Annotated in this window: 51 protein-coding genes and 1 pseudogene (1 of these 52 cut by a window edge); 22 read left to right on the top strand and 30 right to left on the bottom strand. The window is 67.5% G+C overall.

Annotated features, from left to right (window positions below):
• Positions 1–622, top strand: partial view of an L-lactate dehydrogenase gene (locus AB4Y72_RS17515; RefSeq protein WP_441427409.1) — the 3' portion only. The gene continues 335 nt to the left of window position 1, outside the view; 622 of the gene's 957 nt are visible here — the last part of the coding sequence; its start codon lies off the left edge, out of view; the stop codon is at positions 620–622.
• 57 nt (positions 623–679) lie between these two features.
• Here the strand turns inward: AB4Y72_RS17515 and AB4Y72_RS17510 are convergent, their stop codons facing one another.
• Both AB4Y72_RS17510 and AB4Y72_RS17505 read right to left on the bottom strand, forming a co-directional pair.
• Complete coding sequence (locus AB4Y72_RS17510) at positions 680–1,741, bottom strand: cation diffusion facilitator family transporter (RefSeq protein WP_441427408.1); 1,062 nt, start codon at positions 1,739–1,741, stop codon at positions 680–682.
• Positions 1,738–2,073 (bottom strand): ArsR/SmtB family transcription factor, encoded by a 336-nt coding sequence (locus AB4Y72_RS17505; protein WP_441427407.1) that lies wholly within the window; start codon positions 2,071–2,073, stop codon positions 1,738–1,740. Before AB4Y72_RS17505 ends, AB4Y72_RS17510 begins: the two co-directional genes overlap by 4 nt.
• A 77-nt stretch (positions 2,074–2,150) precedes the next feature.
• Between AB4Y72_RS17505 and AB4Y72_RS17500 the strand changes: the two genes are divergently transcribed.
• From AB4Y72_RS17500 to AB4Y72_RS17470, 7 genes are all read left to right on the top strand, one after another.
• Positions 2,151–2,846: a FadR/GntR family transcriptional regulator gene (locus tag AB4Y72_RS17500; RefSeq protein ID WP_441427406.1), complete on the top strand. Its 696-nt coding sequence runs from the start codon at positions 2,151–2,153 to the stop codon at positions 2,844–2,846.
• A gap of 96 nt (positions 2,847–2,942) precedes the next feature.
• Positions 2,943–3,980, top strand: coding sequence for an asparaginase (locus AB4Y72_RS17495; RefSeq protein WP_441427405.1), 1,038 nt, complete (start codon positions 2,943–2,945; stop codon positions 3,978–3,980).
• 8 nt (positions 3,981–3,988) lie between these two features.
• A complete protein-coding gene (locus tag AB4Y72_RS17490) occupies positions 3,989–5,404 on the top strand; it encodes an aspartate ammonia-lyase (RefSeq protein ID WP_441427404.1) in 1,416 nt (471 codons plus the stop codon).
• Positions 5,405–5,430: 26 nt separating this feature from the next.
• A complete protein-coding gene (locus tag AB4Y72_RS17485; protein WP_441427403.1) occupies positions 5,431–6,999 on the top strand; it encodes an amino acid permease in 1,569 nt (522 codons plus the stop codon).
• A gap of 155 nt (positions 7,000–7,154) precedes the next feature.
• Positions 7,155–8,471, top strand: coding sequence for an ATP-binding protein (locus tag AB4Y72_RS17480; protein WP_441427402.1), 1,317 nt, complete (start codon positions 7,155–7,157; stop codon positions 8,469–8,471).
• Positions 8,472–8,602: 131 nt separating this feature from the next.
• Positions 8,603–9,244: a transmembrane-type terpene cyclase gene (locus tag AB4Y72_RS17475; RefSeq protein WP_441427401.1), complete on the top strand. Its 642-nt coding sequence runs from the start codon at positions 8,603–8,605 to the stop codon at positions 9,242–9,244.
• Between the two features lie 46 nt (positions 9,245–9,290).
• On the top strand, positions 9,291–10,829 hold the full coding sequence (locus AB4Y72_RS17470; RefSeq protein WP_441427400.1) for a carboxylesterase/lipase family protein: 1,539 nt from the start codon (positions 9,291–9,293) through the stop codon (positions 10,827–10,829).
• Here the strand turns inward: AB4Y72_RS17470 and AB4Y72_RS17465 are convergent.
• Both AB4Y72_RS17465 and gluQRS read right to left on the bottom strand, forming a co-directional pair.
• Positions 10,826–11,491, bottom strand: a complete 666-nt coding sequence (locus tag AB4Y72_RS17465) for an HD domain-containing protein (RefSeq protein WP_441427399.1) — start codon at positions 11,489–11,491, stop codon at positions 10,826–10,828. The two genes, AB4Y72_RS17470 and AB4Y72_RS17465, sit on opposite strands and share 4 nt — an antisense overlap.
• A gap of 9 nt (positions 11,492–11,500) precedes the next feature.
• Positions 11,501–12,436, bottom strand: a complete 936-nt coding sequence (gene gluQRS / locus AB4Y72_RS17460) for a tRNA glutamyl-Q(34) synthetase GluQRS (RefSeq protein ID WP_441427398.1) — start codon at positions 12,434–12,436, stop codon at positions 11,501–11,503.
• A 333-nt stretch (positions 12,437–12,769) separates the two neighbouring features.
• Here gluQRS and AB4Y72_RS17455 point away from each other — a divergent pair, with 333 nt between their 5' ends.
• Complete coding sequence (locus AB4Y72_RS17455) at positions 12,770–13,228, top strand: Lrp/AsnC family transcriptional regulator (protein WP_441427420.1); 459 nt, start codon at positions 12,770–12,772, stop codon at positions 13,226–13,228.
• 58 nt (positions 13,229–13,286) lie between these two features.
• On the opposite strand, the gene AB4Y72_RS17450 is transcribed toward AB4Y72_RS17455, so the two are convergent.
• A complete protein-coding gene (locus AB4Y72_RS17450; protein ID WP_441427397.1) occupies positions 13,287–13,742 on the bottom strand; it encodes an Lrp/AsnC family transcriptional regulator in 456 nt (151 codons plus the stop codon).
• 117 nt (positions 13,743–13,859) lie between these two features.
• Here AB4Y72_RS17450 and AB4Y72_RS17445 point away from each other — a divergent pair, with 117 nt between their 5' ends.
• On the top strand, positions 13,860–14,513 hold the full coding sequence (locus tag AB4Y72_RS17445; RefSeq protein ID WP_441427396.1) for a LysE family translocator: 654 nt from the start codon (positions 13,860–13,862) through the stop codon (positions 14,511–14,513).
• A gap of 21 nt (positions 14,514–14,534) precedes the next feature.
• Here AB4Y72_RS17445 and AB4Y72_RS17440 read toward each other — a convergent pair whose 3' ends face one another.
• The 6 genes and pseudogenes from AB4Y72_RS17440 to AB4Y72_RS17415 form a co-directional block, all read right to left on the bottom strand.
• Positions 14,535–14,891 (bottom strand): nuclear transport factor 2 family protein, encoded by a 357-nt coding sequence (locus AB4Y72_RS17440; RefSeq protein ID WP_441427395.1) that lies wholly within the window; start codon positions 14,889–14,891, stop codon positions 14,535–14,537.
• Positions 14,892–14,983: 92 nt separating this feature from the next.
• A complete protein-coding gene (locus tag AB4Y72_RS17435; protein WP_441427394.1) occupies positions 14,984–16,003 on the bottom strand; it encodes a hypothetical protein in 1,020 nt (339 codons plus the stop codon).
• Between the two features lie 32 nt (positions 16,004–16,035).
• Positions 16,036–16,535, bottom strand: a pseudogene (locus AB4Y72_RS17430) (DUF456 domain-containing protein).
• A gap of 86 nt (positions 16,536–16,621) precedes the next feature.
• Positions 16,622–17,833: an NAD(P)-dependent malic enzyme gene (locus tag AB4Y72_RS17425; protein WP_441427393.1), complete on the bottom strand. Its 1,212-nt coding sequence runs from the start codon at positions 17,831–17,833 to the stop codon at positions 16,622–16,624.
• Positions 17,834–18,123: 290 nt separating this feature from the next.
• Positions 18,124–18,681 carry a helix-turn-helix domain-containing protein gene (locus tag AB4Y72_RS17420; protein ID WP_441427392.1) on the bottom strand — a complete coding sequence of 186 codons (558 nt, stop codon included), beginning with the start codon at positions 18,679–18,681 and terminating at the stop codon, positions 18,124–18,126.
• Positions 18,682–18,863: 182 nt separating this feature from the next.
• A complete protein-coding gene (locus tag AB4Y72_RS17415; protein WP_441427391.1) occupies positions 18,864–20,129 on the bottom strand; it encodes an MFS transporter in 1,266 nt (421 codons plus the stop codon).
• Between the two features lie 95 nt (positions 20,130–20,224).
• On the opposite strand from AB4Y72_RS17415, the gene rraA reads away from it, so the two are divergent.
• The 3 genes from rraA (at position 20,225) to AB4Y72_RS17400 (ending at position 24,258) form a co-directional block, all read left to right on the top strand.
• Complete coding sequence (gene rraA / locus AB4Y72_RS17410) at positions 20,225–20,749, top strand: ribonuclease E activity regulator RraA (protein WP_441427390.1); 525 nt, start codon at positions 20,225–20,227, stop codon at positions 20,747–20,749.
• A 103-nt stretch (positions 20,750–20,852) separates the two neighbouring features.
• Entirely contained in the window at positions 20,853–22,511 is a 1,659-nt protein-coding gene (locus AB4Y72_RS17405; protein ID WP_441427389.1) for an MDR family MFS transporter, read from the top strand.
• Positions 22,512–22,794: 283 nt separating this feature from the next.
• Positions 22,795–24,258 carry a sugar porter family MFS transporter gene (locus AB4Y72_RS17400; protein ID WP_441427388.1) on the top strand — a complete coding sequence of 488 codons (1,464 nt, stop codon included), beginning with the start codon at positions 22,795–22,797 and terminating at the stop codon, positions 24,256–24,258.
• A 72-nt stretch (positions 24,259–24,330) separates the two neighbouring features.
• On the opposite strand, the gene AB4Y72_RS17395 is transcribed toward AB4Y72_RS17400, so the two are convergent.
• The 5 genes from AB4Y72_RS17395 to AB4Y72_RS17375 all read right to left on the bottom strand — a co-directional run bounded on the left by AB4Y72_RS17395 (position 24,331) and on the right by AB4Y72_RS17375 (position 30,214).
• Positions 24,331–25,557 (bottom strand): MFS transporter, encoded by a 1,227-nt coding sequence (locus AB4Y72_RS17395; RefSeq protein ID WP_441427387.1) that lies wholly within the window; start codon positions 25,555–25,557, stop codon positions 24,331–24,333.
• A gap of 35 nt (positions 25,558–25,592) precedes the next feature.
• Positions 25,593–26,078: a MarR family winged helix-turn-helix transcriptional regulator gene (locus AB4Y72_RS17390; protein ID WP_441427386.1), complete on the bottom strand. Its 486-nt coding sequence runs from the start codon at positions 26,076–26,078 to the stop codon at positions 25,593–25,595.
• 215 nt (positions 26,079–26,293) lie between these two features.
• Positions 26,294–27,442 carry a mannitol-1-phosphate 5-dehydrogenase gene (locus AB4Y72_RS17385; protein WP_441427385.1) on the bottom strand — a complete coding sequence of 383 codons (1,149 nt, stop codon included), beginning with the start codon at positions 27,440–27,442 and terminating at the stop codon, positions 26,294–26,296.
• Complete coding sequence (locus tag AB4Y72_RS17380; RefSeq protein ID WP_441427384.1) at positions 27,442–29,427, bottom strand: PTS mannitol transporter subunit IICBA; 1,986 nt, start codon at positions 29,425–29,427, stop codon at positions 27,442–27,444. The genes AB4Y72_RS17385 and AB4Y72_RS17380 overlap by 1 nt, the downstream gene beginning before the upstream one ends.
• A gap of 58 nt (positions 29,428–29,485) precedes the next feature.
• A complete protein-coding gene (locus tag AB4Y72_RS17375; protein WP_441427383.1) occupies positions 29,486–30,214 on the bottom strand; it encodes a TetR/AcrR family transcriptional regulator in 729 nt (242 codons plus the stop codon).
• A 184-nt stretch (positions 30,215–30,398) separates the two neighbouring features.
• On the opposite strand from AB4Y72_RS17375, the gene ptsP reads away from it, so the two are divergent.
• From ptsP to AB4Y72_RS17360, 3 genes are all read left to right on the top strand, one after another.
• Positions 30,399–32,084, top strand: coding sequence for a phosphoenolpyruvate--protein phosphotransferase (gene ptsP, locus AB4Y72_RS17370; protein ID WP_441427382.1), 1,686 nt, complete (start codon positions 30,399–30,401; stop codon positions 32,082–32,084).
• A 52-nt stretch (positions 32,085–32,136) separates the two neighbouring features.
• The gene (locus AB4Y72_RS17365; RefSeq protein ID WP_441427381.1) at positions 32,137–32,556 is read left to right on the top strand and encodes a helix-turn-helix domain-containing protein; all 420 of its coding nucleotides are present in this window, start codon (positions 32,137–32,139) and stop codon (positions 32,554–32,556) included.
• 104 nt (positions 32,557–32,660) lie between these two features.
• Positions 32,661–32,915 (top strand): hypothetical protein, encoded by a 255-nt coding sequence (locus tag AB4Y72_RS17360; RefSeq protein WP_441427380.1) that lies wholly within the window; start codon positions 32,661–32,663, stop codon positions 32,913–32,915.
• 4 nt (positions 32,916–32,919) lie between these two features.
• Here AB4Y72_RS17360 and AB4Y72_RS17355 read toward each other — a convergent pair whose 3' ends face one another.
• Entirely contained in the window at positions 32,920–34,140 is a 1,221-nt protein-coding gene (locus AB4Y72_RS17355) for a PucR family transcriptional regulator (protein WP_441427379.1), read from the bottom strand.
• Positions 34,141–34,384: 244 nt separating this feature from the next.
• Between AB4Y72_RS17355 and ald the strand changes: the two genes are divergently transcribed.
• A complete protein-coding gene (gene ald, locus AB4Y72_RS17350; RefSeq protein WP_441427378.1) occupies positions 34,385–35,503 on the top strand; it encodes an alanine dehydrogenase in 1,119 nt (372 codons plus the stop codon).
• A 99-nt stretch (positions 35,504–35,602) separates the two neighbouring features.
• On the opposite strand, the gene AB4Y72_RS17345 is transcribed toward ald, so the two are convergent.
• From AB4Y72_RS17345 to AB4Y72_RS17320, 6 genes are all read right to left on the bottom strand, one after another.
• A complete protein-coding gene (locus AB4Y72_RS17345) occupies positions 35,603–36,667 on the bottom strand; it encodes a Gfo/Idh/MocA family protein (RefSeq protein ID WP_441427377.1) in 1,065 nt (354 codons plus the stop codon).
• Positions 36,668–36,798: 131 nt separating this feature from the next.
• Complete coding sequence (locus AB4Y72_RS17340) at positions 36,799–38,496, bottom strand: ABC transporter family substrate-binding protein (protein ID WP_441427419.1); 1,698 nt, start codon at positions 38,494–38,496, stop codon at positions 36,799–36,801.
• A gap of 61 nt (positions 38,497–38,557) precedes the next feature.
• Positions 38,558–40,732 carry a dipeptide ABC transporter ATP-binding protein gene (locus AB4Y72_RS17335; protein WP_441427376.1) on the bottom strand — a complete coding sequence of 725 codons (2,175 nt, stop codon included), beginning with the start codon at positions 40,730–40,732 and terminating at the stop codon, positions 38,558–38,560.
• Entirely contained in the window at positions 40,729–41,703 is a 975-nt protein-coding gene (locus AB4Y72_RS17330; protein WP_441427375.1) for an ABC transporter permease, read from the bottom strand. Before AB4Y72_RS17330 ends, AB4Y72_RS17335 begins: the two co-directional genes overlap by 4 nt.
• A gap of 2 nt (positions 41,704–41,705) precedes the next feature.
• Complete coding sequence (locus AB4Y72_RS17325) at positions 41,706–42,692, bottom strand: ABC transporter permease (RefSeq protein ID WP_441427374.1); 987 nt, start codon at positions 42,690–42,692, stop codon at positions 41,706–41,708.
• A gap of 365 nt (positions 42,693–43,057) precedes the next feature.
• On the bottom strand, positions 43,058–43,690 hold the full coding sequence (locus tag AB4Y72_RS17320; protein ID WP_441427373.1) for a TetR/AcrR family transcriptional regulator: 633 nt from the start codon (positions 43,688–43,690) through the stop codon (positions 43,058–43,060).
• 140 nt (positions 43,691–43,830) lie between these two features.
• Here AB4Y72_RS17320 and AB4Y72_RS17315 point away from each other — a divergent pair, with 140 nt between their 5' ends.
• From AB4Y72_RS17315 to AB4Y72_RS17305, 3 genes are all read left to right on the top strand, one after another.
• Complete coding sequence (locus AB4Y72_RS17315) at positions 43,831–44,394, top strand: NAD(P)H-dependent oxidoreductase (protein ID WP_441427372.1); 564 nt, start codon at positions 43,831–43,833, stop codon at positions 44,392–44,394.
• 178 nt (positions 44,395–44,572) lie between these two features.
• Positions 44,573–45,865, top strand: a complete 1,293-nt coding sequence (locus AB4Y72_RS17310) for an aminotransferase-like domain-containing protein (RefSeq protein ID WP_441427371.1) — start codon at positions 44,573–44,575, stop codon at positions 45,863–45,865.
• Positions 45,866–45,936: 71 nt separating this feature from the next.
• Complete coding sequence (locus tag AB4Y72_RS17305; RefSeq protein WP_441427370.1) at positions 45,937–46,365, top strand: universal stress protein; 429 nt, start codon at positions 45,937–45,939, stop codon at positions 46,363–46,365.
• Positions 46,366–46,368: 3 nt separating this feature from the next.
• Here the strand turns inward: AB4Y72_RS17305 and AB4Y72_RS17300 are convergent, their stop codons facing one another.
• Positions 46,369–48,012, bottom strand: coding sequence for an AMP-binding protein (locus AB4Y72_RS17300; protein ID WP_441427369.1), 1,644 nt, complete (start codon positions 48,010–48,012; stop codon positions 46,369–46,371).
• Between the two features lie 234 nt (positions 48,013–48,246).
• Here AB4Y72_RS17300 and AB4Y72_RS17295 point away from each other — a divergent pair, with 234 nt between their 5' ends.
• Positions 48,247–48,585 (top strand): hypothetical protein, encoded by a 339-nt coding sequence (locus AB4Y72_RS17295; RefSeq protein ID WP_441427368.1) that lies wholly within the window; start codon positions 48,247–48,249, stop codon positions 48,583–48,585.
• A 231-nt stretch (positions 48,586–48,816) separates the two neighbouring features.
• Here AB4Y72_RS17295 and AB4Y72_RS17290 read toward each other — a convergent pair whose 3' ends face one another.
• From AB4Y72_RS17290 to AB4Y72_RS17275, 4 genes are all read right to left on the bottom strand, one after another.
• Positions 48,817–50,370 (bottom strand): dihydrolipoamide acetyltransferase family protein, encoded by a 1,554-nt coding sequence (locus tag AB4Y72_RS17290; protein ID WP_441427367.1) that lies wholly within the window; start codon positions 50,368–50,370, stop codon positions 48,817–48,819.
• Positions 50,371–50,380: 10 nt separating this feature from the next.
• Positions 50,381–51,361 carry an alpha-ketoacid dehydrogenase subunit beta gene (locus AB4Y72_RS17285; protein WP_441427366.1) on the bottom strand — a complete coding sequence of 327 codons (981 nt, stop codon included), beginning with the start codon at positions 51,359–51,361 and terminating at the stop codon, positions 50,381–50,383.
• Positions 51,361–52,632: a pyruvate dehydrogenase (acetyl-transferring) E1 component subunit alpha gene (gene pdhA, locus AB4Y72_RS17280; RefSeq protein WP_441427365.1), complete on the bottom strand. Its 1,272-nt coding sequence runs from the start codon at positions 52,630–52,632 to the stop codon at positions 51,361–51,363. The genes AB4Y72_RS17285 and pdhA overlap by 1 nt, the downstream gene beginning before the upstream one ends.
• A 147-nt stretch (positions 52,633–52,779) precedes the next feature.
• On the bottom strand, positions 52,780–53,898 hold the full coding sequence (locus AB4Y72_RS17275) for a histidinol-phosphate transaminase (RefSeq protein WP_441427364.1): 1,119 nt from the start codon (positions 53,896–53,898) through the stop codon (positions 52,780–52,782).
• Positions 53,899–53,991: 93 nt separating this feature from the next.
• Between AB4Y72_RS17275 and AB4Y72_RS17270 the strand changes: the two genes are divergently transcribed.
• Positions 53,992–54,378, top strand: coding sequence for a phage holin family protein (locus AB4Y72_RS17270; protein ID WP_441427363.1), 387 nt, complete (start codon positions 53,992–53,994; stop codon positions 54,376–54,378).
• Positions 54,379–54,388: 10 nt separating this feature from the next.
• Here the strand turns inward: AB4Y72_RS17270 and AB4Y72_RS17265 are convergent, their stop codons facing one another.
• On the bottom strand, positions 54,389–55,858 hold the full coding sequence (locus AB4Y72_RS17265; protein WP_441427362.1) for a hypothetical protein: 1,470 nt from the start codon (positions 55,856–55,858) through the stop codon (positions 54,389–54,391).
• Positions 55,858–56,196: a hypothetical protein gene (locus AB4Y72_RS17260; RefSeq protein ID WP_441427361.1), complete on the bottom strand. Its 339-nt coding sequence runs from the start codon at positions 56,194–56,196 to the stop codon at positions 55,858–55,860. Before AB4Y72_RS17260 ends, AB4Y72_RS17265 begins: the two co-directional genes overlap by 1 nt.
• Between the last annotated feature and the right edge of the window lie 218 nt (positions 56,197–56,414).

The raw sequence follows: 56,414 nt of genomic DNA, 5'->3' as shown, positions 1-56,414 counted from the left end.
GGCGCAAGCCCCGGACGCCGTCTATGTGCTGGTCACGAACCCGTGCGATGTACTGACGGTCGCTGCGCAGAAGATCTCCGGCTTGCCGACATCGCGGATCTTCTCCTCCGGCACCGTCCTGGACACCTCGCGGCTCCGGTGGCTGCTGGCCGAACGCGCCGGAGTCTCGCTTGCCAGCGTCCACGCCAGCATGGTGGGCGAACACGGCGATACAGAGTTCCCGGTCTGGTCCGGCGCCACGATCGGCCCCGTCCCGATCCGCAACTGGACGGACGACGGCGAGCGAATTTTCACTTCCGAGCTCCTGGCCGAGACAGCGCGGGAAGTGACCCAGGCCGCCTACAAGGTGATCGCCGGCAAGGGTGCCACCAACTACGCCATCGGACTGTCCGGAGCCCGTATCGTGGAGGCCCTGCTGCGCGCCGAAAACGCGGTACTTCCCGTCTCCACCGTGCTGGACGGGCAGTACGGAATCTCCGGCGTCGCGCTCTCGCTGCCCAGCGTCGTCGGACACGGCGGGGTCCTGAAGGTGCTGGACACCCCTATGGACGAGGGCGAACTCGCCTCCTTGCACCACTCGGCGGAGACGCTGCAGCAGAGTCTGGCGACGCTGGGAATCTGACCCAACTGACTGGCAGGTGGGGCCGTTTTGAGCCCTGAAAACGGCCTTAACTGCGAGTTAGTTGGGTTGAGGGGGCACCGTCGCGGCGGGCACCACCGACACCGAGCCGAGGTGCGGCAGGGCTGCCCGGGCGCCCTCCTCGAGGTGCGCGGCGATCGAGGCAAGATCGGACATGCGGGCCCCGGAGCTGACTGGCACAGTGATCTCGGCGTGCAGGCGGTGGCCGGACCAGCGAAGGCGGGACGTCCCGCCGTCCGAATGCCTGCGCACGACGTCGGCGAGCCGGTCCGAGAGTGCGGGATCCACGCCGTCCATGAGGCGGCGTCCGACGTCGCGCACGGTGCCCCACAGCAGAACCATGATGGCCACCGAAATCAGCAGGCCCACGATGGGATCGGCGAGGGGAAAGCCCAGCCAGACGCCGGCGACCCCGGCGACGACGGCAAGCGACGTGAAGCCGTCAGTGCGGGCGTGGATGCCGTCGGCGATCAGGGCGGCGGAGCCGATCCGCCGTCCGACGCGGATGCGGTAAATCGCGACAAGCTCGTTGCCTGCGAAACCTACCAGCCCGGCCGCCAGGACCCAGCCCAGATTCTGGACGGGTTGAGGCTGGAAGAAACGGAGGACGGATTCGACGGCGGCCACGACGGCGGAGAGCGCGATCATGGCCACGATGAACAGCCCGGCGAGGTCCTCCGCGCGGCCGAAACCATAGGTGTACGTCCGTGTGGGCTTGCGCCGGCCAAGCAGGAACGCGATCCAGAGCGGCACCGCGGTCAAAGCGTCCGAGAAGTTGTGGATTGTGTCCGCGAGAAGCGCCACGGAGCCGCTGATGAGCACAATCACCAGCTGGAACAGCGAGGTAGCCCCGAGACCCGCCAGCGACACCTTGACGGCCCGAATGCCCTGCGCGCTGGATTCGAGAGCCTGATCAATGGAGTCCGCGGAATCATGCGAATGCGGGACGAAGACTTCGTGGAGCCAGCCCTTCAGACCCTTGGGGTGGCTGTGGTCATGGCCATGTTCGTGGCTGTGGCCGTCCTCGTGGGCGTGCGGGTGGCCGTGATCATGGCCGTCGTCATGGCTGTGGCCGTGCAGGGAGTCTGCGGGCCGGCTCATGACAGGTGCCCCGGCGCCGTGCCCAGCGCGTGCTCGGCCTGGTGGATGGCATCCATGACGAGCTGGCGCGCATGATCATTCTGGAGCCGGTAGTACACCTTGGTCCCCTCCTGGCGCGTGGCCACCATGCCGCCCAGCCGCATTTTGGCGAGGTGCTGCGACACGGCGGCCGCCGACTTCCCGACCCTCTCTGCCAGGGCATTCACCGGCATCTCACCGCCCCCCAGTGCAAGGATCAGCCGCACCCGGGTTGCGTCCGCCAGCATGGAAAACACCTCGACGGCCAGCTCCACATAGGGACTTTCCACATCAATCTGCATATCTGCATCCATACGCAGATTCTTTCACATAAGGACCACATTACCTATCCATAGTTGACACCCAGTGTGACCCCTGCCATATTTGAACCGTGAACCTGTCAGACAGCCGGACAGCAGTACAGCCTCTCGCCCGCCTCAGCGCGGCCGAAGCTGTTTTCAACGTCCTCCGCTCCGAAATCGAATCCGGGAAGCTCGGCGTCGGGACCAAACTGAGCTCTGAGGCCACGCTGGCCGAGCAGTACGGTGTGAGCCGCTCGGTGGTCCGCGAGGCCTTGCGCTCCTGCACCGCACTGGGCCTGACCCTCACGAAGACCGGGCGGGGCACGTTCGTCGTCGCCAACCACGTGGCCAAAGACCTGGTCCTCGGCCAATACTCCGCCCGTGACCTCACCGAGGCCCGGCCCCACATCGAGATTCCTGCCGCCGGGCTGGCCGCGGAACGCCGTTCGCCCGAGGAGCTGGACACCATGCGGGATATCGTCGACGCGATGGCCGCCGAGGACGACCCCGAAGTGTGGGTGGGCTTGGATTCGAGCTTCCACGCGCTGATCGCACGGGCCAGCCGGAACAAGGTGTTCGAAAACGTCGTCGCGGACATCCGCGAGGCCCTGTCGCATCAGTCCGAGACCCTGAACATGGTGGCGGATCGCCAGCAGGCTTCCGACGAGGAACACCGGCGCATCCTGTCCGCCATTGAGGCCGGCGACGCGGCCACGGCACGCATCACCATGAGCCAGCACCTCCACGCCGTCGGCGTGGCCCTCGACTCGATCCTCAATCCATGACGGCGAGCGGCCGGCCCTGGACCGAACCGGCCGATTCACCTGCGCCAGACACCACAGCAGCTTGACCTGCGACAACCACGACTGCCAAAGGACGCAATGATTTCACCTGCCCTCGCGCCTATCCCGACCCCGCCGGCTGCGGCCGGGCTCCCGCAGCACACCCCCCTCGCAGTCCAGACCCGCGACGGCGTGGTCGAGAGCGTCCACTACGGCTCGGCCATCGCCACCGCCGCGGACGGCCGCACCCTCCTGGCCGCCGGCGAGCCCCTCGCCGCGTTCTACCCGCGCTCCGCCCTGAAACCCCTGCAGGCCGTTGCCATGGTCCGCGCGGGCCTGGACCTTCCGGACGAGCTCCTCGCCCTCGCAGCCGCCAGCCACTCCGGCGCCGCCCCCCACCGCGACGGCGCCCGACGCATCCTGGACCTGCACGGCCTGGCCCCCGGAGACCTCGAGAACAGCACCGACCTGCCCTACGGCGCCCGCGAGCGCGAGGACTGGCTCGGCAGCGGAGGCCAGGCCACCCAACTGGCCCAAAACTGCTCCGGAAAGCATGCCGCGATGGCTGCCACCTGCGTCATCAACGGCTGGCCGGTCCGGGGATACCTGGACCCGGGCCACCCGTTGCAGCAGCTCGTGGCCCAGACCGTGGCCGAGCTCACCGGCGAGGAGCCGGAGCGCACCTCCACCGACGGCTGCGGCACGCCGCTCTTCGCCCTCACCCTGCGCGGCATGGCCCGCGCGTTCGGCAAACTGGCCGCAGCATCCGGGACCGGCGCGGAAGCCGCCGTCGCCGGCGCCATGCGCCGCCACCCCGAGATGGTGGCTGGCGAGGATCGGGACGTCACTGCGCTGATGCGCCTGGCCCCCGGTCTCCTGGCCAAGGACGGCTTCGAGGGAGTCCAGCTGGTGGGCCTGCCGGACGGCCGCGCCGTCGCCGTGAAGATCTCCGACGGCGGAGACCGCGCCCGGATGCCCGTTACCGTGCGGCTCCTGGCCGCGCTCGACGTCGACACCTCACCCCTGGCGCGCATCGCCGCCCTCCCCGTGCTGGGCGGCGGGCGGCCCGTCGGGCTGCTGCAGGCTACCGATTTCCTTGCTGCCGCCCACTCCCCCAACGACTCCGACGCCCTGTAAGGATATTCATGACTTCGATCGACGAAAGCGCACCGTTCCGCTCCGAACACGACCTCCTGGGCGACCGGGATGTTCCGGCGGACGCCTACTGGGGCGTCCACACCCTCCGGGCCGTGGAGAACTTCCCCATTACCGGTCAGCCGCTGTCCTCCAACATGTACCTGGTCCGCGGGCTGGCCGCCGTGAAACTGGCAGCCGCCCGGACCAACCACGAGCTCGGGCTGCTCGATGCCGTACGCGCCGGGGCCATCGAGGAGGCCTGCTCCGACGTCATGAACGGCAAGCTCAGCGAGCAGTTCGTGGTGGACGTCATCCAGGGCGGCGCCGGCACGTCGTCGAACATGAACGCCAACGAGGTGATCGCCAACCGGGCCCTGGAAGTCCTCGGCCACCCCAAGGGCGACTACGCGCGGCTGCACCCCAACGACCACGTCAACCTCAGCCAGTCCACCAACGACGTCTACCCCACCGCGGTCAAGCTCGGCACGATCTTCGCCGCCCGGGAGCTGCTGGAAGCGCTCACCGAGCTTGAGGACGCCTTCGCCGCCAAAGCCCTCGAATTCCGCACGGTGGTCAAGATGGGCCGCACGCAGCTGCAGGACGCGGTCCCCATGACCCTCGGCCAGGAATTCGGCACCTACGCCGTCACCATCGGCGAGGACCGGCTCCGCCTGGCCGAAGCCGACCTGTTGATCCACGAAATCAACCTCGGCGCCACTGCGATCGGCACCGGCCTGAACGCCCCGGCCGGGTACGCCGAGGCTGCCTGCCGGCACCTGGCCGAGATCACGGGCCTTCCGCTCGTCACGGCCGTGGACCTGATCGAGGCCACCCAGGACGTCGGCGCCTTTGTGCACCTCTCCGGCGTGCTGAAGCGGGTCGCCGTGAAACTGTCCAAGATCTGCAACGACCTCCGGCTGCTCTCCTCTGGCCCGCGTGCCGGACTCGGCGAAATAAACCTCCCCGCAGTGCAGTCCGGCTCCTCGATCATGCCCGGCAAGATCAACCCGGTGATCCCGGAGGTGGTCAGCCAGGTGGCCTACGAGGTCATCGGCAACGACGTCACCATCACCATGGCCGCCGAGGCAGGCCAGCTGCAGCTCAACGCCTTCGAACCGATCATTGTCCACAGCCTCCACAAGAGCATCTCCCACCTGGAAGCCGCCTGCCGCACCCTCACGGCCCGCTGCGTCCGGGGCATCACCGCCAACACCGAGCGGCTCCGCCTCACGGTGGAACAGTCAATCGGCCTCGTCACCGCCCTCAACCCGCACCTGGGCTATGCCACGGCCACTGCCATCGCGCAGGAGGCCCTCGCCACCGGCAAGGGCGTCGCGGAGCTCGTGCTCGAACACGGGCTCCTGACCGCCGAACAGCTTACCGAGCTCCTCAGCCCGCAGCGCCTGGCCAACCTGAGCAAGTAGCGCACCCTCGAACCCGAAGGACCCCCATGACTCATCCCGATACTGCCCGCGCCCAAAAACAGCCCGCCAACCAGCGGCCGGCCGTCACCGACCACACCATTCCGGCCCACGCCCATGCCACCGAGGCGGCGCTCCACGCCGAGGACCAGGGCTACCACAAGAGCCTGAAACCCCGGCAGGTCCAGATGATCGCGATCGGCGGCGCCATCGGCACCGGCCTGTTCATGGGCGCCGGAGGCCGTCTCGCCACTGCCGGACCGGCCCTGATCATCAGCTACGCCGTCTGCGGCTTCTTCGCCTTCATGATCCTGCGCGCCCTCGGCGAACTCGTGATGCACCGGCCGTCGTCGGGCTCGTTTGTGTCCTACGCTCGCGAATTCTTCGGCGAGAAGGCCGCATTCGTCACCGGCTGGCTGTACTGGCTGAACTGGGCCATGACCGCGATCGTGGACATCACCGCCGTCGCGCTTTACATGAACTTCTTCAAGAAGTACTGGGCGCCCATCGCCGACGTGCCGCAGTGGGCCTGGGCGCTGGCCGCCCTGATCCTGGTCCTGGCCCTGAACCTCATCAGTGTCAAGGTGTTCGGCGAGCTCGAATTCTGGTTCGCGCTCATCAAAGTGGTGGCGCTGGTGTCCTTCCTGCTCGTGGGCATCTACTTCGTCATCTTCGGCACACCGGTCGCCGGCCATGAGGTTGGCTTCAGCCTGATCGCGGACAACGGGGGCCTGTTTCCCAACGGCCTGCTGCCGGCAGTCGTGGTGATGCAGGGCGTGGTGTTCGCCTACGCCTCGATCGAGCTGATCGGCACCGCCGCCGGCGAGACGGAAAACCCGGAGAAGATCATGCCGCGGGCCATCAACACGGTGATCGTGCGCATCGCGGTATTCTACGTCGGCTCGCTTGTCCTGCTCTCGCTGCTGCTGCCCTACGGCTCCTACAAGGCCGGCGAAAGCCCGTTCGTGACGTTCTTCGGGTCCATCGGGGTGGACGGCGTGGACGCCATCATGAACCTCGTGGTCCTTACCGCGGCATTGTCCTCGCTCAACGCCGGCCTCTACTCCACCGGCCGGATCATGCGCTCCATGTCCATGTCGGGTTCTGCACCGAAATTCGCCGCCCGGATGAACAAGTCCGGTGTCCCCTACGGCGGTATCGCCCTGACCGCCGGCGTGGCGGTCCTGGGCGTCATCCTGAACGCCTTGGTTCCCGCCGAGGCCTTCGAAATCGTCCTGAACGTCGCGTCGCTGGGCATCATCAGCACCTGGGCCATGATCGTCCTGTGTCAGATGCAGCTGGCCCGGCTCGCAGCCCGCGGGGAACTGCGCCGGCCCTCCTTCCGGATGCCTGGCGCACCCGTCACCGGCTGGATCACGCTGGCCTTCCTCCTGGCGGTGCTGGTCCTCATGGCGTTCGACTCTCCGGTAGGAACGTGGACCATCGCGTCCCTCGTCGTCATCATCCCGCTCCTGATGCTCGGCTGGCGCCTCTGCCGGCACCGCATCCTGGAAATCGCGGCTGTCCGTGACGGCTTCACCGGCCCGTACCCGCTCGTGGCCAACAGGCCAGCTGCCGGATCGCAGGCCAGCAAATAGAACCTGGCCCGCCCGCCCGCCCGCCCGCCGGGCTCGCCAGGTGGGCGGGTGTCGGCGTAATGCAACGCCGTCGCAACCTCTCGGAGATGCGGTTCGCATAAGCTCAACGGACAAGCTCACACCGGCTCAGCGACGAACCACACGGGAGACACTTCATGACCAATTGGCGGATCAGGGACTTCCACTCGGCCGATCTTGACGGCATCCTGCACCTCTGGGAGTCCCTGAAGGAATCGAACGTGGAGCCCGTCTACGCGCTCTCCGAGGTCCTGGCCTCGTGCGAAAAAGACCACGCCGTCGTGGCGGTGCAGGGCGAACAGGTGGTGGGAGCCGCCGTCGGACGCGCCGCGCACGACCAGGGCTGGATCGTCTTCCTGGCCACGCTGCCCGAGTTCCGGGGCCGCGGGATCGGCACCTCGCTGCTGGCCGCCGTCGAAAACCGGATGGCCCCCCACGGGCTCAACAAGCTCTCCGCGCTCATGCCGGAATCCGAAACCCGGGTGGAGGCGTTCCTGGGCCGCGGGTTCGTGCTGAAGAAAAACCTGCGCTACTTTGAGCGAAGGATCCCGGTCCAGCGGCAGGAACTGGAACCGCTCAGCCAGCTTGGCGGCCGCATCCTGGCCCGCGACCTGTGGGAGAACGTGGCCGGCATGCGCCGGGAAAAGGAACTGCTGGAACGCCGGCTGGTCCTGCCGCTGGCGGAGGCCGACCTCGCCGACGAATACGGCGTGGTCCCGCCGCGCGCCGTCGTCCTCTTTGGTCCGCCCGGTACCGGCAAGACGACGTTTGCCAAGGCGATCGCGTCCCGGCTGGAGTGGCCGTTCGTGGAGGTCTTCCCCTCCCGGCTGGCCTCCGATCCCAAGGGACTGGCCGGGGCGCTGCGCGAAACGTTCCTGGAGATCGCCGAGCTGGAGCACGCCGTGGTCTTCATCGACGAGGTCGAGGAGATCGCCGCACAGCGGTCGGGCGAACCGCCGTCGCCCCTGCAGGGTGTCACCAACGAGCTCCTCAAGATCATCCCCGCCTTCCGCGAACAGCCCGGCCGGCTCCTGGTCTGCGCCACCAACTTCATCCGCGCCCTGGATTCGGCCTTCCTGCGGCACGGCCGGTTCGACTACGTCATCCCGATCGGCCTGCCGGACCGGCAGGCCCGTGAGGCCATGTGGCAGCGCTTCATTCCCGCCGCGGTGGTGGACGACGTCGACGTCGAGCTCCTGGTGGACCGCACCGAGGGCTTCTCCCCCGCGGACATTGAGTACGCGGCACGGAGCGCCTCCCAGCGGGCGTTGGAAAAAGCGGTGTACGACGACGACGGGTCCGCATCCGGGGGCGATCCCGGCACCCGAGCCGCTGTCCGCAAGGGCCCCTCCACCCAGGACTATCTCGATGCTATCCGGGACACCCGGACGACGGTCAGCGACGAGGTGCACCAGGACTTCCTCGAGGACATCGAAGCCCTGGGCCGGGTGTAGCGCGGCGCAACCAAAGCAACGCGGGGTCAGATACGGCCCATGTTCTGGTCCGGGATGGGCGCTAAGTGACCCCGCGTTGCAGTCAGCGCCGAGCAATCAGTGCCTAGCAGTCGGTGCCTAGTGGAGGCAGCATGATCCTGTTTCTGACGATCGTCAGCGGCGCGGCCTGGACGGCGGTGTACGTCGATGCCATCCGGATCGGCTTCCGCGACCGCAGCTACGCCATTCCAGCCGCCGCCCTGGCGTTGAACTTCGCCTGGGAGGTCCTTTACGCGTCCCGCGCCGTCGCCACCGGAATATCGACCCAAGGCGTCTTCAACATCGTGTGGGGGCTGGCCGACGTCGCGGTCGTCATCACCTTCGTGAAGTTCGGCAGGGCGGAGCTGCCGTCCTGGGTGAGCCGCAGGCTGTTCCTGGGCTGGGCGCTGCTGCTGGCCCTGACGGCTTTCACGGTGCAGTGGCTGTTCGTGGTGGAATTCGGCTGGACGGACGCCTCCCGATATTCGGCATTCCTGCAGAACCTGCTCATGTCCGGGCTGTTCATCGCGATGTTCGCGGCCCGCGCCGGAACCCGCGGACAGTCCCTGTTGATCGGCGTAGCCAAGTGGATCGGCACGCTGGCGCCCACGGTGGCCTTCGGCTGGTTGGGGGGATCGCCGCTGATCCTGGGCCTCGGCGGCCTCTGCAGCATCTTCGATCTGGCCTATATCGGGCTTCTCCTGCGGGCCCGCCGCCCCCTGGTCCCGGCGGGGACACAACTGTCCGGCCGGTGACCTTCGGCCCTTTCCGGCGCCCCCGGCACGTGCCAGAGTGGCGGGCATGGCCATCGACGCTGTCGTCAACACCCTGTGTGGCACGCTGCGCGGCGCGGAGGCCGACGGCGTCCGCACCTTCCTGGGCGTCCCCTACGCGGCACCGCCGACCGGACCGAACCGGCTCATGCCGCCGCAGCCGGTGGAGCCCTGGACTGGTGTCAGGGATGCCACGGAGTACGGGGCGGCGCCTCCCCAGGTTGCTCCGCCGGTCAGCGCGGGGTCCGATTGGGACACCGGCCTCACCGGCGACGACTGCCTGAATCTCAACATCTGGGCCCCCGTTCCCCGGGCAGCCACAGCCGGCACGTCCGGTGCAGGACGCCCGGTGATGATCTGGATCCAGGGCGGTGCCTTCGAAGTCGGCTCGACGGCGGCCTACGACGGCCGGAACTTCGCCCGGGACGGCGTCGTCTGCGTGGTGATCAACTGGCGGGTGGGCGCCGACGGATTCCTCTATCTCAACGACGGGCACGCCAATGTGGGCCTCCTCGACCAGGTCGCGGCCCTGGAGTGGGTCCGGGACAATATCGCGGACTTCGGCGGCGACCCGGGAAACGTCACCATCTTTGGCGAGTCGGCCGGGGCGATGAGCATCGGCGTCCTGCTCTCCATGCCCCGGGCCGCGGGCTTGTTCCGGCGGGCCATCCTGCAGAGCGGTGCGGCCCACCACGTCATCCCGGCCCCGGCCGCCGAACGGATCGGACGCTCCCTGGCCGAGAAACTCGGTGTTCCGCAGACCCGCGAGGCGATCGCGGCTGTCCCGATCAAACGGCTCCTGACAGCGCAGACAGAGCTTAAGGCTGAGCTGCTGGCGCACCCGGACCCCGAGCATTGGGGCCGCGACGTGGTGGCCAGCCTGATGCCCTGGCAGCCGGTGATCGACGGTGACGTCATTCCGCGCCGTCCGATTGACCGGATCGCCGCGGGCGCCGGCGCCCACGTTGACGTGATCGTCGGGACGAATACCGAGGACTGGAAACTCTTCCTGGCCATCACCGGCGTGCTTGCCGGCGTTACAGAGGAGAACCTGAGCGGCACGGACAGCATCGAGGGGTTTCCGCCGCCGGCCGCCTATGGCCTTCCGGTCCGCACTGCGGTCGATGCGTATCGCGACCACTACCCCGGTGCCACGCCCGGCGACCTTCTGGCGGCGATGCAGACGGACTGGTGGGTGCGAATCCCGGCGCTGCGCCTGGCGGAGGCCCATGCGAATGCAGCCCGGGACACCGGCGCGGGAACCTACATGTACGAATTCGCCTGGGCCGCGCCGGGCCTCGGCGCGGTCCACGCCCTGGAAGTGCCGTTCGTCTTTGACACCCTGGACACGACGGCCCGGCTGTTCGGGCCGCTCCTGGGCGAGAATCCCCCGCAGGAACTGGCGGATTCCCTGCACGCGGCCTGGGTGTCCTTTGCGACCAGCGGGGACCCGGGCTGGCCGGAATATGAACCCGCGCGCAGGGCCACCATGCGTTTCGGTGCCGCCCCGGGGGTAGTGAATGACCCCAGGGGCTGGGAACGCGCGCTCTGGGACGGCCTCCGTTAGTCGGTCAGTCCCTGGGACTCGGCGCCACTCTGCCGGCCGCCGTCGCCATGCCGGGCGTCGGCCGTTTCTCCGGCGTCGTCGTAGGAGAGGTTCTCGTAGTCGGTCTCGTCCGCCTCGTCGAGCATGTCGTCCAGTTCCTGGAGCAGCGACTGGTTGATCCGGGTCAGGATCTTGCGGGTCTCCTCGACAGGGACGGCGGCATAGAGCACAGGGCGGGCCTCGTCGTAGCGGGTGACCGGCGGCTTGTCCGGCCACTTCTCCGCAAGCGCCTTCACGCGTTCGGGCAACGAATTGTGCGCGTTGTCGGCAATCTTCACGAGCGTGGCGTCATGGTCTTCGGCGATATAGCGGATGCCCGCCTGATAGTCGTCCGGGTTCTCGTGGAAGCGTTTCGTGACCCGCTCGATAATGTCGGCGGCCCGCTCGGAGACTCCCATGTCCAGCAGCGCCTGACGCGTCATCGGGGTGTCCTCGGCAATGTCGTGGAGGTACCCGGCGATCCGGATGTCGTCGTCGAAGTCCGCCAGGGCATCCCCCACGGCGAGTACATGTTCCCGGTAAGGCCGCTTGAGTTTGTCCTTTTGGCGGTTGTGGGCCACTTCGGCCAGGACTTTGGCGGTCTCGACGGTGAAGCGTGGCTGGGGGTGCGCGGGCTCGGTCATGATTCCAGCCTACGCGCCGCGGCTGCCCGTTCGGGGCCGGGCGCTCGTTCCCGGGTGCACCCCCGGCATCCCGGGCCACACCCAGGGCTCCCTCGGCAGGTTGGCGGGATCGAAAACAGCAAGGGCATGCTCGAGATGACCGGCGGGAAGCCCGACCGACGCCAGGAGCGCGTCCCGGACCGCGTCCGCATTCACGCCGGCCAGCGCCAGGTCCGTGAGCGTGACCGCACCGTCCCGCTTGGCCAGCCGGGCGCCGTCGGCGTTCAGCACGAGCGGCACATGCGCATATTCCGGAACAGGCATATTCAGTAGGGCCGCCAAGTAAGCCTGCCGCGGCGTGGAAGGCAGCAGATCGTCGCCGCGGACCACCTGGTCGATGCCCTGCGCGGCATCGTCCACCACCACGGCCAGGTTGTAGGCGGTCACGCCGTCGTTGCGCCGGAGCACGAAGTCGTCCACCACGCCGGTGTAGCTGCCGTGGAGCACGTCCCGCACGGTCGCCTCAGCCACGTCGGCGCGGAGCCGGATGGCCGCCGGGCGGACGGCCCGCTTGGCCTCGCGCTCGGCGTTGCTGAGGTTGCGGCAGGTTCCCGGGTAGGCGCCCTGGGGGGCATGCGGCGCGGACGGGGCCTCCTGGATTTCGCGGCGGGTGCAGAAGCACTCGTAGGTCAGTCCGGCTGCCGTCAGCTGCGTGATGGCCGCGGTGTACAGTTGCCCGCGGTCCGTCTGGCGCACGACGCCGCCGTCCCAGTCCACGCCGATCGCCGTCAGACCTCGGAGCTGCTCGGCCTCGGCCCCGGCCCGGGCACGGTCCAGGTCCTCCACGCGCATCAGGAACCGCCGCCCGGTGGACCGGGCGAAGAGCCAGGCCAGGATGGCGGTCCGGAGGTTGCCCACGTGGAGTTCGCCGGAAGGGCTGGGGGCGAAGCGGCCGGCTGAGGTCATGGGACCAGCCTATGGCAGCACAAGAGCCCCTCAGCTACCGATGACTTCGGGAATCCGACGTCGGTGGCTCAGGGGCTCTTGCCGCGTGGTGGCGCGTTGTGCGGAATGACGATGCGTGAACAAGAGTCAGTCAGCGGCGGGTTCCTTGCGGGAGCCTTATCCGGGGTCCGGGTGGTGTGCCGGGGTGTCCGTAGCCTTCGGGATCGCGGCGGTGGCCTCGTCCCCTTTGTTGTCACCATTTGAGCAGAAGACCTACAGTTGGTGCAACGGACAGTGGATGGACTGGTCAATCTGATCAACTTCATTCGGGGCGACGAACAGGGAGTGATCATTTTGCAGGAGCTTGACGCGACGGACCGGCGGATCCTCGCCGCACTCGACGAGGATCCGCGCGTGCCGGTCATGGTGCTGGCACAGAAGCTGGGCCTGGCCCGCGGCACGGTCCAGTCCCGCCTCGAGCGGATGTCGGCGTCGGGGGCACTGCGCCCGAACAGCAGCCGGGTCCTGCCGGCAGCCCTGGGGCGCGGCGTGGCGGCCGCCGTGAGCGCGGAACTGGACCAGAGCCATCTCAACGAGGCGATCGCCGCCCTGCGCAATATCCCGGAAGTCCTTGAATGCCATGCCCCTGCCGGCGACACCGACCTCCTGATCCGGGTGGTGGCCACGAGCCCCGATGACCTCTACCGCGTGTCCGAGGAAATCCGGCTGTGTCCCGGGATCGTCCGGACCTCGACGAGCATGTTCCTGCGCGAGGTTATCCCCTACCGGACCACGGGACTGCTGGGCGCCTAGTGTCGCCGCGCCCCCGGCTCCCGGGGTTCTAGGGCCGGCAGGCGGCCCCGCCCCCGCCTCAGACCGGCGGCCCGGCGTTGGATTTCAGATTCTTCATGACCAAGGTGGACGTCAGGCGTTCGACGCCGGGCAGGGAGGTCAGTTCGCTGTCGTAGAAGCGCTGGTAGGAGGGAAGATCCTCCGCGATGACCTTGAGCAGATAGTCCGGCGAACCAAAGAGCCGCTGGGCCTCCACGATATTGGGGTTGTCCGCCACCCGGTTCTCGAAGATCTCCATCGTGGAACGGTCCACCTGGCGCAGCGTCACAAACACGATCGCCTCGAAGCCGAGGCCAACGGCGGCGGGGTCAATGTCCGCCCGGTAACCCCGGATGATTCCGGCCGCCTCGAGATCCCGCAGCCGGCGATGGCACGGAGCCACCGTCAACCCGACCTTCGCCGCCAAGGCCGTGGCGGTCATGCGCCCATCGGTTTGGAGGTGGCGCAAAATATTCCTGTCAATATGGTCAATCACGCAATGATCTTACCCGTAATAGGTGATTCTCCGGTAAATAGGCGAACACTTATGGGGCGATTTTGCCTAGAGTTTTCCCTGTACCCACCACGAGGTGCCGCACCCCTGGAGCCCGCCGTGAACCCCCAGCTTTTCCTCGCTTTCCTGATTGTCGCCGTCGCCTTGGCATGCACCCCGGGGGTCGACTGGGCCTATTCGATCGCCGCCGGGCTGCGCCAGCGCAGCTTCGCTCCCGCAGTCGCCGGGCTGTGCGGCGGCTACGCCCTCCACACGGCGCTCCTGGTGCTGGGCCTGGCCGCACTGCTGGCCGGGATGCCCGGCGTGCTCGGCTGGCTGACGGCCGCGGGCGCCCTCTACCTGCTGTGGCTGGGCTTCAGCACCCTAAGGTCCTGGCGGGGCGCCAGCTTCAGTGCGGATGCTCCCTCGGCGGCGCCGAAGAGCCAGCTCCGGGCCTTCCTTCAGGGCATGGGCATCAGCGGGATCAACCCCAAGGGCCTGCTGTTCTTCGTGGCCCTGGTGCCGCAGTTCGTCAGCCCGGACGCCGCACTGCCGGTCCCGGTCCAATCCGGGCTGCTCGGACTGACGTTCGTCCTGCTGGTGGCGGTCATCTACAGCTGTGTGGCACTCCTGGCCCGGAAATTGCTGCATGCCAGGCCGGGCGCCGCCCGCCACGTGACACTGGCCAGCGGCATCGTCATGCTGATCCTGGGCGCGGCGCTGCTCGCGGAGCAGATCGTGCCCGCCGTCAGCGCGGCCGTGTCCCGCTCCTAGACCGGCGAATCCGGGAGACGGCTACTTGCGCTGCATGTACCACTCGGTGAACGACGACGCGCGGCCGTCCGCGGTCAACTGGATGATCCACAGATTGTCATAGCTCCGGCTATTGCCGCGGTACGTGGTCAGGCCCTGCACAAATGTCCGGCCGCCGTCGACGCCCAGGAGCTTCCACTCAAACGTCCAGTCATCCGGCTCATCGCGCCCGGCAAGCCAGTGCTCCACGATGTCCTCCCGGCCCCGCCACGGTTCGGGTTCCTGGGGGCTGGTCGCATAGATGGCGTCCTCGGTGAACAGCGCCCTGATGTCCTCAGGATCGTTCGTCGTCCACGCCGTGATGTAGTGCTGCATCCAGCGCTCCACCGCATCTCTCATGCCTTGTTTGTACTCCCCGCCCCGGGGGCCCGCAAGGGTAGTGAATACGTGGCTTCGGCCGCCCTTTCCACTGGCTACGCCGCGGGATACTCTCAGTCCTCTTCAGCGCGCCCGTACTCGCGGTCCCAGAGTTCGTGCATCTCCGCATCCTTCCGGATGGCCTTCACCGCCTCCACCTCTGCCGGTTTCCGCCGCTGCCATTCCCGGGACCCAAGGGTCTTGCGGCCCGCGTCGAGGAGGAGCAGGGCCCGGTCGGTCAGGGCGTCGCCGCGTAACGTGAAATCCGTCTTCCGGCGCCGCAGGACCTCTTGCAGGGCCGTACGGGCGGCGCTGTAGGCTCCGAGTTTGCGCAGCGACCGGGCGCGGACCAGCAACAGGGCAGCAGCCAGGTCGTCCGCGTTCAGCAGCCCCTCGGTGTCCGCCACGACGTCGACATCGCGTCCCAGCTCGGCCGCAAGTGAACAGCGGGCCAGTGCCAGCGGCAGCGAAGGCGGCAGGCCGGCGAGGGCCGCAAGCGCCGCCTCCGCATGGCCGGTCTCGCGCAGGGAATGCGACAAGGCCAGAAACACGGCCTCCTCGCTGAAGAGAACGGGAACCTCAATCCGCTCGGCCACCTCCACCCGGGTGACGACCCCGGCCAGGTACACGGACGCATAGCGGTTGGCGGCGGCGTCGTTCCGAAGGCTCAGGCCGTGCTGCAGGAGCTCGGAGGCACGCAGGTGCCCGCCATGGGCGTAGGCCAGCAGCCCGGCCATGAGGTAGCAGAGGCCCGCCCAGCCGGGATACGTGCGGGCCAGGGTGATCAGCGGATCCGGATCGGTGCTCCCGAAGATGGCGGCGTGCACGGCTTTGGCAGTCTTGCCGGCCGCGCGGCCGCCACCGACTTTGCCCAGGCGGGGCACCCCGCCCTCGGCGACCAGCGTCCCGGGAGCCCGGCCTGCGATGAGTCCGGTCACCACCCCGCCGACGTTGCCGGCGAGGCCGCGGACGGGCGTCCGGACCACGGCTTTGCGGAACGGCGTCAGGTCGCGGGTGTCCGTGTACGGCCGGCGCTGGTCCCCGGACCGGCCGGCTGGGATATGGGGGGCGGATTCGCCAAGTTCGGCGCTCATTCCCTCATGGTAGTTGGCCCGGCGGGGCGCTGCTAGGCGGCCGAGGCCACCCAGAGGCCGATCACCCAGGTACTCGCGGCGAGGCACGCGAGGCCGAATTCCGCGATCATGCCTAGTCCGGTGGCCTTCACCGCGGCCCAGCTGGAGGTCACTGCGGTGCTGAACGCCCGCGTGCGCTGCAGCTCGCTGAGCAGGAGTCCGGCAGCGAAGCCGACCAAGAGCCCCACCACGGGGATGATGAACATCCCGGCCACGCCCAGCACCAGCCCCGCCGCGACGGACCGGCTTGGGATGCTGTGCTGCTTGAGTTTCCGGCCGGTCATTACGGCGCCGGCGGCCATGCCGGCCAGGAGGAACACCATGCCAATTCCGAAGACCACCCAGCCCGTGGCTCCTGCACCGCCCCACAGCGCCAAGCAAGCAGGCCCAGCCCGATCAGGATGCTGCCGGGAAGGACGGGGATGATGGTCCCGGCCACACCCACCAGAATGGCGACGCCGCAGAGCACGGTCACGACGGTCTCGGGGTTCATGGCCCCAGTCTAGGCCGGGAATGTACGGCGGCGGCGGCGCTCCCCCCAAAGAAGCGCCGCCGCCGTGTACCGCAGAGTGCGCGGGCCTACTCGGCTTCGGCCGCCGCGGCGACCGCCGCGGAGACCGCCGGGGCCACCCGGGGGTCCAGCGGGCTGGGCACGATGTAGTCAGCCGAAAGTTCGTCCTCGGCCAGTTCGGCGATGGCCCGGGCCGCGGCCAGCTTCATGGCCGGCGTGATCCGGCGGGCGCCGGCGTCGAGGGCGCCGCGGAAGATGCCGGGGAAGGCCAGGACGTTGTTGATCTGGTTCGGGAAGTCGCTGCGGCCGGTGGCGACCACTGCGGCGTACTTGCTGGCGACCTCCGGCAGGACTTCCGGGTCCGGGTTGGACAGGGCGAACACGATCGAACTGTGGTTCATCAGCTTCAAGTGCTCCTCGTCCAGCTTGGAGGAGGAGACACCGACGAACACGTCGGCGCCGAGCAGCGCTTCGCCCGGTCCGCCGGTCACCCCGCGCGGGTTGCTGCGCGCGGCGAGTTGGGCCTTCTTGCTGGCCGGATCGGCGGCAATGTCAGCGCGGTCCTTGCTGATGGTGCCGCGGGAGTCCAGGAGGACGACGTCGCTGATTCCGGCCGTCAGCAGGATTTCGGCGACGGCGATCCCGGCCGCCCCGGCACCGGAGACCACCACGCGCAGGCTTCCGAGCGTCCGGCCGGTCACCTTGGCGGCGTTGGTCAGGGCGGCGAGGACCACGACGGCGGTGCCGTGCTGGTCATCGTGCATGACCGGGCAGTCCAGGGCCTCAATGAGTTTTTCCTCGAGTTCGAAGCAGCGGGGCGCGGCGATGTCCTCGAGGTTGACGGCGCCGAAGCTGGGGCGCAGCCGGACGAGCGTCTCGACGATAGCGTCGACGTCGGTCGTGTTGAGGACCAACGGGATGGAGTCCAGCTCTCCGAAGGCCTTGAACAGCGCGGACTTGCCCTCCATCACGGGCAGCGAGGCGCTGGCGCCGATGTTGCCCAGGCCCAGCACGGCCGTGCCGTCGCTGACGACAACCACCAGGCGCTGGGCCCACGTGAGCGTCTTGGCGAGCTCGGGATTGGCGTGGATGGCCCGGCTGACCTGGGCGACACCGGGCGTGTAGGCGATGGAGAGGTCACGCTTGCTGGCGAGCGGGACGCTGCTGGAAATCGAAAGCTTGCCGCCCTGGTGGGATGCGAAAATTTCCTCGTCGCTGAGCGCGGCAACCGCCTCAGCCGGGGAAGTGGAATCGGCGGGAATGATCGTTTCAATGGACACGTCGTTGTCTCCTTGGACTCACCGTGGGCGCACGGCTCTTGGAAGCTCGAGCATGAGGATGCTCAAGTTGGTCTGGCGGGGGCGCCGGCGGCGACCAGAGGTGGCGGTCGCCGAAGGTGCCCCGGAGTTGCTGGCATCAGCCGCCTCCGGTCCAGCAATCGTAAACAGGGGGCCGTGCCGGTTTTTCCGGGCAGGAGAGGGAAAACCCCTGGGTGAAACGTTTCCCCACGTCACGAAGTGACCCAGATCACTCGCGTAGCCGGGTTTTCGGCCTCATTGGTCTAGACCGGTTACGCGGCCTGCCGGGCGCGCTGCAGGAGCGAACAGGCCTTCTTGAGGTCCTCCTCGGCTTCGAAGAGGGACAGCCTGCGGCACCGGACGGCCTGGACCAGGCCGGTCACCGTCAGCAGCAGGACCCGGGCGACGGCAGCATCCCCGCACGCCGCCGTCACGGCCTTCTCGGCCGTCGCGTCGATTTCGCGGAGCAGCCGGGTGGTGTCGGTGTCCTTGACGTAGACCGCCCGGTTCAGGCACTGCTCCACGGCCGGCTGCATGAGGCGCATATGGAAGATCTCCATCACCACGCCCGCGAGGGCCTGGGCGGCAACCTTTCCCTCGGCCGGCGAGCTCCCCGCGAGCAGCTCGCCCAGCTGCTTGCGGTACAGCGCCAGGACCAGCTGGGTGGCCGAGGGGAAGTAGCGGTACAGCGTCCCCAGCGGAACATCCGCCTTGGCCGCCACTTCGGAAAGGACCACGGAGTCCAGGCCCTTGCGGGCAAACCCGGCGGCTTCTTCCAGGATCCGCACATAGCGGAGCCGTTGGCGGGGCAGGGTGGGAGGAGGGGCCATCGGTGGAAGATCTGAGTGAAAGTCAGGCATCAGCAGCGTTCCGGGGTCGTTTTTCTCGGCAGCGGGGAGCGTTCCGCCCACAGCGCTGCCGCGGCAATTGCCGTCCACTATACGCCACGGAACCGGGCGTCCCGCCAGTCAAACGGGGGCGGACGGGGGCGCCGGAACGAGACGGGCCGGGCTCAGTCCACACCCTTGATTTTCACCACGAACACGGCACCGAGAAGCCCGATCACGGCCGCCGCAACGTACAGCGCAACGTAGCCGCCCCACAGAGTCACGAAGGGAAACGCGATGAGCGGCGCGAGCACTTGCGGCAGCGAGTTGGCGATGTTGATGACGCCGAGATCCTTGCCCCGGTTGAGGGCCGTGGGAAGCACCTCCGTGATGAGGGCAAAGTCGACCGCAAGGTAGCAGCCGAAGCCGATCCCCAGCACAGACGCCCCGATCAGGGCCCCGGTCCAGGTCGGCGCGAAGGCAAGAATGAGCGAGGCCGCGGCGATCACGGCGGAGGAAATGATGACGAGCGGCTTCCGGCGGCCCAGGCGATCGCTCAGCCGGCCGCCGACGACGCTGGTGATGATCACCATGACCGCGTACAGGCCCGTCAGGATCAGCACGCCGAACTCGGGTTCGATGCCTTGGGTTTCGCGGACCCGGACGGCGTCGTTGAGGAAGAACAGCAGGTACAGGGTGATCATGTGGTTGCCGATGTTCACCAGCAGGCGCGTCAGCCAGGCCCAGGCAAAATCCGGGTGGCGGACCGGGGATATCCAAAAGCCCCGCAGAAAGCTGGCCGCGCTCAGGGGCGGACGCGCCTGCGCGGGCAGCGGGACGTCGTCGTTCTTGACGTAATAGAGCACGACGCCGGCGAGCAGCGCGGCCGCGCCGACGAGGTACCCCGCGACGAAGTTTCCGGCGACGGTGGCGGCGATCACCGCACCGGCAAGGATTCCCGCTGTCTGGCCCATTGCGGCGAGTCCCCCGACCGTGCCGCGCTGGGGCACGGGCACCCTGTCCGGGATCGCCGCGGTGATGGCCGCGTAGGCGCCGTTGCAGCCGGCCTGGACCAGGCACCAGAGCAGCGTCATCACGGCGACACTCGGGGCGCCCGCCAGCGCGATCAGCGCCGCGGCGCCCAGTACGGCGCCGAACAGCACCCACGGCACCCGGCGGCCCCGGCGCGAGGTGGTCCGGTCACTGAACGCCCCGAAGAGGGGGTTGGCGACGAGGGAGACGGCCGCCCCCGCCCCCGTCACGAGCGCCAGGATGGCTTCCTTGTCCGGTTCGCTGAAGGCTGCCGCCTGCTGACCCAGGAGAACTTGGAGGGGACCGAAGAACGCCGCGTTGATACCGACGTTGACCATGACCACCCCGGCGGTCCAGACGGGCCGGACACGGCGCTCGGGCTCGGCGAGGGCCGGCGCGGTGGTATCGGACATGCTCATGGCTCCCCCTGGAACTGATGATCAAGCGTATGTATCAGTGCGGTGCCAGACTACCGGGACTCGGCGGATCCGTTCGGAATGTGCGAGTCTCGGGGATGACCCTTCCGCCACCTGACCCCTCAGCCACAAAAGAAGGAGCTCCCGTGACCGCCTCCGCCGTCAATACCGCAGACCTTTACGATGAGCGCGGCTCGGAGCTCGACTCCGTGTCCCTGCAGTTCCAGTCCCTGGGCGGCCGCACCCACTTCAGCGGCCCGGTGCGGACCATCCAGTGCTTCGAGGACAACGCGCTGGTCAAGTCCGTGCTGGCCACGGCCGGCCGCGGCTCCGTCCTGGTGGTCGACGGCGGCGGCTCCCTCCGCTCGGCGCTGATGGGGGACATGATTGCGGCGAGCGCCGTCGCGAACGGCTGGGCCGGCGTCGTCATCAATGGCGCCATCCGGGACCGGCTTGCCGTCGCGGCGCTGCCGTTGGGAGTCAAGGCGCTGGGCAGCAACCCGCGCAAGAGCCCCAAGGAAGGCGCCGGGGCAATCGACGTGCCGCTGGAGATCGACGGCGTCACCATCCGTCCCGGCGCGATGATCTGGTGCGATCCGGACGGGATCCTCGTGGAACGCTGAGGACTTTGTTCTCCGGACGGTAGAAGCGGGAACAAATGAACCAGTAACATAGTTACTGAAAGCAACTATTAGCTTAATCCCCCCACTTCCCCTTGGAGCAGTCATGTCCAAAACCACCTCCGTGCGCGCCGCGGGAGAGGTCCTGACCCATCGTCAGACCATCACCGTCATGGTCGGACTCATGCTCGGCATGTTCCTGTCATCGCTGGACCAGACGATCGTGTCCACCTCGATCTATACGATCGCCAACGACCTCGACGGCTTGTCGCTGCAGGCCTGGGCCACCACGGCCTACCTGATCACCTCCACGGTGAGCACGCCGCTCTACGGCAAGCTCAGCGACATCTTCGGACGCCGCCCGCTGTACCTCATCGCCATCCTGATCTTCCTCGCCGGCTCGCTGTACGCCGGCTCGGTCCACTCCATGACCGAACTCGCAATCGCCCGCGGCATCCAGGGCATGGGCGCCGGCGGCCTCCTGGCCCTCGCCCTGACCATCATCGGCGACATCGTGGCGCTCAAGGACCGCGCCAAGTACCAGGGCTACTTCATGTCGGTCTTCGGCGTCTCCTCGGTGCTGGGCCCGGTGATCGGCGGCGCCTTCGCAGGCACCGAGACCATCCTCGGAATCGACGGCTGGCGCTGGGTGTTCCTCATCAACATCCCGATCGGCCTCGCGGCCCTCGCCGTGGTGTTCATGTACCTGCACCTGCCCGCCAAGCACGTCAAGCAGAAGATCGACTACTGGGGAGCCGCGGCCATCACGCTGGCGATCGTTCCCCTCCTCCTCGTCGCCGAGCAGGGCCGCAGCTGGGGCTGGAGCTCCACCAACTCCTACATCTGCTACGGGCTGGGCGTCGTGGGCATCATCGCGTTCCTGCTGGCCGAACGGCATGCGGCCGACTACGCGCTGATCCCGCTGCGGCTGTTCCGGAACACCACTTTCGGCCTGTCCTCGCTGTTGAACTTCATCATCGGCATTGGCATGTTCGGCGCCATCGCCATGCTTCCCATGTACCTGCAGCTGGTCAAGGGCCTGACCCCCACCGAGGCCGGCCTCATGATGATCACCTTCACGGTGGGCATCCTCACCGGCTCCATCACGGCCGGCCGGACCATTTCCGCGTCGGGCACGTACCGGATCTTCCCGATCCTGGGCACCGCGGTCCTGACCGCGGCCGCCATCGTCATGGGCCTCTCGCTTGGCGTCGACACGCCGCTGTGGGTCCCGGGCGTCATCGCGGTCTTCTTCGGCCTCGGCCTGGGCTTCTGCATGCAGCCGCTGACGCTGGCCATGCAGGTCTCCGTTCCCTCGAAGGACATGGGCGTGGGCACCTCCTCCGCCGCGTTCTTCCGCTCCATGGGCGGCGCCGTTGGAACGGCCGTGTTCATCTCGATGCTCTTCAGCCTCGCCGCGGACAAAATCGCCACCGGCATGAAGGACGCCGTGCAGAACGCGGACTACCTCAAGGTGCTCAAGGATCCCGCCGTGGCCGCCGACCCGGCCAACGCCAAGCTGTACGACTTCTTTAAGAACGGCGCCAGCAACGACTCGCTGAACGACACCAGCTGGCTGCACACCGCCAACCCGACGCTGACCCGCCCCATCATCGAGGGCTTCGCGCAGTCGATCGACGCCGTCATGCTCACGGCCGCCGTACTCACCGGCATCGCCTTCCTGATCACCTTCGCCCTGCCGAACAAGAAGCTCACCGACCCGAAGACGATCGCCCGGGAAAGTGCCGCGGCCGCGGCCCACTAAGAACCCGCCCACTCCGCGTCACGGCAGGCAGTCTTTTGGACTGCCTGCCGTTGCTGTCTGCCGCAAAACCGGACTCCGGGGAGGGGCCCGACGTCGAAAGTCTGTTCCGCGTGACGCCGTCGGCTCCGCGACGGGGCGCCTGCTTTGCGGCCGTTGGCGGCCGCCCAACAGAGTGTAAGTTTTCTCTCACTTTCCGGCCCTGTGACAAACGCCGCACTGCGTCCGGTGTAAGACTGGGTAGTTGCGGCGCAGGCCGTGGACCACGAATTGCCGAGGGAGCCATATGACCATCACCCAGGACCAAACCACCGCCAAGATCCCCCAACGGGTGATCTGGCTTGCAGTGGCGGGCGCTATCGGCGGCTTCCTCTTCGGCTTCGACTCGTCGGTGGTTAACGGCGCCGTGGACGCCATCAAGGACGAGTTCGCCCTCAGCGAGGCCGTGACCGGCTTCGCCGTGGCCGTCGCGTTGCTCGGTTGCGCGGCGGGCGCCTACCTCGCCGGCAAGGTGGCCGACCGCTTCGGCCGGATCCCGGCCATGAAGCTGGGCGCCCTGCTGTTCCTGGTCAGCGCCATCGGCACCGGCTTCTCCTTCGGCGTCTGGGACCTGATCTTCTGGCGCCTGATCGGCGGCCTGGGCATTGGCCTCGCCTCCGTGATTGCACCGGCCTACATCTCCGAAATTTCGCCGCGGCACGTCCGCGGACGCCTGGCCTCACTCCAGCAGCTCGCCATCACCACCGGCATCTTTGCCGCACTGCTCTCCGACGCCATCTTCGCCACCACCGCAGGCGGCGCCGGCCAGGACCTGTGGTTCGGCCTGGAGGCCTGGCGCTGGATGTTCATGGCGGCCGCCGTCCCCGCCGTCGTGTACGGCGTGATTGCCTTCACCCTGCCGGAGTCCCCGCGTTTCCTGGTGTTCAAGGGCAAGGATGAGGAGGCCCTCAAGGTCTTCCAGTCCATTGCCCCGAACGAGGACAGCGACCGCCACCTGCGCGAGATCAAAAAGGCCATCGAGGAGGACAAGCTCGCCGGGCAGAAGGGGTCCCTGCGCGGCAAGGCGCTCGGCCTGAAGCCGGTTGTCTGGGTCGGCATCATCCTCTCCGTGCTCCAGCAGTTCGTCGGCATCAACGTGATCTTCTACTACTCCACCACCCTGTGGAAGGCCGTGGGATTCCAGGAAAAGGACTCCCTCACCATCTCCGTAGCCACCGCCATCACGAACATCCTGGTGACCCTGGTGGCGATCGCCCTCGTGGACCGGATCGGACGCCGTCCCATCCTGCTCTCGGGCTCCATCGGCATGGCGCTCTCGCTGGGCACCATGGCCCTGGCGTTCGGATCGGCCACTGGCTCCGGCGACGCCATTACCCTGCCGGGCGCCTGGGGCCCGGCCGCGCTCGTGGCCGCGAACGTCTTTGTCATCAGCTTCGGCGCCTCCTGGGGCCCGTTGGTGTGGGTGCTGCTGGGCGAGATCTTCCCGTCCCGGATCCGCGCCAGGGCCCTGGGGCTGGCCGCCGCCGCGCAGTGGATCGCCAACTTCGCCATCACCTTGAGCTTCCCCGTGATGGCCGCGGCCTCGCTGCCCCTGACGTACGCCATGTACGCGCTGTTCGCCGCGGCGTCGTTCTTCTTTGTCATGTTCAAGGTGCCCGAAACCAACGGCATGTCGCTGGAGCAGGCCGAGACACTGTTCGTGCCGAAGGGATCCGCGAAGGATCCGGCCAAGGATTCCGTCAGGGCCTGACCCGGCACCTGGAAGTAGTAACAGAAACGCCCATGTTCCGCGGAACATGGGCGTTTCTGTTGATTCGGCTCGTTAGACCACGTGTGGCTCGTGCGCCGCCAGGTAACGGCGACCGCCGAAGACGACGGCAATCGCGATCACCATGGCCAGCGCGCCGGCGAAGAAGGGCACCTGCGGGCCGAAGTGCTCGCCCAGCTGGGCGGCGGCAAACGGCGCCAGGGCACCGCCCATCCAGCGCACAAAGTTGTAACCCGCGGAGGCCACCGGCCGCGGCGAATCGGAAACCCCCATGGCCAGCTCGGTGTACACCGTGTTGTTGATGCCCAGGAGCGCCCCGGAAATGACGACGAGAACCACGACGGCGGGCACCGAGTGCCCGGCGGCGAGACCCAGTCCCACCAGGTCCAGCATCAGCAGGGCCAGCGTGCCGGTGAGGACCCGGACCGCCCCGAAGCGGTTCTGCAGCACGGGTGCGGCAAAGACCGAGAACACGGCCACGGCGACACCCCAGCCGAAGAACACCCCGCCGATCCCGTAGGCGTCCATGCCGAGGATGAAGGGCGTGAAGGCCAGGACCGTGAAGAAGCCGTAGTTGTAGAACAGGCCGCTGGCCGCCGTCGTCCTGAGTCCCTTGTGGCCCAGGGCCAGCAGCGGGTCCCGGAGCCGGACCTTGCGTTCCGGCAGCGGGGTCTTGGGCAGCAGCGCAATGAGCGCGATGAACGCGGCGGCCATGAGCACGGCGGTGCCGAAGAACGGCGCGCGCCACTGCCAGCCGCCCAGCAGGGCGCCCAGGAGCGGGCCGAGGGAAATGCCCAGGCCGAGGGCGGCCTCGTACAGGATGATCGCCGTCCCGGCGCCGCCGCTCGCGACACCGACAATCACGGCCAGCGCCGTGGCCACGAACAAGGCATTGCCCAGGCCCCAGCCGGCCCGGAAGCCGATAAGCTCAGCCACACTGCCCGACGTGCCGGAGAGCGAGGCGAACACAACGATCACGGCCAACCCGATCAGCAGTGTTCGCTTCCCGCCGATCCGGGACGAGACATAGCCGGTGATCAGCATGGCGACGGCGGTGACCAGGAAATAGCTCGTGAAGAGCAGCGACACCTGGCTCGGCGAGGCGTCGAGGTTTTTCGCGATCGCCGGCAGGATGGGGTCCACCAGGCCGATGCCCATGAAGGCGAAGACGGCAGCGAGGGCCGTCGCCCACACCGCCTTGGGCTGTTTGAGTAGTGAGGTCTTCTCGGCCTCGAGGGTAACTTCGGCTGCCGACAGGGTGTCGACGGACTGGCCGTGCATGGGGCACTCCTAAATGGGGGAATTTCGGTTGAGTATCAGGCCTGAAGCGTCGCGTTGATCCTGCTGATGACCGGAAGGGCGGCCGCGAGGGCCGCGCGGTCATCGTCCGGAAGGGACGAGAGGATGCCTGCCATCACGGCGTTGCGGCGTTCGTTGGCGGATTCGACGGCGGCGCGGCCGGCCTCGGTGAGCCTCACCCGGACGGCGCGCGAGTCGTCCGGATCCGGCTCCCGGCGGGCGAGGCCGGCGCGCTCAAGCTTGATGATCTGCTCGGTGGCGCTGGGCACTTTGACGCCGAGGTTCCGGGCGATTTCACCCACCCGCACTCCGGTCGCGGAGGCGCCATCGTCTAGGGAACCGGGCCCGGCGTCCATCAGCATCTTGAGGGTGCTGAGCTGGGCGGCACTGAGTTCGCCGTCGGCATCCAGGCGCCGGACCAGGTAGATGCTGTGGCGCAGGGCCTCACGGAAGTCCTGCGCGAGGGCGAGGAGGCCGGGATCAACTGGTTCACTGGCGTTCATAGTTAGGTAGCCTAACAGTTAGGCACCCTAATGGTCAATAGCCAGACCCTCCCTCACTTTTCGCGTCAAAAACACAGACCCTCCCTCACCAGAAGTGAGGGAGGGTCTGTGTCGGACCATCAGCTGAGGGAGCGTCACCGAAAAACCCGCGCGACCTGAGGGAGCGTCACCGAAAAACCCGCGCGACCTGAGGGAGCGTCGTAGGGCTGGGGCGGTTAGACGACGGCCTTGGCTTCCTCAATGAGGGAGGAGACGGCGGCGAAGAGCGGGTGGTCCGGCGCCAGTCCGGTGATCTTCTCCGTGGCCTCGCCCGGCGTGGACGCGGACAGGATTTTCGCGAGCTCCACGGCCTCGGCGTCGGCCGGATCGTTGAAGCGCAGGGCCGCGGCGATCGCCCCGAGCAGCGCTTCCGGGACAATCCCGCGTTCGGCCAGTTCAGCGGCCGGACCGATGAAGCGTTCGTGACGGCTGAGTTTTCGCAGCGGCGCACGTCCCACCCGGTTGACGGTATCCGGCAGGTGCGGGTTGGAGAACCGGCCCAGAATCTTCTCCACGTAGGCTTCCTGCTCCGCACGGTTGAAGCCGTGCTTGGCCACCAGGAGCTCCTTGGTTTCGTCCAGGACGGCCCGCACGTCGGCGGCGACATCCTGATCGGCCATGGCCTCGGAAATCTTGCGCAGGCCGGCCTCAAAACCAAAGTAGGCCGCTGCCGCGTGGCCGGTGTTCACGGTGAACAGCTTCCGCTCGATGTATGGCGCCAAATTGTCCACAAACGTCGCGCCCGGGATCACCGGCTGCTTCCCGGCGAACGGCGTACGGTCGATCACCCACTCATAGAACGTCTCCACCGTGACGTCCAGGCCCTGCCCGGCTTCCTGGTTGGGCACAATCCGGTCCACCGCCGTGTTGGCAAAAACGGCGGCGGCGTCCAAGGCTCCGGCGGCCGGATCCCACTGGGCGGCCACCTCGGACTTCAGGATGTCGGTTGCATTGATGGCGTTTTCACACGCCATCACCTGCAGCGGCGCCAGCCCCGTCGGCCGGGCCGCGATTCCCTTGGCGATCACGGGCGCCACGAACTTCAGGATGTGCGGGCCCACGGCGGTGGTGACGATGTCCGCCGTCGCGATTTCCGCGACGACGTCGGACTCCTGGGTTCCGGAGTTCAGCGCGCGGAAGTTATCGACGGTACGGACGGCGGGGACGTCTCCGACTTCGTGGACCTGATAGCTGTCCGCGGCGGCCAGCTGGGTGATGAGGGCGTCCGCGACGTCGGCGAACACCACCTCGTACCCCGCTTCGTGCAGCAGCAGGCCCACGAATCCGCGGCCGATGTTTCCGGCTCCGAAATGAACAGCCTTCACTAGGAGTTGACCTTTCCGAAGAGGGCCAGCACTTCATCAACCGTGGTGGCCGCCTCAAGCTGCGCCACCTGTGCCTTGTTGGTGAAGACCTTGGCGATGGAGGACAGGATGTGCAGGTGTTCGTTGTTGACGCCGGCCACGCCGACCACGAACTTCACTTCCTTGCCGTTCCAGTCGATGCCGTTCGGGTAGCGGATCACCGAGACCGCGGACTTCATGATGTGGTCTTTCGCGGCGTTGGTGCCGTGCGGGATGGCGAGGTAGCTGCCCATGTAGGTGGAGACGGATTCCTCGCGCTCGTGCATGGCGTCCAGGTAGCCGGTGTCGACGGCGCCGCGGTCCAGCAGGAGCTGCCCGGCCTCGTCGATCGCGGCGTCCCGGGTGGTTGCGGCGCCGTTGAGGACAACACTCTCGGCCACCAGGATGCCCGCGGGACCGGCTTCTTCCGCGGGAACCTCTGCCTGCGCTTCCGGCGTGGCACCGGCGGCGGGGGCCACGTCTGCGGCGCCCGCCTCAGGAGTCTCTCCCCCGTCCGTGTTGCTGACCCTGACCAGCTCAACGATTTCGTCATAGCGAGGGCTGTTCATGAAGTTGTCCACGGACACATGCACGGCGCTGGCGGTCGCGGGCTTAGCCCGCTCGGTCAGGTCCTGGTGCGTGATGACGACGTCGTAGGAGTCGCTGAGGTTGGCGATGGCGGAGTTGGTGACCTTGACCTCCGGGAACCCGGCGGCCTTGATCTTGTTGCGGAGCACCGAGGCGCCCATCGCGCTGGAACCCATACCGGCGTCGCACGCAAAAACGATGTTCTTGATCGGGGTCGCGAGGACAGCGACGCCGCTGGCGCCGACGCCCTCACCGATCAGCGCGGAGGAAACCGAGCTCTTCTTGCCCTTCAGGGCCTCCATCTTGTGGGTGGCCTGGTCGAGGTCGTCTTCCGCGGTTGCCTTGCTGGCTTTGAGGATCACCGAGCCGATCAGGAAGGACACCGTGGTGGCGAAGAGCACGGAGAGCGTCACGCCGACGTAGCTGTCGCGGGCGGTTGCGGCGTAGACCGCGAGGATGCTGCCCGGGGCGGCCGGGGACCGGAGGCCGGCGCCGGTGACCACCAGGGTGAAGATGCCGGTCATGCCGCCGCCGATTGCGGCGAAGATCATCATCGGCTTCATCAGGACGTACGGGAAGTAGATCTCATGGATGCCGCCGACAAACTGGATCACGGCCGCGCCCGGCGCAGATGCCTTGGCCAGGCCCTTGCCGAAAAAGCTGTAGGCGAGCAGGATGCCGAAGCCCGGACCGGGATTGGCTTCGAGCAGGAACAGGATGGACTTGCCCTGCTCAAGCGCCTGCTGGGTGCCCAATGGGGTGAGGATGCCATGGTTGACGGCGTTATTGAGGAACAGGACCTTGGCGGGCTCGATGAAGATGCTGGTGAAGGGCAGCAGGCCGTTCCCAACCAGCCATTCGACCACGGCGCTGGCGCCGTTGCTGAACGCCTTCACCACCGGACCGACTATCATCATGCCGACGACCGCCATGATGGCGGCCAGAATGCCGGCCGAGAAGTTGTCGATCAGCATCTCGAAGCCGGGCTTGACGCGGCCTTCCCAGATTTTGTCGACCTTCATCATGAGCCAGCCCGTGAGAGGGCCCAGAATCATGGCGCCGATGAACATGGGGATGTCGGTACCGACGATCACGCCCATCGTGGCCACAGCACCCACCACGCCGCCACGGACGCCGTAGACCATGCGGCCGCCGGTGTAGCCGATCAGAAGCGGGAGCAGGTACGTGATGATCGGCCCGACCAGTTTGGCGAGCTCTGAATTGGGGAAGAAGCCTGCCGGGATGAAGAGCGCCGTGATGAAGCCCCACGCGATGAAGGCGCCGATGTTGGGCATGATCATTCCGGACAAGAACGTCCCGAATTTCTGGACGTGCACCCGCATGCTGGTGCGGGGTTTCTCAACTGTCTCTGTTGCCATGTGAGTTCCTAACCGTCGTTCCCGCTGCTTTGCAGGATGGTCCGATAATTTCGCCGAGCTAGCTGGTGGAGCTGGTGGAGATCCGGTGAAGCCATTCGAGGAAGAGCTTGAGTTCGGAGCTGGAGAGCTGGTCCGAGTGGGAGGCCTGAAGTGCTGCGTTCAATGCGATGGCAGCCACAACCACCGAGGATTTCCCGGTGTCGCCGGAATCGTTGTTCCGGGCCTGTTCCGCGGAAACCGCAAAGATCATGGCGTCGCGGGTCATGGCGGACAGCTCGAGATTGCGCTCGGGCACCTTTTCCGCGATCAGCATGAGGGTCACACCCACGTTGGCGGCCAGGATGGACCGGGCCGCCTCCCTGGGCGGGACGTTGAGCTGTCCGGAGACAGCCGCCTTATTGAGCATCTCCTCCATGAGGGCCTCGGCGTCGGCGACGATCGCCGGCCGGCTCTCAGGGCGAATATTGCCGAACATGACGAGATACAGTTCCGGCTGCTTCAGCCCGAACTGCACGTGGTTGTCCCACATCCTCCGGATGTCCTCCAGCGGCTGGCCAGAGGGCGCGAAATCGCGTTCGCCAGCGACATATTCCTCAAAACCTGCTGCGACGACGGCGTCGAACAGCCCTTCCTTGTCGCCAAAGTGGTGGTACAGGGTCGGTGCCGTGACACCGGCCAGCTGAGTAATCTGGCGGGTTGACACCGCGGATCCGCCGGAGTTGGCCAGGAGCTCGGCGGCCGCACGCAGCAGCCGGGCCTTGGGTGGTAGCTGGCCATCGATACTCATAACCGCTACCCTAGCACCTATAGCAACGCTATATGAACTGCATCACATACAATTTTTGCAGATGCCGTGATCCGCCGCTGACGCAGCCGTCAGCCGCAGGCACAAGGGATCAGCAGGATCAGCTGTGGCATCTGGTTTACCGGCTTAGTGGCCACTGGCCTACGACAGAGAATGAGGACCTTCAGTGCAGAACTTCCCAGGAGTAGGCGTCAGCCCCGGCCGCATCATCGGTACCGTCCGGCAGATGCCCAAACCGATCAGCGAACCGCCCGCCGGAGAGCAGCTGCCCGCCGACGTCACGGCGGAAGACGCGACGGCGGCGCTGAAGGCTGCCGCGAAGGCGGTCCACGACGAACTCAAGGCGCGTGCCGAAACGGTCAGCGGGGACGGCAAGGCTGTCCTCGAGGCCACCGCCCTCATGGCCACCGACACCATGCTGCTCAAAGCCGCCGCCAAACTGATCGGCCGTGGGACTTCCGGGCAGCGGGCGATCTGGGAAGCCGGCGCCTCGGTCTCGGAAATGCTGCATAACCTGGGCGGCTACATGGCCGAGCGCGCCACCGATGTCCTCGATGTCCGGGCACGGATCGTGGCGGAACTGCGCGGAGTCCCCGCGCCGGGCATTCCCGTTTCCGCGACTCCGTTCATCCTCATCGCCGAGGACCTCGCCCCGGCGGACACCGCCACCCTGGATCCGGAGAAGATCCTGGCCCTTGTCACCGCCGGCGGCGGCCCGCAGTCCCACACCGCCATCATCGCCCGTTCGCTGGGCCTGCCGGCGGTGGTCGCCGCCGTCGGCGTCGACGAGCTCGCCGACGGCACCGAAGTGTACGTGGACGGTGCGGCCGGCCTCATCACGGCCGAACCGGAGGAGTCCCAGCGGGCGGCCGCTGCCCACTGGGCCGCCACCGCATCACTGCTTTCCGCCTTTGACGGAACGGGCACGACGGCGGACGGCCACCTCGTCCCGCTCCTCGCCAACGTCGGTGGCGCCAAGGACGCCGTGGCGGCGGCCGGCCTGAACGCCCAGGGCGTGGGGCTGTTCCGCACCGAGTTCTGCTTCCTGGAGCGGGACACCGAACCGACCGTCGAGGAACAGGCCGCCGCCTACAAGGGCGTCTTCGACGCTTTCCCGGGCAAGAAAGTGGTCCTCCGCACGCTCGATGCGGGCGCGGACAAGCCGCTGCCGTTCCTGACCGACGCCACCGAACCCAACCCTGCCCTGGGCGTCCGCGGCTATCGGACCGATTTCACGACGCCGGGCGTCCTGGAGCGTCAGCTGCAGGCGATCGCCCTGGCCGAGAACGCGTCCGAGGCCGACGTCTGGGTGATGGCCCCGATGATCTCCACGGCCGAGGAAGCCGCCCGCTTTGCCTCGCTGTGCGCCGCCGCCGGGATCAAGACCCCCGGCGTCATGGTGGAGGTCCCGTCGGCCGCCCTGACGGCAGAGGCCATCCTCCGCGAAGTCGGCTTCGCAAGCCTGGGCACCAACGACCTCACCCAGTACGCCATGGCCGCGGACCGGCAGCTCGGCCCGCTGGCCGCCCTGAACACCCCCTGGCAGCCGGCCGTGCTGAGGCTTGTGGGCTTGACCGTGGAAGGCTCGGCGGCCGAGGGCCACAATAAGCCCGTCGGCGTGTGCGGCGAAGCCGCGGCGGACCCTGCCCTCGCCGTCGTCCTCACAGGCCTCGGCGTCACCACGCTGTCCATGACGGCGCGTTCGATCGCGGCCGTGGCCACGGTGCTGAAGACCGTCACCCTGGCCGAGGCGCAGGAGCTGGCCAAGCTGGCTCTGTCCGCGCCCAGCGCCACGGAGGCCCGGGCTTGGGTCAGGGCCAAGCTGCCGGTCCTGGAGGACCTCGGACTGTAACGTTGGGTCCGTCGGCCGGTTCGCCGACGGACCCACCCGCTAGGATGCACCCATGGCACTCATTGCACCCCGGGTGACGGCCGGCCTCCCGTCCGAGGACTCGCAGAAACTCAAGTACGCCCTCGACGGCGGCCACGACATCACGGTGTTCGTGGACGGCACCGTCCACCGCCTGCCGCCCGAGGCGAGGGACGCCGTCGTCGATCTGCTGGGCCGGTTCAGCCGCGGCGAGGCCGTCACTGTCAGCAGCGTCGAGGAAATGTTGACGACCTCCCGTGCCGCGGAACTGGCGGGGATCTCGCACACGTATCTGCGCAACATGACCGACCGCGGCGAGATCCCGGTGGAATACCGCGGGACGCACCGAAGAATCCGGCTGGCCGACATCATGGCCTGGCTCGACACGCAGAAGAAGCCCGGCCCGGACGCGGTTACGCAGGCCGGCCAGGATGACGACCCAGCGGCTTCATAAACAGGCGCTTCATAAAGAGGCGCTTCGTGAAGCGGTGACGAGGATCAAGCGGCGATCGCGCTCCGGCGCCGGATCGCGGAGAGGGCGCGGGTTAAACTTCAATGGTGGGTAAATTCAGAGGATGGCACATCCTGGCCGGCCTGGCCGCCATGCTGCTCGCCGGCATCCTCGGAACCGCCATGGGCCTGAACAACACCGCCACCGTCATGGCCAGCGGCGTCGCATTCGTGGCGGTGTCGCTCTGGATGGAAAGCCGGATTTCCCGCCGCCGGAGCGCCTCGCGCCGGCTCGACGCCGACCGTGCCGGCCAGGGCGCCGGACCGGCCCTCGACGCCGACGCCTCCAAGCACGAGGGTTAAGAGGCTAGATCCGCGGCCGGGCCGCCCAGCGCCGGGCCTTGAGGGCAGCATGCAGCTCCAGCCGCGCCATTCCTTTTAACGGGTCCACGCCCAGCACCTGCCGGATCCGGCCGAGCCGGTTGTAGATGCTGCTCCGGTGGAGGTGCAGCTTGGTCGCGACCTCCTGGACCGAGCCGTCGTTGTCGTAAAACAGCTCCAGCACGGGCAGCAGCTCGTGGTTGCGGTCGTGGTCCTCAAGGATCCGGAAATACACCGAGCCCGCGTCCGCCCACGCGCCCGCCCCGCCACCGGCTGAGGCCAGAAGCTGGTAGACCCCGGTGGCCCGGCAGTCGACGAGTTCGCCCAGTTGCGGATCCACCGCCGCTGCCTGGGCCGCCTGCCGCGCCTGCCGGTAGGCCTCGGCGAGTTCGCGCGGCTTGGCGAACCCCTCGCTCGTGCCCAGGATGATCCGCCGGACCGTGCGCCCTGAGCGCTTGGCGAGTTCCAGCTGATAATGAACCAGCACCTGGGCATGGTCCGCCCGTCCGGTGGACTCCTTGAAGAGCACCACCGCGTGGGACTCCGTGCCGGCGCTGAACAGTGCGGCGTCCACGCCGATGGTGGCCTGCAGTGCCGCGGAGCGGTGGATGAGGGTATCGGCGATGGGATCCGATCCCCCCGCCCAGCCGTCCGCGTCCAGGATGGTCACCAGCTGCCATGGCCCCTTGCCCTGGACTTCCTTCCAGCCAGCAAGGGCCGCCACCGCGTTGGCCTCGCCGGCGCAGGCGGCCAGGAACTCCTGTTCGCGACGGCGGCGGAACTCGGACTCGGCCGTGTTGGAATCCAGCAGCAGGGAGGACAGTTCTTCGAGTTCCCGCGCCACGTCCGGCAGCTGGGCGAGCACGGACGCACCGCTTGGTTCTTCGGCGTCGAGCTGGACCCACAGGTACCCCACCCGGAAGCCCCGCACCAGCAGCGGCACGCATATGCGGCCCAGCATGCCGAGGTCTGCGTTCGCCGGCACGACAACCGGCCGGACCGCCGTGGCAATTCCGTGCGAGAGCTGCCAGGCGATGACATCCACCGGGACGCGCTTGCTGAGCAGGAAGTTCACCCGGACGCGGTCTGCCTGCGACTGGTTGGAGCTGTAGGCGAGGAGCAGACCGTCGAGGTCTTCGAGGGAGAGACCCCGGCCGAGCCGCTGCGCCACCTGCTCCACGAGCTGCTCCACGTCCTGCTGCTGCATCCTGCCAGACTACTGCCCCGGCCCGCCGCCCTGCGAATGCGCCGCGAACGGACACGAGCCGACACCTGACGCCCGCCCGTGCGACAAATGTCTATCCCCGGATTTGGAAAACCCCGGAATGACGCGGCCGACGCCGCACCCCCGGGCACCGCACCTGTCGCCTGCCTCACAACCGGATCTATTCTGGAAGTACGAATCCCCCGCTCATCCAGGCCCCTGAGGCCGCCATCACTGGAGCCAACAAATGATCATCGGTGTCCCCAAAGAGATCAAGAACAACGAGTTCCGCGTCGCCATCACGGCAGCGGGAGTCCACGAATTCCGCACCCACGGCCATGCAGTCCTCGTCGAGCGCGGCGCGGGCCTGGGCTCGGGCATCACGGACGAGGAATACGCGATCGCCGGCGCCGAGATTGTCAGCGAGGCCGACGACGTCTGGGCCCGCGCCGACATGGTCATGAAGGTCAAGGAGCCGGTCAAGGCCGAATACCACCGCTTCCGCAAGGGCCTGATCATCTTCACCTACCTGCACCTGGCCGCCGAGCCGGAACTGACCCAGGAACTGATCAACAGCGGCGTCACCGCGATCGCCTACGAGACCGTCCAGGAAGGCCGGACGCTTCCGCTGCTGGCCCCGATGTCCGAGGTCGCCGGCCGGCTCTCCGTCCAGGTGGGCGCCACCTCCCTGATGGCCCCGGCGGGCGGCAAGGGTGTGCTGCTCGGCGGCGTCCCCGGCGTCCGCCCGGCCAAGGTTGTTGTCCTCGGCGCCGGCGTTGCCGGCACCAACGCCGCGGCCATGGCCCTGGGCCTGGGTGCCGACGTCACCATTCTGGACATCAACATCAACCGCCTCCGGGAACTGGACGCCCAGTACCAGGGCCGCCTGAAGACGGTCGCGTCCAACTCCTACGAGATCGAAAAGTCGGTCGTCGACGCCGACCTCGTGATCGGCTCCGTCCTGATCCCCGGCGCCAAGGCCCCCAAGCTCGTCACCAACGAGCTCGTCTCGCGGATGAAGCCCGGCTCCGTGCTGGTGGACATCGCCGTGGACCAGGGCGGCTGCTTCGAGGACACCCACCCCACCACCCACCAGGAACCGACGTACAAGGTCCACAACACGATCTTCTACTGCGTGGCCAACATGCCGGGCGCCGTTCCGAACACGTCCACCTACGCGCTGACCAACGTCACCCTGCGCTACGCCGTCTCGCTGGCGAACCTCGGCGTCAAGGCCGCGTTCGAGCGCGATGCCGCCCTGGCCGCCGGCCTGAACATCGCCGGTGGCAAGGTCGCCCACCGCTCGGTCTCCGAGGCGCACAACCTGCCCCTCGTTGCCGACTGGCACGAGCTGGTCCCCGCGTAGCCAGCCCCGCGTAACCAACACATCTCCGTGTAGGCAGCACTTCGTCGGCTGCTCCGTCACCGCCCTTTTGGGGGCCGGTGGGGAGCAGCCGATGGCTGTTTAAGCCCGTTCGGCCAGCGACCGGGCCTGCCCGATGAGCCGCAGCACCTCGACCGGACCGGCGGGGTCGACCGGCACGGGCAGCGCCGAGGCGACGCCGCCGTCGGCGATCTTGGCCGCCAGGATCCGGTAAAACTCCGGGTAGGCGCCCCGCTGGGTGGGCAGCCGGTCCAGGTGCCCGTCACGTCCCAGCAGCCCGGCCCAGTCGGGGTCCTCGACGCCGTAGCCCGCGTCGAGCGGACTGCCGCCGGCCACAATGTAAGGCTCCTGCGGGTCCACGCCATGCTTGGTGAAGCCGCCCTCGCCGCCCAGGATGCGGTAGCGGGGACCCTGCTGGGCGCAGAGCATGTTCATCCAGAGATGGCTGATCACCCCGGAGCCGTGCCGCAGGACCACGAAGACGTCGTCGTCCACCCGCTGCCCCGGCCGCCTGGTCGCCAGTTCCGCGTGCGTGACCGCGGCAGGTCCGAAGAGCTGCACCGCCTGGTCCAGCAGGTGGGTGCCGAGGTCAAACAGCACCCCGCCGCCGTCGTCCGCCGTCGCGGCTGCCTTCCACGCCTTGGGAACCTCGGGCGCCCACCGCTCAAACCGCGACTCAAACCGGGTCACCGTGCCCAGGACGCCGCTCTCCAGCAGCCCGCGGACCGTGAGGAAGTCGCCGTCCCAACGCCGGTTCTGGAAGACCGTGAGCACCCGGCCCAGCCGCGCGGCGAGGTCGATGAGTTCCTGCCCCTCGGCGCTGCGCACGGCGAAGGGCTTGTCGACGACGACGTCGAGCCCGGCTTCCAGCGCGGCTTTCGCGAGCGGATAGTGGGTGGCGGGCGGTGTGCCGAGCACCAGCAGGTCCAGCTCGCCGGCCAGTTCCAGGATCCGGTCCGGGGTGTCGACGATCCTGGCCGCCGGGTAGCTGGACGCGGCGGCGGACTTCCTGCCGGGGTCGGACGTGGAGATGGCATCCAGCGAATAGGACGGGTTCGCGGCGATGAAGGGGGCGTGGAAGACGCTGCCCGAGAGGCCGAAGCCGGCGACGGCGGTGCGGACGGGCCGGGATGAATCGTTGGTCATGGTGCCTAGGCTACCGGCTGGTCCTGCCGATTGGACCCGGCCGTTAAGCCCGCGAGGCCGGCGCCGCCCGGATGCTTCCAGGGGCGCCGGCCTCGGCCGTGCTGCTTGTCAGTGCTTGGTGCTTGGCAGGACTAACTCTTCTGCCAGCCGACGACGCTCCAGTCCGGGGTCTGGAACAGGGCTGCACCGTAGTTGGCAAGGCCCGTGCGGGCGAAGTAGATCTGCGGGCCGTTCATGACGACGCCCATGGAGAAGTACTTCTCCATGTGCTTCTTCTCGACGTCCATGGCGGCCTTGTTGCGCTGGGCGTCGTCCTGGATGGAGGCGAGGTCCTTGATGGCCTTGTCCAGTTCGGCGTCGCCGAGTTTGTTCTCGTTGGTCGCGGAGTCGTAGTACTGCTTCACGGCGCCGGTCGCGTCGGCGCCGACCGAGTAGCCGCTGATGGTGAGCTGGAAGTCGCGGCTGCCAACCACCTTGCCGAAGTCGGCATCGCCGCGCTGGTCAATGCCGACCTCCATGCCGGCCGCCTGCAGCTGCTTCTGCAGCGTCTGGACGGTGGCGAGGGCGGTGGGGTCGTCACCGAAGTTGGTGATCTTGAACGACGCCGGGACACCGTTCTTTTCCATGATGCCCTTGGCGTTGGCCGTGTAGCCGGCGTCGGTGAGGACCTTCTTGGCGGCGTCAGCGCCGGTTTCCTTTACCGGGTAGTTGTCCTGGTAGTACTTCGAGAACGGCATCAGCATCATCGACCCCGAGCTGTTCTCCTCCCAGTTCAGGCCGCCGAAACGGACCGCGCGGATGGCGGGACGGTCGACGGCGGTGAAGATCGCCTTGCGGACTGCCACGTCGGTGAGCGGTGCCTTCAGGGCGTTCAGGTTCAGGCCGCCCGCGAAGAGGCGCTGACCGCGGCGGACCTCGGAGTTCTTGGTGCCTTCAAGCTGCTTGTACTTCGTCAGCGTGCGGCCGTCGGCCATATCGATCTCGCCGTTCTTGAAAGCGGCGATCTCGGCGCTTGCCTCCAGCTGGCGGAAGATCACCTTGTCCAGGACCGGCTTGTCGCCCCACCACTTGTCGTTCGGAACCATCGAAACGGTTTTCGCCGCGGAGTCGTACTTGTCGACCTTGAACGGGCCGGCCATCCACTCCGGATGCATGTCCCCGGTGAAGCCGGTGTTGAACAGCTCCGGGGTGTTGACGGCCTGCGGGATGAAACCGCCGAACATGTCACTAAGCGGGTATACCGGCTGGGTGGTGGTCACAACGACTTCCTTGTCGCTGCTTCCGGCCTTGACGGAGTCGATGAACTCGTAGGCCCCGGACGTGACGATGTCGATGTCCTTGTTCTTGCCGTTGAGCATCTTCCACGTGTTTTCGAACGTGGAGGCGTTGATCGGGGTGCCGTTGTTGTAGGCGGCCTTGGGGTTGATCTTGATGGTGATAGTCTGCTTGCCGTTTTTGATTTCGCTCTTGAAGTCTTCGCAGAAGTTCTTGTTGAGGCTGGCGGTTCCGGCGAAATCGAGCTTCCAGCAGCCGACGTAGCCGGCCTCGTCGATCGGGTAGTGCAGCTCGGTGTTGTCCGCGGAGTTGCCCGCGTTGGAGAAGCCGTTGAAGTCCGGTCCGATGTTTCCCAGGGGCAGCGTCACGGTGCCGCCCTGCTTCAAGTCGCCGGCCTGCTTCGCGTTGACGCTGACGAGCTTGCTGAGGTCGCCGGAGGCGTCCTGTGCCTTGGCGCTCTCGGCAGTGGTGGAGGCGCCACCGCCGCCGCACGCGGTCAGCGCGAGCGCGGCCACGACGGCGGTGATGCCGCCGATCTTGGTCCGATTCTTCATCATGATCCCCTTCATTTGCTTCATGCGAGTGTGCTGCTTGGGTGGTCTCGTGTGGTGCGGCTCAGATGGCCTCGTGGACAACCAGCATGTCCGCGTCCAGCTCGCCGTCCGGGTAGAAGCAGGCGAACTGCTGGTCGGCGGCCGCCGGCTCCAATTCCAGGGTCGGTTCCAGGGTCAGGCATTTCTCCTGCCTGGCCGGCGGCAACGCCGCGAACACGGGACAGCGGGTGGCGAAGTTGCAGCCGGTCGGGGCCTCCAACGGAGAGGGCAGGTCGCCCTGGAGGATGATCCGTTCGCGGGTGCGCTCCACTTCCGGGTCCGGAACCGGGATCGCGGAGAGCAGGGCCCGGGTGTAGGGGTGGCGCGGGTTGTCGAACACGGCGTCGACGTCTCCGATTTCCACGATCTTGCCCAGGTACATGACTGCCACGCGGTTGGAGATGTGCCGGACCACGGAGAGGTCGTGCGCCACCATGAGGTAACTCAGGCCGAGTTCGGCGCGGAGTGAGTCCAGGAGGTTGATGACGCCGGCCTGCACCGAGACGTCCAGGGCGGAGACGGGTTCGTCCAGGACCACCAGCCGGGGGTTCACGGCGAGGGCACGGGCAATGCCGATGCGCTGGCGCTGACCGCCGGAGAACTGGTTGGGGAAGCGGTTGACGTGGTCTGCCTGCAGGCCCACGAGCTCCATGAGCTCCATGATCCGCTTCCGGATGGCCGGCTTGGGCAGGCCCAGGTTCTCCATCGGCTCGGCCAGGACCTCGTAGACGGTGAAGCGCGGGTCCAGGGCGCCGGTGGGATCCTGGAACACCATCTGCAGTTCCTTGCGCATGGCACCCTTGGTCCGGGCGTCGGCGGCCTGCTTGTTGCTCAGCCCGCCAATGACCACCTCGCCGTCCTGGTCCTTGTGGAATTCCATGATTTCCAGCAGGGTGGTGGTCTTTCCGCAGCCGGACTCCCCCACGATGGAGAAGCACTCCCCCTCGCGGATGTCGAAGCTCAGCCCGTCCACGGCCTTCACGGTGCCGATCCTGCGCTTGAGCAGGGCGCCCTTCATAAGGGGGAAGTGCTTCTTGACGTCCCGCAGTTCCAGGACAGTCTTGCGCTCGTGCCGCGGCAGGCGGTCAAAGCGGGAGACCGGAACGGCCGGGGCGGCGAAGACGGCGTGGGCGTCGACGTCGGCGAGGGCTTCGCTCTTGATGCACGCGGCGCTGTGTCCCGTGCCCGGGGCCACCTCCAGGAGGTCCGGTTCGCCGTCGAGGCACGCCTCGACGGCCAGCGGGCAACGCGGCGCGAAGGAGCAGCCGGTGGGCATGGTGGTCAGGTTCGGGGGCATGCCGTCGATCGGCACCAGCGAGGTCTTTTCGGCGATGTCGACGCGCGGTACCGCGCCGAGCAGGCCCATCGTGTAGGGCATCCGCGGGTTGTAGTAGATGTCGTCGACGCTGCCGGTCTCCACCGGCCTGCCGGCGTACATCACCATGATGTCGTCCGCCATGCCGGCGACGACGCCGAGGTCGTGCGTGATCATCACGACGGCGGCGCCGGTCTCCTCCTGCGCGGCGTGCAGCACCTCGAGGACCTGCGCCTGGATCGTGACGTCCAGTGCCGTCGTCGGCTCATCGGCGATCAGCACCCGGGGGTCGTTGGCGATCGCGATGGCGATCATGACGCGCTGGCGCATGCCGCCGGAGAACTCGTGCGGGAAGGCCTTGAGCCGGTCCTTCGGGCTGGGGATGCCGACCAGGCCCAGGAGTTCGACGGCGCGGGCCTCCTTGGCCTGCTTGCTCATGGTCGGGTTGTGGACTGTCAGGGCCTCGATGATCTGGGTGCCGACCGTGTACACGGGGGTCAGGGAGGACAGCGGATCCTGGAACACCATGGCGAGGTCGTTGCCCCGGTACTGGCACATGGCCTTGTCGCTGAGCCCCAGCAGTTCCTTGCCGTTGAGCCGGACGGAACCGCTGATCTCCGCCGTCGGGGGCAACAGGCCCATGATCGCCATGGATGTGACCGATTTGCCGGAGCCGGACTCACCGACGATGCCGAGCGTCTTGCCGGGCATCACATCGAAGTCGACGCCGCGGACCGCGTGCACCACGCCGTTTTCTGTGTTGAAGCGCACGTTGAGGTCCCGGACGGACAGAACCGCGTCGGTAGGGGCGTGCAGCCCGGCGCCGCGGAGGCGCGCGGCGGTGCTTTGGGTGATGGTATTGGCAGTCGTATCGCTGGTCATTTGATCTTCTTCTGCGTTTTGCCGGTGCTGGCGCTGCCAATGGAGCTGGAGCTGGGGTCGAACGCGTCGCGGAGGCCATCGTTCATCATGGCCAGCGAGCCGGTCAGCAGGAACATCACGGTCAGGGGCGCCCAGAACATCCACGGGAAGGTGGAGACCTGGGAGGTGGACTGGCCGATCAGCACGCCCAGGCTCACGTCCGGGACCTTGATGCCGATGCCGATAAAGGAGAACGCCACCTCGGCGAGGATGGCGCCGGTGACCCCGCGGGTGACTTCCAGGACCAGCAGGGACCCGATGTTGGGGACCAGGTGGCGCCAGACGATCCGGCGCGGTGGGATGCCCATGTACTGCGCGGCCTTGACGAAGTCGCGCTGCATGAGGGACATCGAAAGCGAGCGGATGAGGCGTGCGGTGCCCATCCAGCTGAAGACCAGCAGGACGATGATGAGCAGCAGCCAGCTCGGGACGCTGTTTTTCAGTCCGTTGGCGCCGCCGCTCGTGGCCACCGCGACCACCAGCAGCGCCGGCATCATGATCAGGGCCTCGAGGATGAACAGCATGACCTTGTCCACCTTGCGGCCGAAGTACGCCATGGTGCAGCCGTAGACGGCGGCGATGAGCACCGAGACGAGGCCGACGACGACGCCGATCAGGATGGAGACCCGGGTGCCCTCGACGGTCAGGGCGTAGAGGTCGATCCCTGCCTGGGAGGTGCCCAGCAGGTGCTCCGCTGAGGGCGGCATGCCGATGCTGAAGGGATCGATCGTCTCCTTGTCCCAGCTGCTGAAGAAGCCGCCGATGAACGAGAACACGGTCAGGGTCAGGAAGATGGCCAGGCCGGCGACGGCGGTCCGGTTGCGCAGGAAGCGCCGCAGGATGATCCGCGACTTGCCGATCACGACGTCGTCGTTTTCGATCTTTCCTTCGTCGAGGACGGCGGCCGGGTCAATCGTGGTGAGGTTCGTCATGATTACTGCACCCGCACTCTCGGGTCGACGAGCGTGGTGGCGAAGTCGGCGAGGATCGCCCCGATCGCGAAGATGACCGAGCCGTATGCGAGGGTGGCGGTGGCCGCGTTGACGTCCTGCAGGGCGATCGAGTCGATGGACCAGGACCCCACGCCGTGCCACGCGAAGATCTTCTCCGCGAAGAATCCGCCGGCGAAGATGGCCGGGATGGTGAACGCGATACTCTGCGCCACGGGGATGAAGGACACCCGCAGGGCGTGACGGCTGATGGCCTGGTTGCGGGTGAGGCCCTTGGCCCGCGCGGTCCGGACGAAGTCGGCGTTGACGTTGTCCAGCAGGTACTGGCGCTGGGCGATCTGGTACGCGCCCCACCCGGCGATGGTGATGGCGAACGTGGGGACTGCGTAGTGGGCAAGCATGTCGACGAACTGGGCCCAGCCGTCGCCGTCGAGCCCCGGCGTGGAGATGCCGGTGACGAAGAAGACGCGATCCCCGATCGTCTCGTTGATGTTGATGGCGCCGAGCTGCACCAGGAAGTAGGCGATCGGCGCGGGGACGATGTACATGAGGTAGCTGTACGAGGTGATGACGCGATCCGAGGCCTTGTACTGGCGGGCGGCGGTGTAGACGCCGAGGGCGACGCCGATGACCAGGGTCAGGATGATCGAGGCCAGGAAGAGCCGGGTTGAGATCCAGACCCGGTCACCGAACTCGGCGTTGACGAAGGCGCCGTTGGGGCTGCGTCCCCAGTCCCAGCGGGTCACGACGCCGGTAAGCCAGTCGACGTAACGCTCCCACGGGCTCAGCGTGGGATCCAGGCCCTTGAGCCGGAAGGAGTTGGCCACCTGTTCAGGGGTGGGCCGCGGAATCCGCTCCTGTTCGAGCAACGCCGGCTGCAGCGTGCTCACCGCCAGGAGGTAGCCGGCGCTGGTGGTCAGGAAGATCATGAAGACATACGTGATGGCACGTTTGGCAAGGTAGCGAAGCATGGACCGGCTAGTTCCGGATCGTCATCGGCTGCGCGGAGCCGGGAATCGGGGCAGCGCCTGGACGGGCCAGCCTGCCGGCCGGGATGACAAGACTATTCACAACTTCGGTCCTTCCGTCGTCCCCCATCCGGCAGGGGATTCCGCCACCGGTTCGGGATCATGGGCCAGCTGGTTTCCGGCCGTCCGCGGGCCTTGCGGCTAAGTCCTTGTGGACTATGTGGCGGGTCACATTCCAGAGGAAGCTATCACATATGCGCGGGGCTGCCGGGCTCCCGGCGGCCGGAACCGGCGGGTCCAGTACCAGATCGTTATGAATAAGTCCTTGGAATGGATTTTGACTCGCGGGACGGGGATGCCGGGCTAGGCTACGCCCCGGCTACCACGCGCGTGACCAGTTCCCGCCACGATTCCGCGAGCCGTTCCGGGGCGATCCCGTGCACGCGGACGGCATGCAGCAACAGCTCCGGCTCGAGCGTCGCTGCCAGGGCCGAGGCCATGAGCGACGGGTCCGCCGTCACGCCGGCCTCGCGCAGCAGCACCTCAAGGTGCCGACGCCAGAGGACGGCCGCCGGAACATCGAACCTGTTGTAGGCCGAGGCATCGGCGGCGCGGGCCAGCTCCCCGAATTCCAGGATCCAGGCAACTCGTGCCGCCCCCACGGCGAGCAGGCGCTCCACGGCCGGCGCGCCCGGACCCACCGGAGGCGGACCGAACATGAACCGGTCCTGGAATTCAGCCTCGGCCCCGCTCAGGAGGGTCCTCATCAGCCCGGCACGGCTGCCGAAGCGGCGGAACACCGTTCCTTTCCCGACGCCGGCGCGCTGCGCCAGCCGGTCCATCGTGAGGGCATCAGCGCCGGATTCCTCAACAATTTCCCGGGCGGCACAGAGCAGGAGCTCCCGGTTCCGGGCGGCGTCCCGGCGCTCGGACTCTGCGGGGTGCCCGGCGGCGCGCTCTCCCCCGGGCTGGATACCGGGACGGATGGGAATGAGGCTCACACCGCTGATTCTAGCGCCCTGGAAAATAGCCCAGGAATATAACCGGACCACAGTCCGTTTAGCATGGGTGAAGGCCCCCAGCGCCTCCACGACCAGCCAGCCGTCGGGACCATCCCGCGGCGTGACGCCCAGGAGTACACATGTCCAAGAACACCGTCCTCACCCTCGTCGGCAGCCTGCGCGCCGGCTCCACCAACCAGCAGCTGGCCGAGGCCATCCAGCTCAACGCCCCCGAGCAGGTGGACGTGGTCATCCACGAAAGCCTTGGCAACATCCCGTTCTACAACGAGGACCTCGACGTCGAGGGCCAGGTTCCCGCAGCCGCCGCCGCCCTCCGTGCCGCAGCCAACGACGCCGACACCATCCTGATGGTCACACCGGAGCACAACGGCACCGTCCCGGCGTCGCTCAAGAACGCCATCGACTGGCTGTCCCGCCCGTTTGGCGCGGGCGCCCTCGCGGGCAAGCCCACCGCCGTCGTGGGGACTGCCTTTGGCCAGTTCGGCGGCGTCTGGGCCCAGGATGAGGCCCGCAAGGCAGCCGGGATCGCCGGCGCCCAGGTCCTCGAAAACGTCAAGATGGCCGTTCCGGGATCGATGGTCCGCTTCGCCGAGGTCCACCCGAAGGACGACGCCGAAGTCGTTGAGCAGATCAAGGGCGTGTTCGACGCGCTTGCCGCAGCCCGCACCGCGGAAGCCGCCTAACCAACCCGCAGCATCCGGCCGCACCACGGCCCGCGCCCCACAGAGGCCCCCGCCAGCTTGCGCCTGGCGGGGGCCTTTGGCTTTCCCGACCGCTCCGCAGGCGGCCGGCGGCCCTGCGCGTGCGCAATCTGAAAACAATCGTTTCCCCCCGGACAACCTGGGTAGTATCGTTGAGCCTGTGACCCACGAAACACTTGATGCCGCCGCAGCAGTACTTCCGGCCGAGGCCATTGACGCAATCGAACGTGCGGCTACGTCCGCCCACCGCCACGAGATCCTGTTCTCGGAGCGCGCAGCAAATATCAAACAGTCGGCCGTCCGGGACGTCTTCGACATCTCGATGCGCCCCGGCCTCGTCTCCCTCGCCGGCGGCAGCCCGTACCTGCAGTCCCTGCCGCTGGAACGCCTCGGCCAGACTGCCGCGAAGATCATCGCCGAGCAGGGCATGACCGCACTGCAGTACGGCGGCGGCCAGGGCACCGAGGAACTCCGCGTCCAGATTTGCGAGGTCATGGCGGCGGAAGGGATCCTCGACGCCGATCCGGCGAATATCGTGATCACCGCCGGCTCCCAGTCCGCGCAGGATGTAGCTACCAAGGTCTTCTGCAATCCGGGCGACGTGATCCTCGCGGAGGATCCCACCTACGTGGGTGCCCTCAACACGTTCGAGGCCTACCAGGTGCAGGTCGAAACCGTGACGATGGATGAAAACGGCATCGTCCCGGACCTGCTGGAAGCGAAGATCGCCGCCCTCCAGACGGCCGGCCGGAATATCAAATTCCTCTACACCATCCCCAGCTTCAACAATCCGTCCGGGATCACCCTGTCAGCGGAGCGCCGCCAGGCGGTTGTCGATATATGCCGTCGAGCGAATATTTTGGTTTTGGAAGACAACCCGTACGGCCTCCTGCGCTTCGACGGCAAGCCGCTGACCCCTTTGCGGGCAGCCAACCCGGACGACGTCATCTACATGGGGTCCTTCTCGAAGATCTTCGCGCCGGGCCTGCGGATCGGTTGGGCCCTCGTCCCGGCCCACCTGCAGCGCCGCTACTACCTGGCAGCGGAGGCCGTCACGCTGTGCCCGCCGACGCTCAACCAGATGCTGGTCTCGGCGTATCTGCGCGACTACGACTGGCGCGGCCAGATCGAAACCTACCGGGGGCTGTACCAGGAACGCTGCGAGGCCATGCTGGCCGCCCTGGCCGATTACATGCCGGAGGGGCTGAGCTGGACGCATCCTGACGGCGGCTTCTTCGTGTGGGTCACGCTGCCCGAGGGCGTGGACACGTACCCGCTGCTGAAGAAGGCCATCGACGCCGGCGTCGTCTTTATTCCGGGCGCGGCCTTTACGCCGTCGGACGATCCCTCGAACAAGATCCGGCTGGCGTTCAGTGCCGTGCCGCCGGAATCAATCCGGGAGGGCGTGCGTCGCCTCGCGCCGGTTCTGCGGGAAGCGGTCGAGGCGCTGTAGCCTGAGTCACCAGTACGGTTTGTTAGTTGGCAGCGCCTGCTGCAAAGGTTCGTTGAATAGAGGAGCGGTCCATGACCGGAATTATCGTCGTCGGTGTCGACGGCAGTGAGACTGCCCTGCGCGCGGCACACACCGCGCGAGACCTCGCGGCTTCGGTGGGGGCCACCCTGCATGTGGTCAGCGCCTTTGACAGCGACAGGACCCAGGTCTTCGCCAGCGGCGGTGACAAGTGGATCGTCTCCGACGCCGGGAACGCGGAGGAGGTTGCGCGGACGGTTGCGGAGGGCCTGCGCCGGCCCGAGACCAATGTCACCTACGCCGCGGCCCGGGGCAAGCCCGCCGAGGCCCTGATCCAGGAAGCCGAACGGACCGGCGCCCGAATGATCGTGGTCGGCAACCGCCGCATGCACGGAATTGGCCGCGTCCTGGGGAGCGTTGCGAACAGTGTGGCCCACAACGCCCCCTGCGACGTCTACATCGCCAAGACCGACGCCGACTAAGCCCTAAAGCTTCCCCGGCACCGCGGCCGCCTCAGGGTCCGGCACCGCGGCTTGCACAGCAGGCTGGAGCATCCGCCGCAGGATCTTTCCTGAGGCGGACTTCGGCACGGCCTCGATGAACTCCACACGGCGGATCTTCTTGAAGGGCGCCACCTTGGCGGCCACGAAGGCCATGACGGCTTCCTCGTCCACGGCGTCGCCGTCGGGTCCGGGCTGGCGCACCACGAACGCCATGGGCACTTCCTGCCCGTCGGCGTCGAGGCATCCGATCACCGCGGAATCGGCGATGCCGGGGTGGGTCAGGAGCAGCGCCTCAAGCTCTGCCGGGGCGATCTGGTACCCCTTGTACTTGATCAGCTCCTTGAGCCGGTCCACGATTGTCACCACCCCGTCCGCCCGCACCGTGGCGATGTCCCCGGTGTGCAGGAAGCCGTCCGCGTCCAACGTGTCCTCGGTTTCCTCCGGCCGGTTGAGGTACCCGAGCATGACGTTCGGCCCGCGGCACAGCAGGTGCCCCGGCGCGCTGGTCCCTTGCGGGGGCACGGGGATGTCCTCGCCCGTAGCCGGATCAATGAGCCGGCACTCCATGTTGGGCACCGTGTACCCCACGGAACTGACCGGGACACTGAGTCCATCGTTGACTTCGCGCGGAATGAGGTGCGACACCGGACTCATCTCGGTCATGCCGTAGCCCTGCAGTACCCGGCACTGGAGCCGCTCTGCCAGGCGGGTGCCGAGTGCCCCGTCCAGCGGGGCGGCGCCGGAAAGGGTGGTGTGCACCGAGCTGAGGTCGTACTCGGCGACCAGCGGGTGCTTGGAGAGCGCCACGGCCACCGGCGGGGCGATGAACAGGTAGCTGCACCGGTACGCCTGGATGATCCGCAGGAACTCGGCGAGATCGAACCTGGGCATTGTGACGAGCCGGGCCCGCTGGCGCAGTGCGAGGTTCAGCAGCACGGTCAGCCCGTAGATGTGGAAGAACGGGAGCAGCGCCAGGAGCCGGTCCTCGGGGCCGACGTCGAGCAGTCCCCGGGACTGTTCCACGTTGGCAACGAGATTCCGGTGGCTGAGCATGACGCCCTTGGGCCGGCCGGTAGTTCCGGACGAGTAGGGCAACACGGCCACATGGGTGGCGGGATCGAACGAGACGCGGGGCGCCGGCATGCCGGCGGCGAGCAAGTCGCCCAGCGAGGGGTGGCCCTCGGCGCCGTCGAGCACCACGAGCCGCGCGGCAGGGATCCCGGTCCTTTCGGCGGCCTCGCGGGCCGCCGGGAGCAGAGCCGAGACGGTGAAGAGCCAGCTGGCGCCCGCATCCGTGAGCTGGTTGGCGATGTCGTCCGTCGTGTACAGCGAGTTGATGGTGGTGACCGTGGCGCCTGCCCGCAGCAGCCCGTGGAAGACGGTGGCGAAGGCCGGGATGTTGGGGCACAGGATGGCGGCCACGCCGTGCACCCCAAGGCCTTGGGCGGCCACCGCCCCGGCGAGGGCATCGATCTGGTCCCGGAGTGAACGGTAGGTGGTTTCCGCGCCGCTGACGCCGTCGACGATCGCGATCCGGTCGAGGTCCTCCTCTCCCAGTCCGCCGAAGAGGTAGTCGTATATACCGAGGTTGGGAACATCGACGTCGGGGTACGGGCTTGAAAACACGCAGCATCTCCTTTGATCGGCGTCCGCCGGGCCGGCGGCTGGTGTCACTCTAGTGCCGCCGCGGGTTCGGCGGAACGGGCGGCACGGCGTTGACGGCGTTCGGATTGACGGGGATCACCTCCTCCCGTGGGAAGTCTCACCGCCGGCGAGCCGCTCGGGAGGGCCAGGCGCAGTAAAATGGGAAGTGCCCTGCGATGGTGCGGACATCCGAGACCAACCCGCCAGAGGACCCCCGTGATCACTCTTCAACGCCGCCAGTTAGTTGGCCATGACATCTTGCTCGCGCGCCACGGCAACCACATCAGCGCCATGCGCCTGGACCGCGGTGCCGGGCGCGTCATCGCATTCCTGGACGACGGGTCAACGGACAGCGCCCCCAACCTGATCACCCCGGGCCTGCGCATGCCCGACACCGTGCGCAGCGTGCTCCGGGAGGACTGGAAGTTCCTTACCGGGATCAGCGCGGTCTGCGTGGGACTCGCGGGCCTGATATGTGCCGCCGCGGCCGCGCTGGCGGGCGCGAGCGGCGATCCCGCGCTGGCCCAGCTCCTGACCGCGTACTCGGGAAACTGAGCCGTCCGGCATCTCGAGCCCCGGCTCGGGCCAGCGCCGGGGAAATACTGACCGGCGATACTGACCGGCGATATTGAGGCCTGGGTCCGACGCTCTGTCCCAGTTGCCCGCCGCCGGACGCCGCCGCGGCCGGGGTAACCCGCCGGATAGCGCGGGATACCCCGGATTCCCGGGCTGCGGGAGCTGGAGCAACTGGGACGGAACGCTGCGGCCCGGGGCCCGGGGGCCGTGTCAGTCCAGCAGCAGGGCCGGTTCTTCCAAGATGGCGGCGACGTCGGCCATGAAGCGGGCTGACAGGTCACCGTCCACCACGCGGTGGTCGAACGAGCCGCCGAGGGTGGTGATCCAACGGGGAATGACTTCGCCGTCCAGGACCCAGGGCTTCTGCTTGATGGTGCCGAACGCGACGATCGCGACCTCGCCCGGGTTGATGATGGGCGTGCCGGTATCGATCCCGAGGGCGCCGATGTTGGTCACGGTGAGCGTGCCGCCCCGCATCTGGGCCGGCTGGGTCTTGCCGGCCCGCGCCGTGGTGGCGAGTTCGTTCAGGGACAGGGCCAACTGTTTGAGCGACAGGTCCTGGGCGTTCTTGATGTTCGGCACCATCAGTCCGCGGGGCGTGGCGGCCGCGATGCCCAGGTTCATGAAGTGCTTGACGTGAATCTCCGCCGAATCGCTGCCGTCCGGGTTGTCCACCCAGGTGGCGTTGACGCTCGGGTTGCGCGCCGCGGCCCAGATGACGGCCTTGGCCAGGATCAGCAGGGGTGAGACCTTGATGCCCTCGAAATCGCGGGAGGTCTTCAGCCGTTTGACGAATTCCATGGTGCGACTCGCGTCGACGTCAACGAAGATGCTCACGTGCGGCGCCGCGAAGGCCGATTCGACCATGGCTTTTGCGGTGGCCTTGCGGACCCCCTTTACCGGGATCCGCTCGATCCGCTGGTCCTGCGGGCGGCCTGACTTGCCCCAGAACGAGTCAGCCTGGTCCACCTCGGCGTCCCGCTGGGCCTGGTAGCTCACCAGGTCCTCACGGGTCACCTCACCGCGGGCGCCGGTGGGCACGACGTCGGCCAGGTTGATGCCGAGGTCCCGGGCGATCTTGCGGACCGGAGGCTTGGCCAGCACTTTGCCGACCAGGCCGCTGATGGCGCCGCCGATCGTGGGGCGCAGGTCATCGGCGACGGCGGGAGCGTCAGCCGGTCGGCCGACGGCGGCCGGGTTGATCCAGACGTCGTGGGTCTCGATCCCCGCCCGCTCAGCGCCGGACGTGGCCGCAGCGGCACCGCCGTCTGAACCCGTGGCCGCAGCGGCACCGGATGCTTGGGCCGACGATGCCGAAATCCGCCGCCGGCGCTTGACGGCGTCGGCCTTGGGGCCGGACCCCACAAGCGGGCCGCCGGCCGGACGGCCGGCAGGTTCGCCGGCGTCGGACGTGTCGGCCTGCAGCGTGCCGTACATGGGCGCCGGGGCAGCCGGAGCTGCGGCGGCGGGAGCTGCGGTGGCCGCATCCGGGGCAGGCGCCGCCTCAGCAGCCGGGGCGGTGACGGCGTCGCTCACGGTGATGATCGGGGTGCCGACCTCCACGGTGACGCCCTCGGGAACCAGCAGTTCGGTGACCGTTCCCGCGAAAGGCGAGGGCAGCTCCACGAGGGACTTGGCGGTCTCGATCTCGCACAGGACATCGTTGATGGCCACGGTATCGCCGGCTTTGACCTTCCAAGCGACGATTTCGGCTTCCGTCAGCCCTTCGCCGACGTCGGGCAGGTTGAACTTGTTGAGCGTCATGGGTCCTCGTTTAGTAAGCGAGGGCGCGGTCCAGCGCCTCAAGGATGCGGTCGATGTCCGGCAGGTAGTCTTCCTCGACCTTCGCCACGGGATAGGGCATGTGGAATCCGCCGACCCGGATGACGGGGGCTTCGAGCGAGTGGAATGCCCGCTCGCTGATCCGGGCCGCGATTTCGCCGCCGATGCCGCCGAACGTGGGGGCTTCGTGGGTTACCACGAGGCGGCCGGTCTTGCGGACCGAGGCTGCGACGGTGTCGAAGTCGATCGGCGAAATGGAGCGGAGATCGATCACTTCGATGCTGTGGCCGTCCTCCGCGGCGGCTTCGGCTGCGGCCAGGGCCACGGGCACCAGGGGCCCGTAGACCACCACGGTGGCGTCGGTTCCCTCGCGGAGCACATGCGCCTTGAACGGGTCGGCGGACGCACCTGGGTTCTCGGTATCGACGTCGCCTTTGAGCCAGTAGCGGCGTTTGGGCTCGAAAACGATCACCGGGTCCTGGCAGTCGACGGCCTGCTGGATCATCCAGTAGGCATCGTGCGGATTGGACGGCGTGATGATGCGCAAGCCCGCCGTGTGGGCGAAGAGTGCTTCCGGCGATTCCGAGTGGTGCTCGATCGATCCGATGCCGCCGCCGTACGGGATGCGGATGACGACGGGGACGGTCAGATTGCCGTTGCTGCGCGAATGCATTTTCGCCAGCTGCGTCGTGATCTGGTTGAACCCGGGAAACACGAAGCCGTCGAACTGGATTTCACAAACGGGCTGGTAGCCGCGCAGGGACAGCCCGATCGCGGTGCCGATAATGCCCGATTCGGCCAGCGGGGTGTCCACGACGCGGTCGACGCCGAAATCGGCCATCAGTCCGTCGGTGACCCGGTAGACGCCGCCGAGGGCCCCGATGTCCTCGCCCATCAGCAGCGCGCGGGGGTTGTTGTTCAGCGTGGCCCGCAGGCCCTCGTTGATCGCTTTCGCAATGGTCATGGTCGTCATCAGTTGGCCGCCTCCGTGACGTCGCCTTCTGCCCCGGCGGATTTTGCCGGGGCGGCCGTTTCCTCGTCGGCAAACCCGGCACTGTATTCCTCGAACCAGGCCAGCTCTTCGGCGACCAGCGGGTGGGCTTCCACATACGTGTTGGCAAAAGCGGTCCGGATATCCGGTGTTTCGAGATCATGGGTGGTCTTGCGGACATAGGCGGCGAGTTCGTCGCCGTCGGCCCGGACGCGTTCGAAGAAGGCGTCGTCCGCGATACCCTCGGCCCGGAGGTACTTCTCCAGCCGCTCCAGCGGGTCTTTGGTCCGCCACAGGGCTTCTTCGGCGGACCCGCGGTACTTGGTGGGATCATCGGCCGTGGTGTGTGCCCCGACCCGGTACGTGAACGCCTCGATCAGGACCGGACCGTTGCCCTCGCGGGCCTGTTCCAGCGCCCATTCCGTGACGGCGTGGACGGCGATCACGTCATTGCCGTCCACCCGGATGCCCGGGAAGCCGTAGCCCTTGGCGCGGTTAGCGAGCGGGATGCGGGTCTGCACCGAGCTCGGCACGGAGATGGCCCAGTGGTTGTTCTGGCAGAAAAAGACCACAGGCGCCTGATAGGACGAGGCGAACACCATGGACTCATGGACATCGCCTTCGGAGCTGGCGCCGTCGCCGAAGTACACCATGACGGCCGCCTTGGGCTCCCCGGCCTCTGCGCCGGCCCCGCCCGCCGCAGCGGCCGCCAGCTTCTGGTCCCGCTGGATGCCCATGGCATATCCGACGGCGTGCGGGGTCTGGGCGGCCAGGACCAGCGTATAGAGGTGGAAATTCGTGTCCTTGGGATTCCAGCCGCCGTTGGACACGCCCCGGAACTGGCGCAGCAGCTCGGCGAGATCCACGTTGCGTGTCAGGGCGACACCGTGCTCGCGGTAGGTCGGGAAGATATAGTCCTGCGGCTGGCTGGCGCGCCCGGAACCGATCTGGGCGGCTTCCTGCCCGGTCAGCGGGACCCACAGGGCCAGCTGGCCCTGCCGCTGCAGGGCGGTGGCTTCGACATCAAATCGGCGGATTTTCGCCATATCGGCGTAGAAACCCCGTAGGGTCTCCGGATCAAGCTTCTCGGCGTACGCCGAGAAAACCGGATCGGAGCCCAAGTTGCCGTCTGGGCCCAGCAGCTGGACCATGGGCTCCGCCGGGGCGCCCAGGCGGGCTTCGGCTTCCGCCTCGAGCTGGTCATCCATGTCGGTTCCGTCGAACTCGGTAGAGGGCAGATGTGTGGCGCCCATACCGTCTCCTTGCTTGCCGCATCCGAATGCGCCGCAATCGCTGGGATATATGCCAAACCGGGAATACATTCCCGGTTTGGCATATATTTTGGCTTACTCGTCCTTACTCTAGCCGCACGGCGCGGCTGAAACGCGTCACGTTAATCGCTAGGAACGCCGTGGTGGTTTTGTATAGATCGCACAGAGCTCCAGGAAGCGGGTGTTGGCGTCCGTTTCGCCAATACTGACCCGGACCCCCTCCTCGCCGAAGGCACGCACGGAAAGCGCACGTTCCGCGGCCAGGGCGGCGAATTCCGCACTGTTCGCGCCCAGATTCAGCCAGACAAAGTTGCCCTGGGCCTCCGGAACGAACCATCCAAGGTCCCGCAGTCCGGCCGTGACCCGGTCCCGCTCGTCGACCAGGCTTTGTACCCTTTCTACAACGTCGTCGAAGTGCTCAAGCGACGTCACCGCGGCGGTTTCCGCGATCTGGGACACCGCGAAGGGCGTGGCTGTGACGCGCAGGTGCTGCGTCAGTTCCGGCCGGGAGACGCTGTAGCCCACCCGAAGTCCGGCGAGGCCGTGCGCCTTCGAAAACGTCCGCAGGACGACGACGTTTGGGTACTTGCGGTACATGGCGATGCCGTCCACGGCGTCCTCGGCCCGCACGAATTCCTGGTAGGCCTCGTCAATGACCACCACGACATCCGAAGGAATGGCCTTGATGAAGGCCTCCGTTTCCTCGGTGGTCAGAATGGGGCCGGTCGGGTTGTTGGGCGTGCACAGCAGAATCATCCGGGTCCGAGCCGTCACCGCGGCTGCCATGGCTTCGAGGTCATGCCGCCCGTCCGCGGTCAACGGGATCCGCACGCTTTCAGCTCCAGCCAGTCCGACGCAGATCGGGTAGGCCTCGAACGACCGCCACGCGTAGATGACTTCGTCGGCTTTGCCATCGTCGTTTTGGCCGGCAAACGTGGTCAGCAGCTGGTTCAGGGCACCCAGGCTGCCGGCGCCGGTGACGATGTCCTCCGCGGGAACCTCGAGGAACCGGGCGAGTGATTCGCGCAGCTTGCTGCTGAGCGGGTCCGGGTAGCGGTTGAAGTCGGTCTGCGCCGCGATGGCCTGCTGCACTGCAGGGATCGGGGGCAGCGGGTTCTCGTTGGAGGAGAGCTTGTAGCTGACCAGCCCCTCCACGGGGACGGGCGGTTTTCCAGCCGCGTAGCGAGGGAGGAGGTCTACCACCGGACGGGGCCTGATGCCCCCGGCCGTGTTCTCTGATGAAGTCATGCCAACTAGCCTACTTCGGGTCCCTGCCGGGATAAGAGAATATGGGGGATATGGTCCCTGCCGCTGCCGTCGGGCGTATGACAGCATGGGGCCATGCGCTCATTTTTCGTACGAGTCATCATCAACGGACTGGCCCTGGCCATCGCCTGCTGGATCCTCACCGGCCTGGATATTTCCACCGCGGGTGGCAGCACTCTCAGCATCATCCTGGGCTACCTGTTCATCGGCCTGATCTTCGGTCTGGTCAATGCCTTCGTGAAGCCAATCGTCAGCCTCCTCTCCCTGCCGATCACCATCCTCACTTTGGGTCTTTTCACGGTTGTCATCAACGCGGGAATGCTCTACCTGACGTCCTGGATCAGCAGCTACACCACGGTGCACTTCACCATTGACTCTTTCTTCTGGACGGCGGTGTTCGCCGCCATCATCATCAGCGGCGTGTCCCTCGTGGCCAGTTTCCTTCCCGCGCTCGATCGATAGGAGCCGATCGCTAGTAGCCGGGTGCTCCGGTGCGGGCCGGGCTACGTCCGGGGCCCGGGCGCTGGTTCCCTGCCTTCCCTGACCGCGGCGACGGAGCCGGAGCCGGAACCGCGGGCACCTCCCGCACCGCAGGCCTGGCGTCACGACGGAGCGTGAAACGACTCACCATCGCCGTGCCGCCGGTTCCCACCACAGCGGCCAGCGCCGCAGTCGAGTCACGCAACGTGCTGTCCCGGCTCGTCGAGATGAGTGTGGCACCATCGGCGTAGTTCTCGAGCCGGTGCCCCGGTCCCAGGCCGAAGTCCTTCAGGGGCGGAATTTCCAACGGGTTGGTGAGCGTTACTGTCACCCGGTCCCTGGTATCCGGGTTGGCCTCACCGTCCGCGCCCGGCACCCAGTCCTGCTCGTGTTCCAGGTGCAGGCTGCGGATCCCCGGTGCCGGGGTGATGGCGCCGACGGGCGAGCCCGCCGTCAGCACGAACTTGAGGTCGTACTCCGCCAGGAAAGCCCGGTCCTTGCTGAGATTCATCGCGTGGATCCCGCCCTGGCTGTAGCCGACAGCCACGAGCCGATCGCCGGGGGTTGCTCCGGCCTGCTGCAGGGCCCGCCGGATGGCAGCGGCTGTCGATGCCGAGTCGTAGCCCAAGGCCTCCGCGATTCCGGCGGGATCAAAGGGGTTGGCGCCTTCCGGTGTGCCTCCGAGCTGGGTCCCGGGAATGATCACCACCCATGCCGGCCGTCCCGTTCCGTCAACTTCGATGACCTCAATCCGGCCGGCCTGTTGTCCCACGGCTCCGGCCCGCCGCAGCAGTCCGGCCGGTGAGAGGTCGACCTTGGCGGAAAACGTCTCGCGGGCCACGACGCTGACCGGGCTGGGCTTGAGAAACATGAGTCCTGGCGCTTCCGACGCCTCGCGCACCAGGCCGCGGATGTCGGTGGGCCCGCGCAGGGATTCGAGCACTGCGGCCAAGGGCGCCGGCAGGCCAAGCATCGCCGCAAGGCTCCGGGGCGCAGTGGCTATCCAGTCCTCGACGGTGTCGCGCACACCGGGGAGGGCGAAGGGTTCCGGGGCCGCGCCGTATTCGGTGCCGCGAAGACCCAGCCGAAGCAGCAGGGCGTTCCGCGCTTCGGCATATTCGTACTCCCGGTAGCTGGCGCGAACGTCGTCGCCGATGCGCTGCAGCTGGGACCGGACGCGGCCGACGTCCCCGCCCGCCTCTCCCACCGCGATGATGGCGTTGCTCCCGCTGGTATAGGAGTCGCGCTGATAGGGAAAGAGCGCGTGTTTCACGGCGTCTGCCTCCACCTCAACCGACTGCAACCGCCGGACCAGCCCGTCCAGTGCCGCGGCGCCGGCAAGCAGTTCCTCAAACTGGAAGCTGAGCCCTCCGATTCCGCCCCGGATGCGCAGGATCCCGTCGGGTGGTGGCGCGGAAACCCGGGGCGCGCCGCCGGAGTCTACCGGCGTGGCGTCGGCCATCAGGGGCCCGTCCGGCCCGTGGAGAGAGTCACGCTCTGGGCGTGGCGGCTGACAACGGCCACAGCGTCCAGCAGCGCATTCCGGCTGCGGCGCAGCGCCGCCGCCTGCAGGGACAGGGTCAGCCGATAGGCGCGTCCGGCCGGCGACTGCCAGGTCTGCAGCTCAAGTCGGGCCACGGCGGCCAGCACGGCGTCTGCCTCATCGGCGCACCGCGCAACGCGCGCGGCGAGCTGCTGGACTTCGTAACTGCGCGAGGCACACGCGAGGGCGTCGGCGGCGGTCACGCCAAGAACTGCCGTGCCATGCACTGCTGTGCTGCCCGCCGGGCCGGGCGGCATCCCGCTGTCCTGCGCTACCCAACTGCCCTGCGCTACCCAACTGCCCCGTGCTGCCCAACTGCCCTGTGCTGCCCAACTGCTCATGACACCGACGCTAACGGGAGGCACGACCCCGCTGAAGAGCGCGGTCGGGCTATGTGGAAAACCTCACTGAGCGCCGTGCACAGCGGCCGGACTATGTCACAGGCGATGTCACACGGTGATGTCATAAGGACGGG

The sequence above is a fragment of the Arthrobacter sp. YAF34 genome (assembly GCF_052113245.1).
In the GTDB taxonomy this organism is placed as follows: domain Bacteria; phylum Actinomycetota; class Actinomycetes; order Actinomycetales; family Micrococcaceae; genus Arthrobacter.
This window is presented reverse-complemented; position numbering and strand designations above follow the sequence as displayed.

What these genes read in the sequence shown, in the direction of transcription:
- AB4Y72_RS17510 (WP_441427408.1), bottom strand. Translation starts at nt 1,741, where the DNA reads ATGAGCCGGCCCGCAGACTCCCTGCACGGCCACAGCCATGACGACGGC.
- AB4Y72_RS17505 (WP_441427407.1), bottom strand. Translation starts at nt 2,073, where the DNA reads ATGGATGCAGATATGCAGATTGATGTGGAAAGTCCCTATGTGGAGCTG.
- AB4Y72_RS17495 (WP_441427405.1), top strand. Translation starts at nt 2,943, where the DNA reads ATGATTTCACCTGCCCTCGCGCCTATCCCGACCCCGCCGGCTGCGGCC.
- AB4Y72_RS17490 (WP_441427404.1), top strand. Translation starts at nt 3,989, where the DNA reads ATGACTTCGATCGACGAAAGCGCACCGTTCCGCTCCGAACACGACCTC.
- AB4Y72_RS17485 (WP_441427403.1), top strand. Translation starts at nt 5,431, where the DNA reads ATGACTCATCCCGATACTGCCCGCGCCCAAAAACAGCCCGCCAACCAG.
- AB4Y72_RS17480 (WP_441427402.1), top strand. Translation starts at nt 7,155, where the DNA reads ATGACCAATTGGCGGATCAGGGACTTCCACTCGGCCGATCTTGACGGC.
- AB4Y72_RS17475 (WP_441427401.1), top strand. Translation starts at nt 8,603, where the DNA reads ATGATCCTGTTTCTGACGATCGTCAGCGGCGCGGCCTGGACGGCGGTG.
- AB4Y72_RS17470 (WP_441427400.1), top strand. Translation starts at nt 9,291, where the DNA reads ATGGCCATCGACGCTGTCGTCAACACCCTGTGTGGCACGCTGCGCGGC.
- AB4Y72_RS17465 (WP_441427399.1), bottom strand. Translation starts at nt 11,491, where the DNA reads ATGACCGAGCCCGCGCACCCCCAGCCACGCTTCACCGTCGAGACCGCC.
- gluQRS (WP_441427398.1), bottom strand. Translation starts at nt 12,436, where the DNA reads ATGACCTCAGCCGGCCGCTTCGCCCCCAGCCCTTCCGGCGAACTCCAC.
- AB4Y72_RS17440 (WP_441427395.1), bottom strand. Translation starts at nt 14,891, where the DNA reads ATGAGAGATGCGGTGGAGCGCTGGATGCAGCACTACATCACGGCGTGG.
- AB4Y72_RS17435 (WP_441427394.1), bottom strand. Translation starts at nt 16,003, where the DNA reads ATGAGCGCCGAACTTGGCGAATCCGCCCCCCATATCCCAGCCGGCCGG.
- AB4Y72_RS17420 (WP_441427392.1), bottom strand. Translation starts at nt 18,681, where the DNA reads ATGGCCCCTCCTCCCACCCTGCCCCGCCAACGGCTCCGCTATGTGCGG.
- AB4Y72_RS17415 (WP_441427391.1), bottom strand. Translation starts at nt 20,129, where the DNA reads ATGAGCATGTCCGATACCACCGCGCCGGCCCTCGCCGAGCCCGAGCGC.
- rraA (WP_441427390.1), top strand. Translation starts at nt 20,225, where the DNA reads ATGACCCTTCCGCCACCTGACCCCTCAGCCACAAAAGAAGGAGCTCCC.
- AB4Y72_RS17405 (WP_441427389.1), top strand. Translation starts at nt 20,853, where the DNA reads ATGTCCAAAACCACCTCCGTGCGCGCCGCGGGAGAGGTCCTGACCCAT.
- AB4Y72_RS17400 (WP_441427388.1), top strand. Translation starts at nt 22,795, where the DNA reads ATGACCATCACCCAGGACCAAACCACCGCCAAGATCCCCCAACGGGTG.
- AB4Y72_RS17395 (WP_441427387.1), bottom strand. Translation starts at nt 25,557, where the DNA reads ATGCACGGCCAGTCCGTCGACACCCTGTCGGCAGCCGAAGTTACCCTC.
- AB4Y72_RS17390 (WP_441427386.1), bottom strand. Translation starts at nt 26,078, where the DNA reads ATGAACGCCAGTGAACCAGTTGATCCCGGCCTCCTCGCCCTCGCGCAG.
- AB4Y72_RS17380 (WP_441427384.1), bottom strand. Translation starts at nt 29,427, where the DNA reads ATGGCAACAGAGACAGTTGAGAAACCCCGCACCAGCATGCGGGTGCAC.
- AB4Y72_RS17375 (WP_441427383.1), bottom strand. Translation starts at nt 30,214, where the DNA reads ATGAGTATCGATGGCCAGCTACCACCCAAGGCCCGGCTGCTGCGTGCG.
- AB4Y72_RS17365 (WP_441427381.1), top strand. Translation starts at nt 32,137, where the DNA reads ATGGCACTCATTGCACCCCGGGTGACGGCCGGCCTCCCGTCCGAGGAC.
- AB4Y72_RS17355 (WP_441427379.1), bottom strand. Translation starts at nt 34,140, where the DNA reads ATGCAGCAGCAGGACGTGGAGCAGCTCGTGGAGCAGGTGGCGCAGCGG.
- ald (WP_441427378.1), top strand. Translation starts at nt 34,385, where the DNA reads ATGATCATCGGTGTCCCCAAAGAGATCAAGAACAACGAGTTCCGCGTC.
- AB4Y72_RS17345 (WP_441427377.1), bottom strand. Translation starts at nt 36,667, where the DNA reads ATGACCAACGATTCATCCCGGCCCGTCCGCACCGCCGTCGCCGGCTTC.
- AB4Y72_RS17340 (WP_441427419.1), bottom strand. Translation starts at nt 38,496, where the DNA reads ATGAAGAATCGGACCAAGATCGGCGGCATCACCGCCGTCGTGGCCGCG.
- AB4Y72_RS17335 (WP_441427376.1), bottom strand. Translation starts at nt 40,732, where the DNA reads ATGACCAGCGATACGACTGCCAATACCATCACCCAAAGCACCGCCGCG.
- AB4Y72_RS17330 (WP_441427375.1), bottom strand. Translation starts at nt 41,703, where the DNA reads ATGACGAACCTCACCACGATTGACCCGGCCGCCGTCCTCGACGAAGGA.
- AB4Y72_RS17325 (WP_441427374.1), bottom strand. Translation starts at nt 42,692, where the DNA reads ATGCTTCGCTACCTTGCCAAACGTGCCATCACGTATGTCTTCATGATC.
- AB4Y72_RS17315 (WP_441427372.1), top strand. Translation starts at nt 43,831, where the DNA reads ATGTCCAAGAACACCGTCCTCACCCTCGTCGGCAGCCTGCGCGCCGGC.
- AB4Y72_RS17305 (WP_441427370.1), top strand. Translation starts at nt 45,937, where the DNA reads ATGACCGGAATTATCGTCGTCGGTGTCGACGGCAGTGAGACTGCCCTG.
- AB4Y72_RS17290 (WP_441427367.1), bottom strand. Translation starts at nt 50,370, where the DNA reads ATGACGCTCAACAAGTTCAACCTGCCCGACGTCGGCGAAGGGCTGACG.
- AB4Y72_RS17285 (WP_441427366.1), bottom strand. Translation starts at nt 51,361, where the DNA reads ATGACGACCATGACCATTGCGAAAGCGATCAACGAGGGCCTGCGGGCC.
- pdhA (WP_441427365.1), bottom strand. Translation starts at nt 52,632, where the DNA reads ATGGGCGCCACACATCTGCCCTCTACCGAGTTCGACGGAACCGACATG.
- AB4Y72_RS17275 (WP_441427364.1), bottom strand. Translation starts at nt 53,898, where the DNA reads ATGACTTCATCAGAGAACACGGCCGGGGGCATCAGGCCCCGTCCGGTG.
- AB4Y72_RS17270 (WP_441427363.1), top strand. Translation starts at nt 53,992, where the DNA reads ATGCGCTCATTTTTCGTACGAGTCATCATCAACGGACTGGCCCTGGCC.
- AB4Y72_RS17265 (WP_441427362.1), bottom strand. Translation starts at nt 55,858, where the DNA reads ATGGCCGACGCCACGCCGGTAGACTCCGGCGGCGCGCCCCGGGTTTCC.
- AB4Y72_RS17260 (WP_441427361.1), bottom strand. Translation starts at nt 56,196, where the DNA reads ATGCCGCCCGGCCCGGCGGGCAGCACAGCAGTGCATGGCACGGCAGTT.